The sequence below is a fragment of the Moraxella catarrhalis genome, assembly GCF_001632285.1.
Lineage (GTDB): Bacteria > Pseudomonadota > Gammaproteobacteria > Pseudomonadales > Moraxellaceae > Moraxella > Moraxella catarrhalis.
Window position 1 is genome coordinate 166570 of the sequence record NZ_LWAH01000014.1, and the last position, 52280, is coordinate 218849.

General features: G+C 40.3%; 44 protein-coding genes, 1 other RNA gene and 2 pseudogenes. 28 read left to right on the forward strand and 19 right to left on the reverse strand.

Annotated features, from left to right (window positions below; translation table 11 throughout):
* Window positions 1-241: 241 nt before the first annotated feature.
* Window positions 242-600, forward strand: a transfer-messenger RNA (tmRNA) gene (ssrA, locus tag A4U55_RS06070).
* Window positions 601-916: 316 nt separating this feature from the next.
* On the opposite strand, the gene A4U55_RS06075 is transcribed toward ssrA, so the two are convergent.
* Window positions 917-2419, reverse strand: a complete 1503-nt coding sequence (locus A4U55_RS06075) for a YhjD/YihY/BrkB family envelope integrity protein (protein WP_003658502.1) — start codon at window positions 2417-2419, stop codon at window positions 917-919.
* 291 nt (window positions 2420-2710) lie between these two features.
* Here A4U55_RS06075 and wrbA point away from each other — a divergent pair, with 291 nt between their 5' ends.
* Window positions 2711-3316: an NAD(P)H:quinone oxidoreductase gene (gene wrbA, locus A4U55_RS06080; RefSeq protein WP_003666686.1), complete on the forward strand. Its 606-nt coding sequence runs from the start codon at window positions 2711-2713 to the stop codon at window positions 3314-3316.
* Entirely contained in the window at window positions 3313-3744 is a 432-nt protein-coding gene (locus A4U55_RS06085; RefSeq protein ID WP_003657726.1) for a hypothetical protein, read from the forward strand. Before wrbA ends, A4U55_RS06085 begins: the two co-directional genes overlap by 4 nt.
* A gap of 213 nt (window positions 3745-3957) precedes the next feature.
* On the opposite strand, the gene A4U55_RS06090 is transcribed toward A4U55_RS06085, so the two are convergent.
* A complete protein-coding gene (locus tag A4U55_RS06090) occupies window positions 3958-4608 on the reverse strand; it encodes a DUF3108 domain-containing protein (RefSeq protein ID WP_003657727.1) in 651 nt (216 codons plus the stop codon).
* A gap of 376 nt (window positions 4609-4984) precedes the next feature.
* On the opposite strand from A4U55_RS06090, the gene A4U55_RS06095 reads away from it, so the two are divergent.
* The 8 genes from A4U55_RS06095 to ubiM all read left to right on the forward strand — a co-directional run bounded on the left by A4U55_RS06095 (window position 4985) and on the right by ubiM (window position 12421).
* Window positions 4985-5278 carry a co-chaperone GroES gene (locus A4U55_RS06095; protein WP_196758387.1) on the forward strand — a complete coding sequence of 98 codons (294 nt, stop codon included), beginning with the start codon at window positions 4985-4987 and terminating at the stop codon, window positions 5276-5278.
* A gap of 125 nt (window positions 5279-5403) precedes the next feature.
* Entirely contained in the window at window positions 5404-7050 is a 1647-nt protein-coding gene (groL, locus tag A4U55_RS06100) for a chaperonin GroEL (protein WP_063454121.1), read from the forward strand.
* A gap of 201 nt (window positions 7051-7251) precedes the next feature.
* The gene (gene lgt / locus A4U55_RS06105; protein ID WP_003657730.1) at window positions 7252-8130 is read left to right on the forward strand and encodes a prolipoprotein diacylglyceryl transferase; all 879 of its coding nucleotides are present in this window, start codon (window positions 7252-7254) and stop codon (window positions 8128-8130) included.
* Window positions 8127-8969, forward strand: a complete 843-nt coding sequence (locus tag A4U55_RS06110; RefSeq protein WP_003658496.1) for a thymidylate synthase — start codon at window positions 8127-8129, stop codon at window positions 8967-8969. Before lgt ends, A4U55_RS06110 begins: the two co-directional genes overlap by 4 nt.
* Complete coding sequence (locus A4U55_RS06115; RefSeq protein ID WP_003674168.1) at window positions 8966-9481, forward strand: dihydrofolate reductase; 516 nt, start codon at window positions 8966-8968, stop codon at window positions 9479-9481. The genes A4U55_RS06110 and A4U55_RS06115 overlap by 4 nt, the downstream gene beginning before the upstream one ends.
* A 53-nt stretch (window positions 9482-9534) precedes the next feature.
* Window positions 9535-10578: an FAD:protein FMN transferase gene (locus A4U55_RS06120; RefSeq protein ID WP_003657734.1), complete on the forward strand. Its 1044-nt coding sequence runs from the start codon at window positions 9535-9537 to the stop codon at window positions 10576-10578.
* 137 nt (window positions 10579-10715) lie between these two features.
* On the forward strand, window positions 10716-11162 hold the full coding sequence (locus tag A4U55_RS06125; RefSeq protein WP_003657735.1) for a hypothetical protein: 447 nt from the start codon (window positions 10716-10718) through the stop codon (window positions 11160-11162).
* Between the two features lie 62 nt (window positions 11163-11224).
* Window positions 11225-12421, forward strand: coding sequence for a 5-demethoxyubiquinol-8 5-hydroxylase UbiM (gene ubiM / locus A4U55_RS06130; RefSeq protein ID WP_003657736.1), 1197 nt, complete (start codon window positions 11225-11227; stop codon window positions 12419-12421).
* Between the two features lie 298 nt (window positions 12422-12719).
* Here the strand turns inward: ubiM and xerA are convergent, their stop codons facing one another.
* The 4 genes from xerA to lptM all read right to left on the reverse strand — a co-directional run bounded on the left by xerA (window position 12720) and on the right by lptM (window position 16361).
* The gene (gene xerA / locus A4U55_RS06135; RefSeq protein ID WP_003669827.1) at window positions 12720-13712 is read right to left on the reverse strand and encodes a site-specific tyrosine recombinase/integron integrase; all 993 of its coding nucleotides are present in this window, start codon (window positions 13710-13712) and stop codon (window positions 12720-12722) included.
* Window positions 13712-14611 carry a diaminopimelate epimerase gene (gene dapF / locus A4U55_RS06140; RefSeq protein ID WP_003657738.1) on the reverse strand — a complete coding sequence of 300 codons (900 nt, stop codon included), beginning with the start codon at window positions 14609-14611 and terminating at the stop codon, window positions 13712-13714. The genes xerA and dapF overlap by 1 nt, the downstream gene beginning before the upstream one ends.
* Before the next feature lie 264 nt (window positions 14612-14875).
* A complete protein-coding gene (lysA, locus tag A4U55_RS06145; protein WP_003657739.1) occupies window positions 14876-16183 on the reverse strand; it encodes a diaminopimelate decarboxylase in 1308 nt (435 codons plus the stop codon).
* A gap of 40 nt (window positions 16184-16223) precedes the next feature.
* Window positions 16224-16361, reverse strand: coding sequence for an LPS translocon maturation chaperone LptM (gene lptM / locus A4U55_RS08850; protein WP_226889934.1), 138 nt, complete (start codon window positions 16359-16361; stop codon window positions 16224-16226).
* 366 nt (window positions 16362-16727) lie between these two features.
* On the opposite strand from lptM, the gene A4U55_RS06150 reads away from it, so the two are divergent.
* The 3 genes and pseudogenes from A4U55_RS06150 to ykgO all read left to right on the forward strand — a co-directional run bounded on the left by A4U55_RS06150 (window position 16728) and on the right by ykgO (window position 19880).
* Window positions 16728-17912 (forward strand): acetate/propionate family kinase, encoded by a 1185-nt coding sequence (locus A4U55_RS06150; RefSeq protein WP_063454122.1) that lies wholly within the window; start codon window positions 16728-16730, stop codon window positions 17910-17912.
* Between the two features lie 258 nt (window positions 17913-18170).
* Window positions 18171-19469 (forward strand): annotated as a pseudogene (gene pta, locus A4U55_RS06155) (phosphate acetyltransferase); the annotation flags it as partial.
* A gap of 270 nt (window positions 19470-19739) precedes the next feature.
* A complete protein-coding gene (gene ykgO, locus A4U55_RS06160) occupies window positions 19740-19880 on the forward strand; it encodes a type B 50S ribosomal protein L36 (protein WP_003657744.1) in 141 nt (46 codons plus the stop codon).
* A gap of 134 nt (window positions 19881-20014) precedes the next feature.
* Here the strand turns inward: ykgO and yaaA are convergent, their stop codons facing one another.
* The gene (gene yaaA, locus A4U55_RS06165) at window positions 20015-20788 is read right to left on the reverse strand and encodes a peroxide stress protein YaaA (protein WP_063454124.1); all 774 of its coding nucleotides are present in this window, start codon (window positions 20786-20788) and stop codon (window positions 20015-20017) included.
* Window positions 20789-21005: 217 nt separating this feature from the next.
* Here yaaA and A4U55_RS06170 point away from each other — a divergent pair, with 217 nt between their 5' ends.
* A complete protein-coding gene (locus tag A4U55_RS06170) occupies window positions 21006-22073 on the forward strand; it encodes an enoyl-CoA hydratase/isomerase family protein (RefSeq protein WP_227513435.1) in 1068 nt (355 codons plus the stop codon).
* Between the two features lie 91 nt (window positions 22074-22164).
* On the opposite strand, the gene A4U55_RS06175 is transcribed toward A4U55_RS06170, so the two are convergent.
* Entirely contained in the window at window positions 22165-22770 is a 606-nt protein-coding gene (locus tag A4U55_RS06175; RefSeq protein WP_003669821.1) for a rhomboid family intramembrane serine protease, read from the reverse strand.
* Between the two features lie 537 nt (window positions 22771-23307).
* Between A4U55_RS06175 and A4U55_RS06180 the strand changes: the two genes are divergently transcribed.
* Together A4U55_RS06180 and A4U55_RS06185 are read left to right on the forward strand one after the other, a co-directional pair.
* On the forward strand, window positions 23308-24963 hold the full coding sequence (locus tag A4U55_RS06180; protein ID WP_063454125.1) for an OmpA family protein: 1656 nt from the start codon (window positions 23308-23310) through the stop codon (window positions 24961-24963).
* A 261-nt stretch (window positions 24964-25224) separates the two neighbouring features.
* Complete coding sequence (locus A4U55_RS06185; RefSeq protein ID WP_003657749.1) at window positions 25225-25977, forward strand: pseudouridine synthase; 753 nt, start codon at window positions 25225-25227, stop codon at window positions 25975-25977.
* 11 nt (window positions 25978-25988) lie between these two features.
* Here A4U55_RS06185 and A4U55_RS06190 read toward each other — a convergent pair whose 3' ends face one another.
* Complete coding sequence (locus A4U55_RS06190) at window positions 25989-27767, reverse strand: M61 family metallopeptidase (RefSeq protein ID WP_063454126.1); 1779 nt, start codon at window positions 27765-27767, stop codon at window positions 25989-25991.
* A 401-nt stretch (window positions 27768-28168) separates the two neighbouring features.
* Here A4U55_RS06190 and A4U55_RS06195 point away from each other — a divergent pair, with 401 nt between their 5' ends.
* The 6 genes from A4U55_RS06195 (at window position 28169) to A4U55_RS06220 (ending at window position 35294) form a co-directional block, all read left to right on the forward strand.
* Window positions 28169-28657 (forward strand): FKBP-type peptidyl-prolyl cis-trans isomerase, encoded by a 489-nt coding sequence (locus A4U55_RS06195; RefSeq protein WP_003657752.1) that lies wholly within the window; start codon window positions 28169-28171, stop codon window positions 28655-28657.
* A 255-nt stretch (window positions 28658-28912) separates the two neighbouring features.
* Window positions 28913-29890 (forward strand): DUF1852 domain-containing protein, encoded by a 978-nt coding sequence (locus A4U55_RS06200; RefSeq protein ID WP_003657753.1) that lies wholly within the window; start codon window positions 28913-28915, stop codon window positions 29888-29890.
* Between the two features lie 92 nt (window positions 29891-29982).
* Entirely contained in the window at window positions 29983-31017 is a 1035-nt protein-coding gene (locus A4U55_RS06205; protein WP_003657754.1) for a methionine synthase, read from the forward strand.
* Window positions 31018-31145: 128 nt separating this feature from the next.
* Complete coding sequence (locus A4U55_RS06210; RefSeq protein ID WP_003657755.1) at window positions 31146-31679, forward strand: flavin reductase family protein; 534 nt, start codon at window positions 31146-31148, stop codon at window positions 31677-31679.
* A gap of 173 nt (window positions 31680-31852) precedes the next feature.
* Window positions 31853-33451 (forward strand): AbgT family transporter, encoded by a 1599-nt coding sequence (locus A4U55_RS06215; RefSeq protein ID WP_003658468.1) that lies wholly within the window; start codon window positions 31853-31855, stop codon window positions 33449-33451.
* A gap of 322 nt (window positions 33452-33773) precedes the next feature.
* Entirely contained in the window at window positions 33774-35294 is a 1521-nt protein-coding gene (locus tag A4U55_RS06220) for a catalase (protein WP_003657757.1), read from the forward strand.
* A gap of 122 nt (window positions 35295-35416) precedes the next feature.
* Here the strand turns inward: A4U55_RS06220 and nqrF are convergent, their stop codons facing one another.
* The 6 genes from nqrF to A4U55_RS06250 are packed head-to-tail and all read right to left on the reverse strand — an operon-like array spanning window position 35417 to window position 41334.
* Complete coding sequence (gene nqrF / locus A4U55_RS06225; protein ID WP_063454127.1) at window positions 35417-36652, reverse strand: NADH:ubiquinone reductase (Na(+)-transporting) subunit F; 1236 nt, start codon at window positions 36650-36652, stop codon at window positions 35417-35419.
* Window positions 36653-36671: 19 nt separating this feature from the next.
* Entirely contained in the window at window positions 36672-37280 is a 609-nt protein-coding gene (nqrE, locus tag A4U55_RS06230) for an NADH:ubiquinone reductase (Na(+)-transporting) subunit E (protein ID WP_003657760.1), read from the reverse strand.
* Window positions 37280-37951, reverse strand: coding sequence for an NADH:ubiquinone reductase (Na(+)-transporting) subunit D (locus A4U55_RS06235; RefSeq protein ID WP_003657762.1), 672 nt, complete (start codon window positions 37949-37951; stop codon window positions 37280-37282). The genes nqrE and A4U55_RS06235 overlap by 1 nt, the downstream gene beginning before the upstream one ends.
* 2 nt (window positions 37952-37953) lie before the next feature.
* Entirely contained in the window at window positions 37954-38763 is an 810-nt protein-coding gene (locus A4U55_RS06240) for a Na(+)-translocating NADH-quinone reductase subunit C (protein WP_003657764.1), read from the reverse strand.
* The gene (locus A4U55_RS06245) at window positions 38747-39979 is read right to left on the reverse strand and encodes an NADH:ubiquinone reductase (Na(+)-transporting) subunit B (protein ID WP_063454128.1); all 1233 of its coding nucleotides are present in this window, start codon (window positions 39977-39979) and stop codon (window positions 38747-38749) included. Before A4U55_RS06245 ends, A4U55_RS06240 begins: the two co-directional genes overlap by 17 nt.
* A 2-nt stretch (window positions 39980-39981) precedes the next feature.
* Entirely contained in the window at window positions 39982-41334 is a 1353-nt protein-coding gene (locus A4U55_RS06250; protein WP_003657766.1) for a Na(+)-translocating NADH-quinone reductase subunit A, read from the reverse strand.
* A gap of 528 nt (window positions 41335-41862) precedes the next feature.
* Here A4U55_RS06250 and hisA point away from each other — a divergent pair.
* Complete coding sequence (gene hisA, locus A4U55_RS06255; RefSeq protein ID WP_003657767.1) at window positions 41863-42588, forward strand: 1-(5-phosphoribosyl)-5-[(5-phosphoribosylamino)methylideneamino]imidazole-4-carboxamide isomerase; 726 nt, start codon at window positions 41863-41865, stop codon at window positions 42586-42588.
* A 133-nt stretch (window positions 42589-42721) separates the two neighbouring features.
* Here the strand turns inward: hisA and rnr are convergent, their stop codons facing one another.
* Window positions 42722-45034 carry a ribonuclease R gene (gene rnr, locus A4U55_RS06260; RefSeq protein WP_003658464.1) on the reverse strand — a complete coding sequence of 771 codons (2313 nt, stop codon included), beginning with the start codon at window positions 45032-45034 and terminating at the stop codon, window positions 42722-42724.
* A 119-nt stretch (window positions 45035-45153) separates the two neighbouring features.
* Here rnr and rimI point away from each other — a divergent pair, with 119 nt between their 5' ends.
* On the forward strand, window positions 45154-45672 hold the full coding sequence (gene rimI / locus A4U55_RS06265; protein ID WP_003657769.1) for a ribosomal protein S18-alanine N-acetyltransferase: 519 nt from the start codon (window positions 45154-45156) through the stop codon (window positions 45670-45672).
* A gap of 87 nt (window positions 45673-45759) precedes the next feature.
* Here the strand turns inward: rimI and infC are convergent, their stop codons facing one another.
* Window positions 45760-46245: a translation initiation factor IF-3 gene (gene infC, locus A4U55_RS06270; RefSeq protein ID WP_227513438.1), complete on the reverse strand. Its 486-nt coding sequence runs from the start codon at window positions 46243-46245 to the stop codon at window positions 45760-45762.
* Here infC and A4U55_RS09205 point away from each other — a divergent pair.
* Window positions 46184-46324, forward strand: coding sequence for a hypothetical protein (locus A4U55_RS09205; RefSeq protein ID WP_227513436.1), 141 nt, complete (start codon window positions 46184-46186; stop codon window positions 46322-46324). The two genes, infC and A4U55_RS09205, sit on opposite strands and share 62 nt — an antisense overlap.
* Window positions 46325-46349: 25 nt before the next feature.
* Here the strand turns inward: A4U55_RS09205 and A4U55_RS06275 are convergent, their stop codons facing one another.
* Entirely contained in the window at window positions 46350-47663 is a 1314-nt protein-coding gene (locus A4U55_RS06275) for an ATP-binding cassette domain-containing protein (RefSeq protein ID WP_063454129.1), read from the reverse strand.
* 108 nt (window positions 47664-47771) lie between these two features.
* Window positions 47772-49691, reverse strand: a complete 1920-nt coding sequence (gene thrS, locus A4U55_RS06280) for a threonine--tRNA ligase (protein WP_063454130.1) — start codon at window positions 49689-49691, stop codon at window positions 47772-47774.
* 382 nt (window positions 49692-50073) lie between these two features.
* Between thrS and A4U55_RS06285 the strand changes: the two genes are divergently transcribed.
* Both A4U55_RS06285 and A4U55_RS09405 read left to right on the forward strand, forming a co-directional pair.
* Window positions 50074-50373 (forward strand): hypothetical protein, encoded by a 300-nt coding sequence (locus A4U55_RS06285; protein ID WP_003657772.1) that lies wholly within the window; start codon window positions 50074-50076, stop codon window positions 50371-50373.
* A gap of 701 nt (window positions 50374-51074) precedes the next feature.
* Window positions 51075-51661 (forward strand): annotated as a pseudogene (locus A4U55_RS09405) (polymorphic toxin-type HINT domain-containing protein).
* Window positions 51662-52280 lie beyond the last annotated feature (619 nt).

A 52280-nucleotide genomic window follows, 5' to 3' on the forward strand; every position in this document is an offset into this window, starting at 1 on the left:
ATTAAATGTTTCGTTCACAAATTTCTTTGTGCTATGGTAAAGTATTGAGCTATTTTAACTTGGGTATTGTTTTTTAACAATACCAGAATTTGTAATTTTCAGCTATTTTTTATAACATCTATATTTTGTATAACATAGCTAAATCTTATGGTTTAACGGCAAAAATTAGTTGATAGTTTGATAGATAGCAAAACAATCAGATGCTTGACAATTAGGTTTAAAATTGTTATAGTAAAATCATGGGGATGTTCTGGCTTCGACGCTGGTAGCGAAACCTAATGATGCATGTCAAGAGCGTGTGACTCTTGTAAATCAACATACATTTAAAATAGTCGCAAACGACGAAACTTACGCACTAGCAGCTTAAGGGCTGCTTAGGACGGCACAAATTGCCTTTGGTTTGGTTGCTCTCCTAGATGCGAATGCACAAAGGATAGCCAAAATTAGCGTTGCGATGATTTTGGCGAAATTCTTAGCAAATCGTCCAATCCATCCTGACTGTCGGTTCGGTGCGGATTAAAGCCATAGACAGAATCTAAGCATGTAGATTCATAGATGTAGTACTGGCGGACGCGGGTTCGACTCCCGCCATCTCCACCATTTTAACAATCATCAAAAATCATTAAGTATTTTTAAGCGCCATAAATCATCATAAAAGCCTTGTAAATCAAGGCTTTTTTATTGCTTATTATATTATATAAAATCATGTTGTATCATACAATTTCACACACATTTACACACAGCCACACACAGGATTACCGCACCAATGCTCACTGACAACATACAACAAGTTATTTGATATCTCAAATGGCATGATACAGTGTTATATGATATTAAGTGCCAAACCAACATAAAACCAAAAGAAAAATCACCCAAGCAGACGGCTGGGGTGATTTACAGTGTCATGAATAAACAGTCATTTGCCTATCATTCGTCTGATGTCATTGATATGTTTCTTGTTTTTGCCAAAGAAGTGATATGCTTTTTTTAGTAAGCGTAATACTTTGGTCAGTTTACTTTCGGTAAATGAAGCTTTGCCATCTGGAATGATGACAACATTTCCTGACTCATCAATCGTGCGACGAGCATTATCATCAAAGCCTTTGCTCTCGCCAAGCTCATCGGTATTTTCAGAGACAATGCGTACAATTTCTTGTTTTTCTCTCAAGGGTGTAGTTTCAAACAATTCTGCCAAAGTTACATCCAGCTCTTTGATGGCAGCATCTTCAACCTTATCTAAGTGATGATGCAATTCAATAAACCATGGATCATAATCTGCAGATTCTAGTTGATCAAGCTCATGACGAATCGGCAATGGATAAGGCAAGCTTTTATAAAATTTCCAAAAATTGATGGTTCTTAGGTCGGTTTTTAAGATATATTCATTATTTTTGGTTTCGGTAATAAAATCATTACTGACAAGTTGGTCTAAATACATACTCCATTTGGGCAGCTCTTTGCGACCCAGCATGCCACGAAGTTCATCTTCGCTGACAGCTTCACCATTTTGATAGCGCTTATATGTTAAATTAAGCATATCTAAAAGGCTTAATAACGGATGGCGAACGGGCACCTCTTTGGTATCAAAAATGGTCAATGTATAACTGATTTGAACGCCTAAAAGAATCAAATTCCAAGAAATATATAGCCACAATAAGAAAATTGGTAGGGCGGCAAACGCACCATAGATGGCTTCATAGCTGGTAAAATTGGTCATCACAGTACCAAAAACCTGCTTGATACTTTCAAATAAAATGGCAGTAACAATGCCTGCGATGGCAGCATTTTTTATGGGAACTTGGGCTTTGGGGATGAACCAATATAATAAAATAAAGCCACAAGTCATCAATGCCAAAGAAACCAAATATGCCCAAATACCCCAATCAATGCCATAACCTGCAATTTGACGATTTAAAAAGTCCATACTTTGGATAGCACTTGAGGCACCAAATGCCACACCCAAAATCACCGGGCCTAAAGTGATGATTGTCCAGTAGCGTATAATGCTGGCAGCACCGCCTGAGCGTTCTTGGACACGCCAAATCTTATTAAAAGCATACTCAATGGTATTTAAGGTCATGATTGCGGTAACAAATAAACCTGCTACCCCCACAAGTCCTAAATTACTAGATTTTTCAGCAAAAGAACGAATATATCCTGCTACTTGCTCACTGGCAGTCGGGAATAAATTGGCAGAGATGGTTTGTTGAACTTGTTCACGCAAACCCTCAAGTGCAGGCACGCTTGAAAAAATCACCAACACCACCGTTAATATCGGAACTAAGGCAAGTAATGTGGTATAAGTGAGACTGGCGGCTTTTTGCTGAGTATCGTCATCAATAAAATGGCGAACAAGTAAGCGTAAGTACATAAACCAAGCATGATGAGCAAAGGGGAGTTTGTTTAAAAAATTTGTCATAATATCCAAGTCAAATATTTATCACTAAATATCGCATTAGTGTAACAAATATTGCGACATATTACAGAAAAAGTTTTGTACAATTATGTATCAAAGTTTTGGATAGATAAAAAATCTTGAATATCAGATGAGATTTAGACATTTTTTATACAATAATCATCGGTTTATTGTTATAAGCCATCTAAGCGATAAATTGTGCTATAAATGTTCAACACGCCCTAATAATATTGCTATAATGTGGTCATCAATTTACCTGTTTTTTAAGCGATGAATCAAAATGATGGATAATTTATGAAGATACCTTATATTTTGGTATTGTATGACACCAACCAAGATGCTACCAAAAATTTGGCCTATCTGATTGCCCAAGGCATTCATGATGCTGGTCTTAGGGCAATGATTCGCCGAGTGCCCAAGGTGTCAGCTGTCAGTGAACAGTCGCATCCTGCCATCCCTGATGAGGGTGATTTGTATTGTACAGCAGATGATCTAAGGGCATGCTCGGGATTGGCAATGGGCAGTCCGACACATTTTGGAAATATGTCAGCAAGTTTGAAGTATTTTTGGGATAATACCGTTTCAATTTGGCTTGCAGGGGATTTGCAAGGTAAGCCTGCTTGTGTTTTTACAACTTCAGGTTCAATGCACGGCGGTCAAGAAAGCACACTGTTAACAATGATGATGCCACTGTTGCATCATGGTATGCTTTTGATGGGATTGCCCTACGCTCACCCTGAGCTATCGGTGACAGTCCGTGGCGGAACACCGTATGGTGCCAGCCATGTCTCAGGTGTTAAGCATCAGCATGTCATGACCGTAGATGAACAAGCTCTTGCCATCGCTCAAGGTGTGCGTTTGGCGACACTGGTCAAACAGTTGCAAGCAGACAGCTTATGAAACAATCACAAGCACTCAGACGCATTAAGCCCATCAAACCTGTACATCAAGCTTTGCGTATTACTTGGTATGCTTGGATTTTTATGACTTTGGTGGGATATCCTGTTGCTGTGAGCCTAACCACAGATGCCTCACTGTGGGCAGGTATGGGCGTTCAAAGTTTGGTACTGGTGCCAGCTGTGATATTTGCCCCGACGATACATCAAGGAAAATCACCTTATGCACTCATGTGGGTTAGTATGATTATGTTAATTTATTTGGGTGCATCAGGTGTATTGACATTACTTCGTATTTACGAACAATCGCCAAAGGCAGTTGCAGCAGCCGAATTAATCGAGTTTTTGTTGCTACTTACTATCAATAGCCAATTGCTCATCTTATTAAAGCGTCTGCCTGCCATGCATACTAAGCACACCCACCCAAAATAAAATTTACAGCATGCTTATTTTGGTATTTGTCATAAAACATAAAAATACCCATTAAAAAGTCAGGTTGTTGCATTTTTCAAATAAGAGTTTGCCAGTTTTTATGCAAAAAATGGATTAAAATGGTAAATTGCCATCAATATCAATCACAGATGATTAAGGTGTTAATACTAGGTGCATCCAACAGACCGTCAATGACTGTTATGGTTTGTTGCCTTAATTGATCTTGGTAAGCTCCATGAATATCACTTTACCATCAGCAGTTTGGCTGACCTTGACAGGCAGATAATTTAAGCTTGGTGCTAACCAAAAGCTGGTTGCACGGTTTTGGTCATCGTGGATACGGTCAATGCGTACCGTATCATAAGTTCCTGCAGGTACAGTAATTTTACCATGGCCAGCACGACGAAATTTGGTCGTCTCTATTTGGTCACGCTTGACAAGTTGATATGAACCATTAAATTTGCCATTAATCAGCTCTTGGCGAATTTGTGTCTCCAAACTTAAATCATCATAAGCTGGCTTTGGCATGGCTAAAGTAACAGTTTTGCCTTTATAAGTGCTGACTGCTGATTTATTGGCACGATTAAAGCGTACACTGTGAGTATTACCAATGCCCAAAATGCGTGCAGACATCATTGAAGATTGTGGGATAATATTACCATTAACAAGGCTAAAACGGGCTTCTTGGCTTAAGGTTGCAATCCCTGCCGCTCGAGCATTGACAGTATAGCGATAATTGTTGCCAGTTTTGGTGAGTGTGCGTGTGGCTGTGCCCGTTTTGCCATCAGCACTGACACGATAAGTCGCCAAATAGCCTGTTAAATCTGCTGCCATCGCTGTCGCTGACAATCCGCCTAAAGTCATTATTAAAACCGCCGTTAAGTTTTTTCTCAAAATTTGCTCCAAAATATCTACCAAGGATTGATGACATCTTAAACACATCTGTTTTGTACCTGCTTGACAGATAAATTTAATTCATCATCTTGGATGATACACATAAAAGACCATAGACATAAGATAATAGGGCATTCATCATATTTTATCAACAAATTTGGCGAATTATCTTACGGTTAATATATCTTACGGCTAATAAAAATTAATGGCATACTAGTTGGGATTTTTGATGGTCAATCATTATGAAATAAAAAAATTAAAAAAATGGCTTGAAATTTATCACTGCGACTCCAAAAAGCAATCACAACTTTTTAATTTTCCTCTTAGTAAATTGATTAACGGAGTCATTATGAAAATTCGTCCATTGCATGACCGCATCGTTGTTCGTCGTACCGAAGAAGAACAAAAAACAGCTGGCGGTATTTTACTACCAGGTTCGGCTGCCGAAAAACCGCAACAAGGCGAGGTGATTGCCGCAGGTAATGGTTTAGTGCGTGAGAATGGCGAGGTTCGCCCATTGGATGTTGCAGTCGGTGATGTGGTGTTGTTTGGTCAATATTCAGGTCAAACAGTCAAAGTTGATGGTGAAGAGCTATTAATTTTAAAAGAAAGTGATGTCTTAGGTGTACTTGAGGCTTAATTGTCAGAGTTTGGTTTACTTTAGACCATGTTAACAAAGTTGGTCTAAAAAATTAAATTCTCATTCATTCTTATATTTAATTATCTTAAATTCATAAACTAAAAATCAAAAAATCGGAGTAAAGAATGGCAAAAGATGTAAGTTTTGGCTCAAATGCCCGCGAAAAAATGATTGATGGTGTTAACATTTTGGCGGATGCTGTCAAGGTTACCCTAGGTCCAAAAGGCCGCAATGTGGTGATTGATAAATCATTTGGTGCGCCGACCATCACCAAAGATGGCGTGTCAGTTGCCAAAGAGATTGAACTTGAAGATAAATTTGAAAACATGGGTGCACAATTGGTGCGTGAAGTCGCTTCTAAGACCAATGATGTGGCAGGTGATGGAACAACAACCGCAACAGTACTTGCTCAAGCCATCTTGGTTGAGGGCATGAAAACGGTTGCTGCAGGCATGAATCCAATGGATCTAAAGCGTGGTATTGATAAAGCCGTGCGTGCCGCTGTTGAAGAAATCCGTGCTATCTCGACACCTGCTAATGACCATAAAGCGATTGCTCAAGTTGGCTCAATTTCAGCAAACTCAGATGCTACCATTGGTGAGCTTATCTCCAAGGCAATGGAAACGGTTGGCAAACAAGGCGTTATCACAGTTGAAGAGGGTTCAGGTTTTGAAGATGCGCTTGAAGTAGTTGAGGGCATGCAGTTTGACCGTGGCTATATCAGCCCTTACTTTGCCAATAAACAAGACAGCTTGACTTGTGAATTTGACAATCCATTTATTCTTTTGGTCGATAAAAAAATCTCAAATATTCGTGAGATTGTGCCACTACTTGAAAAAGTGATGCAAACCAGCCGTCCGCTATTAATCATTGCTGAAGATGTTGAAAATGAAGCATTGGCAACATTGGTTGTCAATACTTTGCGTGGCGGATTAAAAACTTGTGCGGTTAAAGCGCCAGGTTTTGGTGATCGCCGTAAAGCCATGCTTCAAGACATTGCAATTTTAACAGGTGGCGTGGTTATCTCAGAAGAAGTGGGCTTAAGCCTTGAGACTGCTGAGATTGAGCATTTGGGTACTGCCAAAAAAGTAACCATTGGTAAAGAAAACACCGTCATTGTTGATGGTGCAGGTGATAAAGCCAGCATTGAGGCGCGTGTAGAGTCAATTCGTCGTCAGGTTGAAGAATCAACTTCTGACTACGACAAAGAAAAACTTCAAGAGCGTGTGGCAAAACTATCAGGCGGTGTTGCAGTCATCAAGGTGGGTGCGGCAACTGAAACTGAGATGAAAGAGAAAAAAGACCGTGTAGACGATGCACTTCACGCTACCCGTGCTGCTGTTGAAGAGGGCGTTGTGCCTGGTGGCGGTGTTGCACTTGTGCGTGCTTTGTCTGCACTAAGCGACCTAAAAGGTGATAATGAAGACCAAAATGCAGGCATCAATATCCTACGCCGTGCGATGGAAGCACCACTTCGCCAAATCGTCAGTAACGCAGGTGATGAGGCTTCTGTAATTGTTAATGAAGTTAAAAATGGCTCTGGTAACTACGGTTATAATGCTGCATCAGGTAAGTATGGCGATATGCTTGAAATGGGTATTTTAGATCCTGCCAAAGTAACCCGTTCAGCATTAGAACATGCTGCTTCTGTCGCAGGTTTGATGTTGACCACTGAGGTGATGATTACCGATAAACCAGCACCAGAAGCACCAATGCCAGCAGGTGGTATGGGTGGTATGGGTGGTATGGGCGGTATGGGCGGTATGATGTAACCCAATCGTTCACTGAATGACCATCAACTTAACTATCCCCAAAAGCATTTGTCTTTTGGGGATTTTTCGTATTTTAAATAACTTGATATGATGGTCATGATATTCTTTTATGCCTTAAATCAAGATATTTTCAAGGCATCATTGAGCAAATTACCAAAAATCAGCTATAATAGAATCATTTATTATTGAGTATGGATAGATATGGCAATCGTTCACCCACAGATTAACCCTGTTGCTTTAGACTTGGGCATGATAGAGCTGCATTGGTATGGTTTGATGTACTTATTTGCTTTTGTGGTGGCCTATTTTTTGGCATGGGTGCGTACCAAATCCCGAACAGATTTTACCCCTGAGATGGTTTCGGATTTGGTTTTTTTTGGTTCGGTGGGTGTGATTTTAGGTGGTCGTATTGGCTATGTACTTTTATACAATTTTGGTGAGCTGATTGCTAACCCTTTATATCTTTTTCGAGTATGGGAAGGGGGCATGAGTTTTCATGGTGGATTTGTGGGCGTGTTGCTTGCCATGTGGTATTTTGCACATAAATATAAAAAAGCACCCTTTACGGTACTGGATTTTATCGCACCCTGTGTACCAACAGGCTTATTTTTTGGGCGAATTGGGAATTTCATCAATGGCGAGCTTTGGGGACGAATCTCATACGCTGATGTGTCACATTTGATGTATTTCCCGCAGGCTGCCCGTGTAGATTTTGAGATGATTCAGGCCAACCCAGCTTTACAAGATATTACTGCTAATATCGGAGGTTATTTGCTTTTGCCACGCCATCCTTCGCAGCTTTATCAGGCAGCAACCGAAGGGATATTATTATTTGTGGTGCTTTGGTGGTTTAGTGCCAAACCAAGACCCCGCTATGCCGTCTCAGCAGTTTTTTTATTGGTTTATGGGCTAAGCCGATTTATCACAGAATTTTTCCGCCAACCTGATGTAGGCTATGCACTGATTTTTGGTTGGATGAGCAAAGGGCAGCTGTATAGTTTGCCAATGATTATTGCAGGTGTGGTTTTAATGGTGATGGCGTATCAAAAACAAATCTATGACTGGAATAAAATAAAATGAAGCAATATCTTGAATTATTACAACATATTTTAAACCATGGCACTGATAAACAAGACCGCACAGGTACAGGCACGCGTTCGGTATTTGGTTACCAGATGCGTTTTAATTTGGCAGAAGGTTTTCCATTACTGACGACCAAAAAAGTACATATGAAGTCCATCATTCATGAGCTTTTATGGTTTTTAAAGGGTGAAACCAATACAAGCTATTTGACCGATAATCAGGTGACAATTTGGAATGAGTGGGCAACAGCAGAACAAACAGCTCGTTTTGGCAGAGCTGAGGGCGAGCTTGGTCCTATTTATGGTCATCAATGGCGTAATTTTGGTGCAAGCAAAAAAAGCGATGGCAGTTATCATGATGATGGTTTTGACCAGATCGCTTGGCTGATCAATGAGATTAATACCAATCCAAACTCACGCCGACTGATCGTCTCAGGCTGGAATCCTACAGAGGCTGCCGAGGTTGCATTGCCACCGTGCCATACATTATTTCAATTTTTTGTCAGTCAAGGCAAATTATCTTGCCAGTTATATCAACGCAGTGCCGATGTTTTTTTGGGCGTACCTTTTAATATTGCCAGTTATGCTTTGTTAACACATGTGGTGGCTCAGGTATGCCATTTGGATGTTGGGGAATTTATATGGACAGGTGGCGATACGCATCTTTATCAGAACCATTTTGAGCAAGTGAAATTACAGCTTAGCCGTGAGCCATTGCCACTTTGTTCATTGCGATTAAATCCCAAAGTTCGGAGTATTTTTGAGTTTGGTTTTGATGATATTCAAATCGCAGATTATCAGGCTCATCCAGCGATTAAGGCACCAGTGGCTGTATGATGGAGAATATTCAACTTGTGCATGTGGTTGCCATGAGCCAAAATCGTGCGATTGGAAAAGATAACCAGTTACTTTGGCATATTCCTGATGATCTGCAGCATTTTAAGCGTATCACTCACGGTGGTGTGATTGTCATGGGACGCAAGACTTTTGAATCTTTGCCGAATTTATTGCCCAATCGTACGCATATTGTTATTACAAGACAACCCATTGGCTATGAAGGTGCGGTGATGGCTCATTCACTACAAGATGCCATTTTACTTGCCAAAGCTTATGCACATGCAAAACAGCAGAACAAAATCTTTATCATCGGCGGTGGCGAAATTTATCATCAAAGCCTAGAGATGGCGGATGTGCTTGAGATTACTGAAGTTGATACGGTCATTGAAGGGGATGCATTTTATCCTGATATTGATGAAAAGTTCATAAAAACAGATGAAACTAAGACTTTTTATTGTGATAAAAGCGGATTTCAATTTCGCTTTTGTACTTGGCAAAAAGTTTTAACATAGCGTAAAACCGATCTATTTAACCGCCGCTTAACTGATTTTAAAAGGGACATACCATGCAAAACGCTCCTATTGTTATTATGACGGCCGCCATGCTGACGGCTTGTAGCCAGCAATCGACCTATCAAACCGTTAGTGGCGAAACCATGGGTACAAGCTATCATATCCGTTTTGACTATGCAGATCATTTAAGTGATACAGCAAGTATCCAAGCTGCTATTGATGAGCGTTTGCAAGCGATCAATGACAGTATGTCTACTTACCAAGAAAACAGCACCATCAGCCGCTTTAATCGCCTGCCTGCAAAGACAGATCTTGTTATTGATGATGATTTTATTCAGGTATTGACTGATAGCCAAACCGTCTATCAATTATCCCATCGGGCGTTTGACCCAACAGTATATCCTTTGGTTCAGCTTTGGGGGTTTGGTGGTCAGATGAGCATTGAGCGTTTACAATCACCACCAACAGAAGATGACATTGCCAAGGCTAAGCAATGGGTTGGGCTTGATAAAGTCACACTCAACGAGCAGAAGCTTAGTAAATCCATTGACGGCGTAGGGCTTGATTTTTCTGCCATTGCTAAAGGCTATGCGGTAGATGTGATTGCTAATACATTACATCACGATTATGGCGTGGTCAATTATATGATAGAAATTGGTGGCGAGGTAGCAACTTTGGGCGTTAATGATAAAGGCGATCCTTGGACGCTTGGTATCGATGCACCCATTATTGATAGCGGTGTCAAAAATCGAACCGTACTCACCACCTTAACCCAACCAATCGGTGAGCCGATGCATTTGGCAACTTCAGGCGGTTACCGCAATTCAATAGAATATGATGGGGTGCGTTTTAGTCATACCATCAACCCAGTAACAGGATGGCCTGTGGCAAATAATGCACCCAGTGTCACCGTGCTACATGATACAGTTGCATTGGCAGATGCTTGGGCGACGGCATTAACAGCACTGCCTTATACCGAAGCGTTGGCACTTGCTAATGCTCAAGGTCTGATGGCGATGTTTGTGATAGAAAATCCAACCAAAACAGGCTTTGATATTGTGCAAACAGATGCCATGCAACAAAAATTTGCCAAATAGATAGCCTGCATTGCATGGCAATGCATTTTGAACTACAATAGCCTAAAGCAATGATTTTGAATGTGTCATTTTTATTAATTTATTCATCAGATCAATAAAAATACAGTCCAACGATTAAAAATTTAAAAAGGTTTCAGATGGCTAATTTTTCACCCAGTATCAACTTTGCCAAACGCTGGCTTGCCACGCCTTTTAAGGCTCGCACAGTGATTTATCAGGAATTAGATGATATTATCAATTTACTGGATAATGAGCTTTTGGTTAAGGATTTTTGTTTTCGGCACGCAGATTTTAATGCTGCTATTACCCAAGAAATGCACAAAAATAGCAACACACAGACCAATCGCTTGATTCATACCATCGAGACAATATCACTGAAAGATGACGATGAAGTTAAAGTTATCCAATCGCCAAACTTTGATGAGCTTGAAGCTCGGCTGACCCATAATTTATCAGTTCAGATTGATGAGTTTTTGGGTGAGCATATGGCTCAGCTTTCTGAAGATTTGCGTGCCTGGGTTAAAATGGCAGTACGGCATGAGCTGGCAAATTATCAGTCCGAAGAAAAACTATCTCAAAACTAACTTGTTGCAATAAAAATGACTAATTTTGGTAAATAATCCATTAACATACGATAGAGAAATTTATGAGCAACAACAGCCATTGTAGTGATATTATTATCGTAGGGGCAGGACCAGCAGGGCTTGCTTTTTCAAGATTTTTTAAGGGTAGTGATGTGCGTTTGACGCTGATTGAAAAATCATCATTAGCCGCTTTACAAAACCCTGCCTATGACGGCCGAGAGATTGCCTTAACCAATACTTCCAAAGAAATCCTACAAAATCTGGGCGCTTGGCAAAGATTTGCCCCTGATGAGATTTATCCTTTAAAAGATGCTAAGGTGTATAACGGTAATTTAAATTACGCTCTGCATTTTCAAGTACCTAAGTTAATGCACAGACAGCGTTCGCTTGACCGATTGGGTAATTTGATCTCTAATCACAACATCAAAAAGGCGTTGTATGATGAAGTGGCAACGATGGATAATGTCACGCTCATCACTGATGCAACTGTCACTGATGTGAATACAGATGACACCAAAGCCTGCGTGACTTTGATGAATGGCAAGCAGTTGTATGCAGATCTTGTGATTGCTGCCGACAGTCGCCTATCTGGCATGCGGCGTATGCTTGGCATTGGGGCGCACATGCATGATTTTGGTCGTACGGTGATCGTATTTCGAGTCACTCATCCGTTATCAAATCATGGCACAGCTCAAGAATGCTTTTTGTATGGCCGCACTTTGGCACTGCTGCCGCTGAACGAAACCATGACAAATTGTGTCATTACGCTAGATAATACACAAGCAGATGAGCTGTTAAAGATGACTCCAGAGCAATTGGCTCACGAAGCTCAAAGAATGTTTGGCGATGGTTTTGGTACATTTACGATTGCAGGTACGGTACATCATTATCCACTGATGGGCGTTCATGCACATAAGTTTCATGCCAATCGGGCAGCACTCATTGGTGATGCGGCAGTCGGTATGCACCCTGTGACTGCACATGGCTATAATTTGGGTCTGCAGAGTGCCAATACTTTGGCACCACTGATTTTACAAGCACACCGCCGTGGCTTGGACATCGGCTCAAATCACCTACTATCTATGTACAATCGTCGCCATCAGGCACATACCAGACCTTTATATCATGGTACGAATGCCATGGTAACCGTATTTACAACAGATACGCTGCCCATGCGTACGGTGCGTGATATGGCGTTGCGTCTTAGTAATAACTTCCCCCCAGTTAAGCATTGGATTGCCAAACAGTTGGTAGGCTAAACTATCAAATTCTATCCATTATCATAAATATTTATGATAAATATTAATCAGGTCAAAAGTATTTATTTTGACCTGATTAATGATAAGTAAAGCAAATGATATATGCAATCATATGCACTTGAATAATATTTCATCAAATCACAGTGTTAAAAATAATCATGTATCAAGTAATGAGTGATAACATTTTATTTGATAGTTTGATGAACAATTGACAAGATTGTTAAGACATAATACGAAATTTTTTGATAAAACCCAAATTTTGTAGAAAAAATTTGGATAGCTTTGACGATTAAAGTGTTCAGCCGTGATTATTTTTTGTGCGATACGCACGAGGGTGGGCATGGTCATATACTTTCGTCAGTGCGCCAAAATCAACATGCGTGTATATTTGGGTGGTGCTGATATTTTGGTGGCCAAGCATCTCTTGAATGGCACGCAGATCACCGCTAGATGACAGTACATGAGAGGCAAAGCAGTGGCGTAATAGGTGCGGATACATATTAAGCTCAATGCCCGCCATGGTGGCGCATACTTTTAGGCGAAGCTGTATCGCACGCGTGCTAAGACGAGTGCCGTGACGCTCACTGATAAACAACGCTTTACAATTTTTCTTTTGCCATAAGTTACGATGAGGCAAGTAGTCTTGAAGAGCAATCATGGCTTTTTTGCCCACAGGGACTTGGCGAGTTTTGTTGCCTTTGCCCAACACCCGTACGATGCCAGTATCAAAATTAACATCGCCCATATTTAAGCCTGCCAGTTCAGATAGGCGAAGTCCACTACTATACATCAGCTCAAACATTGCTTTATCGCGTATCCATAGATATGCTTTGGCTGTATCTTCAGGCGTTTTTTGGTCAAGCAGTTGCTTTATGAGCAGCTCATCAGCGACAGTGGGCAGTTTTCGGGGTGCTGATTTGATTTTATAGCCTGTTGTGGGGTTAACTGCGATAACACCTTGCTTGATTAAAAATTGATAAAAAATCCGAATGGCAGATAAGCTAAGCTTGGCACTGATGGGTTTTATTTTTTCTTCTTCTAAGCGAGTGCTAAAAAATCGAGTTAAATCTTGGCGACGGCAAGCCAAAGGATCGCCGCCAAGATAGTTATCAGACTCCAAAAAATTGAAAAACTGTATTAAGGCTGTTTGATAGGTTGTGATGGTATGCTTAGAGTAATTTTGTAGTCTTAGCTCATCACACCAAGATGATAAATAGCCCCAAGCAGGTGAGCTTGGATCTGATTGATGGCTAGAATGAGTGGGTGCGATGAAATGCGATAATCTGCTCATCAGTAAACATCATCTGCATTTGGGTCAAGCTTAATGCCAGCCGATGCCGCCAAACCATCTGGACTAAATACGCCTTCATACACAAAGGCAGTTGGCCCAGTCATGATGAGTGAGTAGCCATCTTGCCAACGAATTGCCAAACTCCCGCCATATAACTGGGCACGAATATCCACCCCTTCATCTAGCCAGCCCTCCCGAATACCTGTCGCAACAGAAGCACAGGCACCTGTACCGCAGGCTTGGGTTTCACCAACGCCACGCTCATAGACACGAATTCGCACATGACGCTGATTAATGACTTGAACGAAATTGACATTGACTCTTTCAGGAAATGCTTCGTGTGATTCGATGAGTTTACCCAATCTATCGACATCGGCATCCAAGACATCATCGACCTTGATGATTGCATGCGGATTACCGATGTTGGCGACATAAAGCTGAACAGGTATGCCATCGACATCCAAGCGATAGGCGCGCCCAACTTTGGTGATGGTCTTTGGGGTAAAAGGAATTTGGTCAGGCTCAAACTTGGGCTTGCCCATATCTACTTGCACCCACCCATAGCGATTGGTGCTTAGGATGATGATACCGCTTGAGGTTTCAACTCGTAAACGCTGCTTAAAAGATAGTTTTCTGGCTTGTACAAATGAAGCAAAACATCGAGCACCGTTTCCACATTGGGACACCTCAGAACCATCTGCATTAAAAATCCGATATTTAAAATCAATATCTGGGCGACTTGGTGGCTCAACAATTAATAATTGGTCAAATCCTACCCCAATCCGTCGATCGGCAAGTAGGCGAATTAATTCGGGAGTTAGTGTCATGCGTTGGGTAACCAGATCAATCACCATGAAATCGTTGCCCAGTCCATGCATTTTTGTAAATTCTATGAGCATTGGCCTGTCCTTATTTTTAGTTATATCATTTGTATCTTAACATGAAAACAGCGTGGTGGCTAATGATTTTATGGAGTGATTGATGAAAAATCACTGATAATATTAAACAGTATTGATTTGGTTTTGTGGATAAAATTTCAAAAATTATTAAAAAATTAATTAACTAAATATCTTAAATAAGCCATAAAAACTTGTGGCATGAACGCTTGTAAGTAGATAATAAAAATGCCCTGAAAGTTTCAGAGCATCTGCGATGGGTGTGATTTAGATGAGTTCATCTTTCCACAGATCATCTAACGCTTCACGCTTACGAATCAAGCGATGAGTGCCATGATTGACCATCACCTCGCACGGTCTTGGGCGGGTATTGTAGTTACATGCCATACTAAATCCATATGCACCTGCACCTGTGACGGCTAGGGTATCGCCAACTTGTAAAGATAAAATGCGATCTTTGCCTAAAAAGTCGCTGGATTCGCAGACTGTACCAACCACATCCCAAGTTTTGGCAGTATCCCGACTAAGCTTAGCGGGAATGATTGCCATCTGTGATTCATACAGTGCTGGGCGAATCAGCTCACTCATTGAAGCATCAACGATGGCAAAGTTTTTAAATTCGGTGGGCTTAAGCACATCCACAGTTGTCAAAAGTACGCCAGCATTTGCTACCAAGCTGCGACCTGGTTCTAAGTACAATTTTAATCCAAGCTGTTTTAAGCGTGGGAGTAATACCGTTGCAACTTGATCAATGCTGACAGGATTTTCATCAATATAGCGTACGCCCAAGCCACCACCAAGATCAATGTGCTGAAGCTTGATACCCTTATCGGTCAAGGTATCTATCAGCTCAATCAATTTATCCAACGCATCAGAAAAACCATCGGTATCTAGTAGCTGTGACCCGATATGGCAATCAATACCGACAATCTTAAGATTTGGCAAATGATGTGCGTACACATAGGCAGCCACCGCTTGTTCATGACTGATGCCAAATTTATTATCTTTCATGCCAGTTGAGATATAAGGATGAGTTTTGGCATCCACATCTGGATTAATACGCAGTGAAATGCGTGCGATTTGGTTTTGGCGACCTGCTACCTCATTAATGGTATCAAGCTCACTTAGAGATTCTACATTAAAGCAATGAATATCTGCTTTGAGTGCATATTCAATATCATCAGCCGTTTTACCAACACCAGAATACACGACCTTTTTGGCATCGGCAACTTGAAGCACACGAGCCAGCTCGCCTTTGGAGACAATATCAAACCCTGCACCTGCTTTAGCCAGTGTTTTTAGGATGGCAAGATTTGAGTTGGCTTTGACGGCATAACAAATTTGATGGTCAATGGCATCAAAGGCATCAGTGTAGCTTTGATAATTTTCTAAAAGTGTACGCTGTGAATATGCATATAAAGGCGTGCCATAGATTTCTTTGAGTGTGTGAGTGTTGATACCATCAAAATGTAAAGTGCCATCAATATACTCAAAATGCGGTAAAGCATTTGCCAAAGCTTGGGGGTCAATATACAGTGCACCATCTTGATGATGGCTGACTGGGCTAAAAGTCATAACATTATCCTAATTTTAATAAAAAATAGCCGATATAGTTTTAGTAGTCATTCATATCATCGCTGATGGGTGTCGGCTCAATCACGGGCGTACTTTCATCGGGTAGATATAATGAACCTTTTTGACCACAAGCTGAAAGCAAACTTATCATTAAAGATAAACCAAATAAGTATTTCATCATATTCATAAATCATCAAATCCATTACTGTACTTGGGCAGGCAAGCCAAATTTTAGATTAAACAAAGTTGCCCATTTGCTGAATATTTTAGCACAACACCCAAGGCTTGGGCGATCAATTAGACCAAATATGCTAAAAATTGGTATGCATTTTTGCCAAATTGGTTGGTGGATGTGAATTTGGCTCACTTAAATGGATTGCGTTATTTATCAATGGTTATGAGTGCATATTTTTCAAAAAATTATATTTAAAATGATATTTATTGCTTGACAAGAAAGATGGTACAGGTTGATTTATTAGGAATTTTAAGATAAAATTTCTTGTTCACAGTCAACACAATAGACGCAATACATCAAGGAGCGTACATGAGCTTAGCAAATCCCACTTTGGTTCTAAATTGTGGTTCTTCATCCATCAAATATGCCCTTATCAGTGAAGATGGTGGGAGTCGCATTGAGGGCTTGGCAGAAGGCTTGGGTAATCCTGAAGCTCGCATTAAGCATAAAAATTTAGAGGGTGAAGCGACGATTATTGACATTCCAAATGGTGTTCATGCTGACGCACTGAAAGTTATCTTAGAAGATTTGATTAAAGCGCATAAGCCTGTGGTTGTGGGTCATCGTGTGGTGCATGGTGGCGATAAATTTAAATCTGCTACCGTGATTGATGAAGAGGTGTTATCAACCATTGAAGCATTGACAAGTCTAGCACCGCTACATAATCCTGCCAATGCTGCAGGTATCCAAGCGATTAATGCCATTTATCCTGATTTACCACAGGTAGCAATTTTTGATACGGCATTTCACCAAACCATGCCTGAGTATGCCTATCGTTATGCAGTACCAAAAAATCTGTACAATGAGCATCAAATCCGCCGTTATGGGTTTCATGGCACTTCGCATGCGTTTGTTTCAAATCGTGCCAGCCAGCTTACTGATGCCAAAGGCGTACATGGTTGGGTGGTTGCCCACTTGGGTAATGGCTGCTCTGCTACCGCAGTTTATGATGGTAAAAGCTTAGATACCTCAATGGGTATCACACCGCTAGAAGGGCTGATGATGGGTACACGCTCAGGGGATGTTGATCCAAGTTTGCATATTCATCTAAATCGTACATTGGGCTTATCATTAGACGAAGTTGACACCTTACTCAATAAAAAATCAGGTTTGCTTGGCGTATCAGGTATCTCAAATGACATGAGAAATCTTGAAGCTGCTGATAAAGAGGGCAGTGCAGATGCTCGTTTGGCACTGGACATGTTCGCTTATCGTACCGCCAAATATCTCCTAAGCCTAACTGCAGCATTGCCTGAGTTTACAGGCATCGCCTTTACAGGTGGTGTGGGTGAAAATGCTGTTGAAATGCGTGCCGATATTATCAAGCACCTAAAACATTTGGGTGCAAAAATTGACACCACTAAGAATGATAAGTTGATGCGTGGTGCTGAAGGCAGTTTCCATGCCGAAGATTCATCGATTGAGCTTTGGGTGATTCCTACCGATGAAGAATACCAAATCGCCAGCGAAAGCCGTGCGGTCTTGGGATTATAATTTGTTATAAATACTTAACTAACCGTTCAAGCAGTTGAGCGGTTTTTGTGTTAATACCAATCTATCATATATTTATTAAGGGTACATATGAAAGCACTGTTATTGATTCCGACATTTGACGCTCCAAATTTTTCATCCATCGTAGAAAATTTTGCCAAAAGCATTGGTGCAGCTTACATTGCACCATTTGATAGTGAAGGCGATAGCAAGCTTAGAGTAGCAGTCACTGAAGGTCGGCTTGATGAGATGCTTGAAAAAGTAGTTGCTGCCCAAAGTGCAAAGCTGACGGTTGTTGAAGGTTTGGCGACTTTACCAAATACGCCTTATGCCAGTTTGGTCAATCGTGATTTGGCAAATGGTCTGGATGCCGATGTATTATTTGTCAGCCAAAATGCTGAAGAGCTTGCAGTTTTTGCTGCTGCGTTTGGCGGTCTTAAGTCTGAGCGTGTGCTGGGTGTTATTGCAGCAGGCGTAGATGAATTTGGGGTAACTGTATGGGCAACGATTGATGGTGAGCAGTTGACAGTTGATGAAGAAGTTATCAAAAACTATCAAGCAACAACAAGAGTCAAAAAACTCTCACCATATGCGTTTCGCAATCAAGTTGTCCAAAAAGCACAAGCCGCCAAAAAACGCATTGTACTGCCAGAAGGTGATGAGCCAAGAACCATTGAAGCTGCTGTAATTTGCCAGAGTCGTGGCATTGCTCAGTGTGTCTTATTGGGTGAACGCACCAAGATTGAAGCGGTAGCAGCAGAGCGTGGCGTGGTATTACCAAATGATATTGAAATGATTGACCCTGCCAGCATTGCTGAAAAATATGTTGCCCCCATGGTAGAACGCCGTAAGGGTAAAATTGATGAAGCTGGGGCAAAGCAAGCATTACAAGATACGGTAGTTTTGGGTACGATGATGCTACATATGGGCGATGTTGATGGTTTGGTATCAGGAGCGGTTCATACGACTGCCGACACCATTCGCCCAGCGTTTCAATTGATTAAGACAGCACCACAGTACAGCTTAGTTTCTAGTGTCTTTTTTATGCTCTTGCCTGAACAAGTCATGGTTTATGGCGACTGTGCGGTCAATCCAAATCCAACCGCAGAACAGCTGGCAGAGATTGCTATTCAGTCTGCCAAATCAGCCAAAGCCTTTGGCATTGACCCAAAAGTTGCCATGATCAGTTACTCTACCATCGATTCAGGTTCAGGTGTTGATGTTGATACTGTTAAACAAGCTGTACAAATCATTCGTGAAAAGTCGCCAGAGTTAAAAGTTGATGGTCCATTACAATTTGATGCCGCAACTGTCAAAAATGTCGGTAAACAAAAAGCACCAAATTCAGCGGTAGCAGGTGAGGCAAATGTCTTAATTTTCCCTGATCTAAATACAGGTAACACGACCTATAAAGCTGTTCAACGCACAGCTGATGTGATCAGTGTTGGTCCGATGCTCCAAGGCTTGAATAAGCCTGTCAATGATTTATCTCGTGGGGCTTTGGTAGATGATATTGTTTATACAATTGCTCTGACTGCAATACAGGCCATTGATGAATAACCTTAAGATTTGATTGGCACTGTGGATACAACACAAATCAGTTATTGGCTTAAGCGATATTTCAGATATCGCTTAAGGGTTGGTAAAACAAAGATGGTGATTGATTGTTTAACAACAGTGAAATATGGCATGATTTTTCTTGCATATTTTTAAAAATCATCGTATAATGTTTTAATATCTATTTCTTGCCATCTATTTTATTATCATATTTATGCTTAATATTGAATGATATCGTATTAATATTAAGTAAATTCTCAACGGAGTAAGCTCATGCAAGTATTATCATCGCTGAAATCTGCTAAAAATCGTCATGAAGACTGCCAAATTGTTCGCCGTCGTGGTCGTACTTTTGTGATTTGTAAGTCAAATCCACGCTTTAAGGCTGTACAAGGCGGTAAAAAGAGAAAATAAGCTAAATAACCCAATAATCAGCCTAAATCATTGATTTGATTAATTATTAGGTTGTGTTATTTTAGTAGATTTTGATGAACAGTATTAAATTAATACTGTTCATTTTATTTTGTGCGATTATTTTTTGCCAACGATTACCATTCTCTGCGAAATACCCAATCATTTTCATTGCTGACACTGGGGGCAAAATAATAACCATCGGTATCAAAATATTTTAAATCTTCAACATCTTGAATCTGATGCTTAGCGGCATAATTGACCATCAGTCCGCGTGCTTTTTTGGCATAAAAGCTCACAACTTTATAACCATCATTTTTTGCATCTTCAAAGCGAGGGGTAATGATACGCCCTTGAATTTGTTTGGGGTGAACAGCACCAAAATATTCTTGAGAGGCTAGATTAACCAAAATACCGTCTGATTGCTTTAAATGCTGATTGATTTGATCAGTAATTTTATTGCCCCAAAATTGATAGAGATTATCTGCCTGCTTTGTCTGAAATTTAGTACCCATTTCCAGTCGATAGGGTAATATTAAATCCAGTGGCTTTAATAGACCATATAGCCCTGATAAAATACCCAATCTATCATCTAAATAATTAATTTGGTTTTCGTTGAGATGATACGCATCCAAACCTGTATAGACATCGCCAGCAAATAAATAAATGGCAGGTTTGGCATTTTCATCAAAGGGATAAGCCCAGTGCTGATTGCGAATGACATTAAGCTCGGCAATCTTGGCAGAGACGCCCATCAATTCTTGCAGGTCAATCACATCATAGTTTTTTAAAGTTTGCATTAGTTGAGCAGCTTGCTCAATGAATCGAGGGCTGCTATAAACTGTATGAGATGGTAACGGAACAGCAGTCTTTTCATCTAAATTTTTGGCAGGAGATAATAAAAAAAACATAATCGGCTCTTATTTATGATTAAATTGTCTATGAACAAACTACCAAACCTATACCAAAAATGCAAATTTAAAAAACAAGATTTCATTTTTGGATATCCAAAAGGCAGGCATCGCCGATAAATCAGATGAAATTTTATTTGGCAATTTTACAAATTTTAGTATAATCAAAATGGCGTAGTTTTGTATCTTTGATTTTTATGATGAAAAAGGAATGATGATGACAATTGTGACGGATTTTTTAATGGTCCATGATAAGCGGCGTATTGCAATCATTACATTAAACCGACCTGATGCACTCAATGCGCTCAACTTGGAGATGGTGGCAGCCATTCAAGCGTGTTTAGATAAATGGGCAATTGATGACAGTGTGGCTGCGGTGTTGCTTTGTGGAGCAGCAGATAAAGCATTTTGTGCAGGTGGCGATATTCGTGGTTTATATCATGGCTATAATCCCAAGATTTTCCCAAATCCAACTGCCAAGGCGTTTTTTTCTACAGAATATGCCTTATGTAAACAAATAAAAAGTTATACAAAGCCTATCATCGTTTGGGCGGATGGTATTGTCATGGGTGGCGGTATGGGCTTGGCAGTCGCATCAAGTCATCGCATTGTCACGCAAACCACAATGATGGCAATGCCAGAGATTAGTATTGGGCTGTTTCCTGATGCTGGCGGTTCTTATTTTTTAAGGCATATGCCCAATAAGATCGGTTTATTTTTGGGTTTGACAGGTGCAAGAATTAACGGTACAGATGCACTTGCTTTAGGTGTGGCAGATTTTGGTATGGCAAGTGATGATTTTGATGTGTTAATACAAGTGCTGACCACTGCCGATTGGTCAGACGATGCCACCAAAAATCATCAGATGCTCAATGCACTGCTTGGTCAGTTGCATCATAACCACACTCTACCAACAGGGTGGCTTTTGCCTCATCGTGATGAGATTGAGCGTATGATGCAGCAGGCGGGTGACTTGGCAGCATTTGATACACTTGCTAGATTGGGTTTTAACATTGAATATATTCAACAGGCATTTAAAACTTATATCGCTGGCTCACCGACATCGGCGGCGATTACATGGCATATGGCAAATCAAGTGGAGAATATGAGCTTTGATGAGGTGATGGATTTAGAATATATTGTTGCAATTCATTGCTCGCATAATGGCGAATTTGCTGAAGGTGTGCGTGCATTATTGATTGATAAAGATAAAAATCCGAAGTGGCAATATACGCCAGATAGCCTGCCTGATGGCTATATCAAAAGCCATTTTAAAGCTTGGTGAAAGCCGTATTTGTCTTAGGCAACCTACCTTTGATGGCTGTGATAAGATAATATTAAGCCATCAAAGGCAGGTATGCTCCCACTTAACTCAATTATAATGATGGATTTAGCAGACGATGAAGAAAGTGAACAATCAGATTTGGTTCAATGGCAATTGTCGCTACTACGCCAAAGACTGCACCAAAAAGATGTGCTGAGTGGTTGATATTTCCGCCATCTCGGCGGTCAGCCCAAATACTATAAGCCACATAAGCAATCGCAAATACAATCGCAGGAATGGGTAGGACGGCAAATAAATACAGCGTATTCCAAGGGGCGAATAAAATATAAGCAAATAAAACAGCACTGACCGCACCTGATGCACCTAAGCTTGAATAGTAAGTATTGTTTTTATTGCGTGCATAAGTAGGTAGCATCGCAATAATAATCGCCAAAATATAAAAACCCACAAAGCCCAAATTGCCAAATTTATCAATATAAAACCGTTCAATCACACGACCAAAAAAGTACAGCGTAAACATATTAAACAGTAAATGCATGCCATTGGCGTGGATAAATCCATGAGTAAGCAAGCGGTCATATTGACCTTTATTGACGGCAGGTGGATAAAAAATCAATCGCTCAAGCAAAGGTCTAGATTGCCATGCGGCGATACTGATGATGACAGTAATGATAATAATGACAGTTGTGTGATTCATGATATGTGTTTGCATTGATTGATAAATACACGCTTAGTCTAGCAGATTTTTGGTAAAATGCTTAGCCTTTGTACGATTTTATGGCTAATTTTAATAACAAGTGAATAAAAACTACCAACTTTTTGGTAAATTTGATTTTAAGTATAAGTGGTTCATGTAATTTATATGCCAAAAAGTATGTGCATAAAATCAATCAAATGGTTTATCTGTCAATTTGATGAGTGGGTATTGAGGGTTTTTGCTTCATGATTAAAATCATTGAGAATTAATTACTATCATAATTACTATAATATTACAGATATGTAAATAAAAAACCATTCATCATTTACTTTTGTAATTGCTTAATTTTTTTTGAGCGAATAAAAGGCGGTTTTGTTTATCAATTGTTGCCAGCGCTTTTAAGTTGCCATAAAATCAGTCACAATAGCGTTATAAAACAAGTGGCTTCAAGCAACTTGTTGTTTTTCTTAAGGACGGCATCGGCATTTTGCTGATGGATAATGAAATTTAAATTTAAAATGACCTATGGAGTGACTTATGAGCTTAATTAATAAATTAAATGAACGCATTACGCCGCATGTCTTAACTTCGATTAAAAATCAAGATGGCGATAATGCTGATAAATCTAATTTGTTAACCGCATTTTATACCATTTTTGCAGGACGCTTGAGTAATGAAGATGTGTATCAGCGTGCCAATGCTTTGCCTGATAATGAGCTTGAGCATGGGCATCATCTGCTCAATGTTGCTTTTAGTGATGTTTCAACTGGTGAAGATCAGATTGCTTCTTTGAGTAATCAATTAGCCGATGAATATCATGTTTCGCCAGTAACGGCACGCACCGCAATCGCAACGGCAGCACCTTTGGCTTTGGCACGCATTAAAGAGCAAGCAGGTGCATTATCTGTACCGTCTTTTATTCGTACTCAATTGGCTAAAGAAGAAAACCGTTTGCCAACTTGGGCGCATACTTTATTGCCAGCAGGGCTATTTGCAACCGCTGCCACAACCACCGCCGAGCCTGTAACGACAGCCTCTGCTGTTGTGAAAGAGCCTGTCAAACCAAGTGTTGTGACAGAACCAGTTCATCCAGCTGCGGCTACCACCCCAGTCAAAACACCAACTGCCCAGCATTACGAAAACAAAGAAAAAAGTCCTTTTCTAAAAACGATTCTACCGATTATTGGATTGATTATTTTTGCAGGCTTGGCATGGCTTTTGTTAAGAGCATGTCAAGACAAACCAACACCTGTTGCGGCACCTGTTGCGACAGATACAGCACCTGTGGTAGCGGATAATGCTGTACAGGCAGACCCAACACAAACAGGTGTTGCCCAAGCACCTGTAACGCTTAGCTTGTCTGTTGATGAAACGGGTCAAGCGTTGTACTCGCACCGTGCTCAGGTTGGTAGTGAAGAGCTTGCAGGTCATATCCGTGCAGCTATTGCTCAAGTCTTTGGCGTACAAGATTTAACCATTCAAAATACCAATGTACATACCGCTACGATGCCAGCGGCAGAATACTTACCAGCAATTTTGGGTTTGATGAAAGGTGTACCAAATTCAAGCGTTGTGATTCATGATCATACGGTACGCTTTAATGCAACCACGCCAGAAGATGTAGCAAAACTGGTAGAGGGTGCTAAAAATATTCTACCCGCTGATTTTACTGTAGAAGCAGAACCTGAACTTGATATTAATACTGCGGTTGCCGATAGTATTGAAACAGCGCGTGTTGCTATTGTTGCTTTGGGTGATACGGTTGAAGAAAATGAGATGGATATTTTAATCAATGCATTAAATACCCAAATCATTAACTTTGCTTTAGACTCAACCGAAATTCCCCAAGAAAATAAAGAAATCTTGGATTTGGCTGCCGAAAAATTAAAGGCAGTGCCTGAAACAACTTTGCGTATCATTGGTCATACAGACACTCAAGGCACGCATGAGTATAATCAAGATTTATCAGAATCTCGTGCTGCTGCTGTTAAAGAGTATTTGGTATCAAAAGGTGTTGCTGCTGAACGCTTGAACACTCAAGGTGCAAGTTTTGATTATCCAGTTGCATCAAATGCTACCGAACAAGGTCGCTTCCAAAACCGTCGTATTGAGTTTGTACTTTTCCAAGAAGGTGAAGCAATTACTCAAGTCGGTCATGCTGAAGATGCACCAACACCTGTTGCACAAAACTGATCATTTTGTTATTGGTTATGAGTTTTAGATTGGGCCAAATGAATGATAATATACCAATCTTACAAGTACTTTTAATAACCAAAACCAACCGTAATCAACCCAAGAACCAAATTACCCATCGGTCATTTGGTTCTTGGGTAGTTTTTATTGGCTCTCAATATATGATGTAGACCAATTTGACCCAAAATAGATCAGAGTTTGGGTCTTGGATTTGCGACCATATCGTATAACTGACATATCTTGAACACAAAAAAGCATAAAATGACAAAATTGGTATTATTCAATAAGCCTTACGGCGTGCACAGCCAGTTTAAAAAAGATCATGACGGCATGATCACTTTAGCGGATTTTATTGATGATAAAACGATGCGTGTGGCAGGAAGATTAGATAAAGATTCAGAAGGGCTATTATTATTGACTGATAATGGTAGGCTCAATCACGCCATCACAACGCCACCAACTGCCAAAAATGCCAAAGATAAGTATACAAAATGTGCCAAGACTTATTTGGTGCAAGTAGAAAATATTGCAACAAACGTACAAATACAGGCATTGGAACAAGGTGTGATGCTAAAAGATGGGAAAACTTTACCCGCCAAAGTACAAAAACTTGATGAAAACGAACTACCGATTCGTTTATGGCAGCGAAATCCACCAGTCCGCCAGCGAGTAAATATCCCAACCACATGGCTTAAGATAACCATTGTTGAAGGTAAAAATCGACAAATACGCCGCATGGTTGCCCATGTTGGTTTGCCCTGCCTAAGGTTAATCCGATCACAAATAGGCATTTGGCAACTGAATGGCTTGGCAGTGGGTGAAAGCCGAGTTTTACAGTTAGACCAGCAAACATTACTTAAATTGGGTCTGTCAGCTCAGCCAACACCCAAGCAAAATAAGCCAACCAACTTGATATCAAGCAACACAAAGGGAGCGGTCAATCCAAAATCTGGTAAAATTCATTTGTTAAAAAAACCATCTTGGCGTGTCCGCCCACCTAAGTTTCGTGCTTAATAGTTATTAGCTCAACTTGTTAAATCAGCAAAATTCAGCCATAAACCGCCATCACCTTCAAGTTTAACTGTTTGGTGTATGGTTTTTTGGTTGTTAATGGTAAATGACAACAGTTCATCTCGCCGAAACGCGTGTACGGTTAATGGCGAGCCTGTGGTATTTTGATGCTTAACCAGCCGATTGAGCAATGCTGATGTTGCTTTTAGCCCATCAATTGCAATGATGGTATCATCATAAGATAGTCCCGCATGGCTTGCAGCAGATTGACGGCTGACATGAGTGATGGTCAGTCCATGGGCATGTTCATTAAAGCTTATGCCCCATGTTTTATGTTTATCCTGAAACTTAGCTTGAATGGCAAATTTTGTAAAATAATCAGTCAATGGTAATGGATCGACACCAATGACATAGCGATGATAAAAATCTTGCCAAGCTTCTTGCCCCATCATTTGAGCGATGATCTCGCCTAGAATCTGGGTGGTCAGCCCAAAGGGTTGGTTATTTGTTTTTATATAACAGGCTTTGATGACATCAAACAGACGATATTTGCCGTCTGTTTTATCCATCAGCATCATATCAAGCAATAAGGCAACCAATGCACCTTTATTATAGTAACTGATGCCTTGATTGTTGGTATTTTCATCGGTACGATATAGCTTAATCCAAGCATCAAAACTGGATTCTGCTACGCTTTGATGTAACAAGCCTTCTGTTTGTTGATAGCGATTAATTTGTGCCGTAATGAGTTTTAAATAGCTGGATTTATCAATCACACCTGAGACTAAAAGCATTAAATCATCAATGTAGGAAGTGAAGCCCTCAAATACCCATAAAAGTGGCGTATAAGCCTCTTCGGTGAGTGTATTGTTCATCATCACATCAGGCTTGACTGTTTTTACCCACCATGCGTGAAAATATTCATGGCTACATAGCCCAAGAAAGCGTTGATAATGCTCATTTGGGATTTGGGGTTCGTCAAAAGCAGGCATATCGCCACGAGGACTGATTAAAGCTGTTGAATTGATGTGCTCAAGTCCACCATAGTCTTTATCTGTTACCATGGTCATAAAAGTGTAATCTACAAAGGGAGCATCGCCCAGCCAATTGACATAGCTTTGGCAAATTTTGGTTAAATCAGCCTTTAGGCGATGCAAGTTGCCATGATGGCGACCTGCCAAAAAAAATCGGTGTGGCAGGCAAGTTTTTTTATCTTTGATAATCTCAAAGCTGATTTCATCTTGGTTGCCAATTTCAAAGGGAAAGTCAAAATACTCAAAAGCTGCCAAGCCATTAAAACGATATTCAAGCCCATCACTCGTGCTGGTTTGCTCAAATTTTAAGCCACAAGCAATTGTGCATTTCAGATGGTTTGCCAAAAATGTCTTTGGTACAAACAGTGTGATATTAGCTTGAGTCTGTTTATTTGCCTCTGGAAGTAATAATAATGAGGTAAAATTTCCAAAAATACGCGTAGCATCAACGAATGCTGTACGCACTGATAGATCTCGGCAGTACACTTCATAGTGTATGGTAATATCATCACCTTGCTTGGCATTTGGCAGTACGAATGTTTTTTTGTCAATTTTTTCGGCACGATGGCGTATTAGGCTATCACCGATTTGATAATACACTGTGGTGATATTTTTACTAAATTCACGGATTAAGTAACTGCCTGCAATCCATGTTACCATAGAAAAAGCAGGAGTATCGCTTAACGCTGTGTGATGAATGCGTATATCGGCTAAATGTTCATTAAACCGCTCAAAACTGATGTGGTAATTTAGGCTCATTGTCTTTTTAAAACTCATTGATGGATTAGAATTACTGTGGATTTGACCATATGACTATTTAATTAATGGCTTAATTTAATGGCAATTTGCCAAGCTCATCATGTTAAGATGAGTTTGAAGGAATCATGGATTGTTTTTGGTATCAATCATTTTGGCAGTCATGACATTAAACAATGATTATATCAAAAAAAATTATATCAAAAAGATTATATCAAAAATGCCAAATAGATGAAATGACTGATTTGGTACCATAAAATATCGTATTTTTAGAACTTTTTTATCAAGTATTGGATAAAAGGTGTTTTTTTGGCATATTTTTGCTACAATGGTAATTAAAATTTGTCATTTGACAGCTTTGGCACCCGCCTAAGCGATGGCAATTTGTTTATCAGGAATTTCTTATGACAACCATTAACAAAGATACTGTTGTACAATTCAACTATACCTTAACCAATGCCGAAGGTGAGATTCTTGACCAATCACGAGATCAGCCATTGGTATATTTGCACGGGCATCATAACATTATCCCAGGGCTTGAAAAACAGATGATGGGTAAATCAGCAGGCGATACATTTAAAGTAACGATTGCCCCTGAAGATGCTTATGGCGAATATGTTCAAGAAGCAGTACAAGAAGTACCACGAGCCAATTTTCAGGGTGTGGATAACATTGAAGTGGGCATGCAATTTCAATCACAAACGGATGATGGTCATGTGATGCTTGTCACTGTTAAAGATGTGAATGATGAGATTGTTGTGGTTGATGGTAATCATCCTTTGGCAGGCGTTGAGCTGACTTTTGATGTTGAAATTGTTGAGGTTCGTGCGGCAACAGCTGATGAAATTGCCCATGGTCACGCACATGGTGCAGGCGGTCACCAACATTCATAACTTTAAGTTAGCCTGACAAAAAACCCAAAGCATCATTTTGGGTTTTTTATTTACCATCATTGTCATAATTATTTTACAAATATGATTAACCTTATAGTTAATAATCAAGCATCCAGTTTCGTCGCAGTATTTTATGCCTGAGTAAATTGGATTAAGTGAATTTTATTCATCTTCTTTAAAAAATATTTCGCTTTTATTTAGATTAAAAATACGGTTTAATATCTCATCTTTAAATTTTAGCCAAGAGGTAACAACATGACCACACAATTTCAATGCCGAGTGCATACTCAGCGTTTTGATGAAAACTATGAGCCAGCGACCAGCACTCGTTTGACCACCAACTTTGCCAATCTGGCTCGTGGTGAAAATCGCAAAGAAAATCTACAAAATGCCATCAGAATGATTAACAACCGTTTTAATGATTTGGCACATTGGGACAATCCGACAAATGACCGTTATTCGGTACTCATTGACATTGTGTCTATTGATGTTGATGTGGCAGGTAAGGGCGAATTTTTCTCAGGATTAGAATGGCTAAAAACATCTGTGGTTGACCACAAAACAGGCAAAACCACCCCTGGCATCATTGGCAACAGCTTTTCATCATTTGTTCGTGATTATGATTTTAGCGTATTGCTTCGTGAATATAATAAGGATAAGGCTGAATTTAGTGTGCCAGAGGGTTATGGCGATTTGCATGGCAAATTGTTCAAATTCATGATAGCATCCGAAGAATACAAAGCCCATTCCAAAAAAGCACCCGTACTGTGCCTAAGCGTGGCGACCACTCGCACTTATCACAGAACCACCAACACGCATCCGATTTTGGGCGTGGAATATGTGCAAAATGATTATTCATTGACCGATGAGTATTTTGCCAAGATGGGCTTAAAAGTGCGTTATTTTATGCCCCCAAAATCGGTTGCCCCTTATGCGTTTTATTTTGATGAAAATGCTGATTTGTTGAACGATTACACCAATTTAGAACTCATCAGCACCATCGCCACCATGGAAGCATTCCAAAAAATCTATCGCCCAGAGATTTATAATGCCAATTCGGTTGCAGGTCAGATATACAAGGGCAGCTTAACTTATGAAGATTATGCTGTGCCAAAAGTGGATTATGACCGTGTGGAGCGTAATGATTTGGCAGTCAAACAAGGCAAAATCGCCGAAGAGCAGTTTATCAAACCATATCAAGAGATTTTGGATGCTTGGCTTGCCGAAAAATAAGCGATAAGTATTAATCAATCAGCCGATGAATGTTTATCGGTTGGTTGATTAAAATTTTTGGTATAATGGCAAATTTAGTTTAGGAAAATATAATGAGCAAAATTTTACTTCCCACATCCACCGCAGGCAGTTTGCCAAAACCATCTTGGCTTGCTGAACCTGAAAAACTGTGGTCAGAATGGAAATTTGAGGGCGATGAGTTATTACAAGCCAAACAAGATGCTCTGTTGGTGTCGCTTGCTGAGCAAACCCATGCAGGCATTGACATTGTCAGCGATGGCGAACAGACTCGTCAGCATTTTGTTACCACATTCATTGAGCATTTGGATGGCGTAGATTTTAATCAGCGTGAAACTGTTCGCATTCGCAACCGCTATGATGCCAGCGTGCCAAGCGTGGTAGGTGAGGTGTCTCGCCCAAAATCGGTATTTGTAGACGATGCCAAATTTTTACGCGCTCATACTGACAAACTCATCAAATGGGCATTGCCTGGCCCTATGACGATGATTGATACTTTGTATGATGGTCATTACAAAAGCCGTGAAAAGCTCGCGTGGGAATTTGCCAAAATCCTAAACGAAGAAGCCCGTGAATTAGAGGCGGCAGGCGTGGACATCATTCAGTTTGATGAACCTGCGTTTAATGTATTTTTTGATGAGGTGAATGATTGGGGTGTTGCAACCTTAGAGCGTGCCATCTCTGGGTTAAAATGCCAAACAGCGGTGCATATCTGCTATGGTTATGGCATTAAGGCAAATACCGATTGGAAGCAGACACTTGGCAATGAATGGCGACAGTACGAGGAGAGTTTCCCAAAACTTCAACAATCAAAAATTGACATTGTCTCATTAGAGTGTCAAAATTCACATGTGCCAATGGATTTGATTGAACTCATTCGTGGCAAAACCGTCATGGTGGGTGCAATTGATGTGGCAACAAACCAAATTGAAACGCCTGAGCAAGTGGCAGATACGCTTCGTAAGGCGTTACAGTTTGTGGACGCTGATAAATTATACCCATCAACCAACTGTGGCATGGCACCCTTGTCTCGCACAGTGGCTCGTGGCAAGCTCAATGCCCTAAGTGAAGGGGCGGCGATTGTTCGCCGTGAACTGCTTGGTAAATAACTAAGATTAAAACTGAGTTTGTGAAACCGTGCTTATTAGCAAAAAATTTATCATAAGTCAGTTTTGAATACAAAAATAACTTTAAGGGTGTATCAACTACATCCTTTTTAATTTTAAATGGGAAAATCATGGTAGAAAAATTAATTTTTAAAGATGCCATGGCGCGCCTAGCTACTGCTGTTCATATCGTCACTACCGATGGCGATACAGGTCGTCATGGGTTTACCGCATCGGCGGTATGTAGTGTGACAGATTCGCCACCGTCACTGCTTGTGTGTATGAATGCCAATGCTCGCTCTTATGAACATTTTATCGCCAATCAAATATTGGCAGTTAATACTTTATCCGCTGAGCAGGCACATTTATCAGATGTTTTTGCATCACCACTTGAATCAAAGGCACGATTTGAGCATGCTGATTGGAGTGTGTTAAGTACAGGCGCACCAGTTTTAACAGATGCTTTGGTTAGTTTTGATTGTGAAATTCAAACCATCCAAGATGTTGGTACGCACAGTATTTTTATTTGTAAAATTATCGCCATTCGAAAAGGTGAGAATGAAAAGCGCAGTTTGGTTTATTTTGATAGGCAATATCATAAAATAGGTCAACCAGTTGCCATTGACAGACAGCCTGCATCGCCTCAAGTTCAAAAAGTGGACTAAAAGTGATTTGATGATGAACAAGAAAAAGTTTTTAAGCCTTGGTCGTTGGCCGGGGCTTTTTTCTGTAAATGACAAAGAATAGTCAAAGATGGCATTAGATATCATACCAAAATTATTGCTATACTATGTCACTATGTTTTTTAATATTAAATCAATCTATCGGAATAAAAATCATGACTTTGCAATCACCTAATGATTTTGATCAAGCTGGTAAAACTTCCCACATGCAACGCTTTTTAAAAGGTGTTGAGTGGTTGGGGAATTTATTGCCCCATCCTGTGGTTTTATTTATTTGGATGTCGGTCATTTTACTGGGATTATCAGCCATCTTATCTGCCATGGATGTTGCTGTCATTGACCCACGCCCTGAGGGTGCCAAAGGTCGTGCTGAAGATGGCATGATTTATGTTGTCAATTTGCTCAATGGCGAAGGCTTGGCAAAAATTGTTGAAAATTTAGTCAAAAATTTTACAGGGTTTGTGCCTTTGGGTACCGTGCTGGTGGCCTTACTGGGTGTGGGTATTGCTGAGTATTCTGGAATGATTTCAGCGGCACTGCGTGGCATGGTTATGAATGCCCCCAAAAAAATAGTCACTTTAGTCGTGGTATTTGCTGGTATTATGTCAAATACTGCCGCTGAGCTTGGCTATGTGGTACTAATTCCATTGGCTGCCATGATTTTTCATGCTTTAGGAAGACACCCTTTGGCAGGTTTGGCTGCTGCTTTTGCAGGTGTTTCAGGCGGTTATAGTGCCAATTTACTGCTTGGTACGGTCGATCCATTATTATCAGGTATTAGCCAAGAAGCTGCCCGTATCATTGACCCAAATTATATGGTTGGTGCAGAAGCCAATTGGTATTTTATGGTAGTCAGTACTTTTTTAATCAGTGCCTTGGGTTACTTGGTTACTGAAAAAATTGTTGAACCCAGTCTTGGTAAATACAACCCCCATGATGCTGATGACCCTACCGTGCTTGATAATAAAATTGAGCAGTTAAATGCCCTTGAGAAAAAAGGTCTGGTTTGGGCGGGGGTAAGTATGCTGATTTTTTGTTTACTGTTGGCATGGACGGTTGTACCAGAAAATGGTATTTTAAGACATCCTGAAACAGGACTGATCGCAGGGTCGCCATTTTTACATGGTATTGTTGTATTTATTTTTGTATTTTTTGCCATCCCTGGCTATATCTATGGCAAAGTGACTGGCAGTATTAAAACAAATCAAGATGTTGTCAATGCGATGAGTCAAGCAATGAGTTCATTGAGTATGTATATTGTGCTTGTGTTCTTTGCTGCACAGTTTACCGCTTTTTTTAATTGGTCAAATTTAGGATCAGTAATGGCGGTGTCAGGTGCTAATTTTTTAAATGAGATTGGCTTAACAGGACCTTTGCTACTGATTGGATTTATTTTAATTTGTGCCTTAGTGAATTTGATGTTAGGTTCAGCATCGGCACAGTGGGCGATTACGGCACCAATTTTTATTCCGATGCTGATGCTAACAGGCTATGCACCTGAGATGATTCAGGCTGCTTACCGCATTGGCGACAGTACAACCAATATCATCACACCGATGATGAGTTATTTTGGATTAATCATGGCAGTTGCAATTCGTTATAAGAAAGATACGGGTGTTGGTACTTTAATGGCGATGATGTTACCTTATTCGATGATATTTTTGTTCGGTTGGATGCTGTTATTTTATCTTTGGGTATTTGTATTTGGTTTACCTGTCGGTCCAGGTTCGGCAACCTATTATCACATGGGCTAAATCAGAAAGACTAAAAGTTATTTGAACCTAAAAAAGAGATAATTTTTGGTTGTAAGTTAGTCATTCATTTAAAACTTATTAATTTTATTATTTTTAGTTTTATAAATTTAATTAAAGATATTTAAAATTATCGGTAGGCTCATGAATCAAATTTTGAGATAATAGCTTTGTTGGAGCAAGTTTGGCTAAATCTCTTAGCCCATTAATGGTTTATATTCAAGATATTAATGATTTGATGGCTATTAATCAGCTGACCTAGTAAGCCAACTTTGGTATACTAAAATTCTAAAATTCATTAACCCACCGAATAGGAAGGAAAATTATGAGTGAAATGAAATGCCCTTATGACCATACCCACTTGACCATGAGTAATGGCGCGCCTGTTATTGACAACCAAAATTCAATGACCGCAGGTGCTAGAGGGCCACTGCTTGCCCAAGATTTATGGCTCAATGAAAAATTAGCCGACTTTGCCCGTGAGGTCATTCCAGAACGCCGCATGCACGCCAAAGGCTCAGGCGCATTTGGCACATTCACGGTAACGCACGACATCACCCAATACACCCGTGCTAAGATTTTTAGTGAAGTTGGCAAAAAAACTGAGATGTTCGCTCGTTTTACCACCGTAGCAGGCGAGCGGGGGGCGGCGGACGCTGAGCGTGATATTCGTGGTTTTGCCTTAAAATTTTATACCGAAGAGGGTAATTGGGACATGGTGGGTAATAACACGCCTGTTTTCTTTTTAAGAGACCCAAAAAAATTCCCTGATTTAAATAAAGCGGTCAAACGAGACCCGCGCACCAACATGCGTTCTGCCACCAATAACTGGGATTTTTGGACACTGCTGCCAGAGGCGTTTCATCAGGTTACCATTGTGATGAGCGACCGTGGCATTCCTAAATCTTATCGTCATATGCACGGCTTTGGCTCGCACACTTATAGCTTTATCAATGCTGACAATGAACGCTTTTGGGTCAAATTTCACTTTCGCACCCAACAAGGCATTGAAAATCTAACCGATGCCGAAGCTGAAATGGTGGTTGGTAAAGACCGTGAGAGCAATCAGCGTGATTTGTTTGATGCCATTGAGCGTGGCGATTTCCCAAAATGGACAATGTATGTGCAAATCATGCCAGAAACCGATGCCCAAACTGTGCCTTATCACCCATTTGATTTAACCAAAGTGTGGCCAAAAGGCGACTATCCGCTCATTGAAGTGGGTGAGTTTGAGTTAAATAAAAACCCTGAAAACTTCTTTTTAGACGTTGAACAATCCGCTTTTGCCCCAAGCAACCTAGTCCCGGGCATCAGTGTGTCCCCTGACCGCATGCTCCAAGCACGCCTATTTAACTATGCTGATGCGCAGCGTTATCGTTTGGGCGTCAATCGTAACCAAATTCCAGTGAATGCCCCACGCTGTCCTGTGTACTCAAACCAAAGAGACGGACAAGGGCGAGTGGGCGATAACTATGGCGGTCGTCCGCACTATGAACCGAACAGTTTTGGACAATGGCAAGACCAGCCGCATTTGGCTGAACCAGCATTAAAAATTCATGGCGATGCTAAGTTTTGGGATTATCGTGAGAATGATGATGATTATTTTAGCCAACCCAGAGCCTTGTTTGAGTTGATGAGCGATGAGCAAAAACAGGCGTTGTTTGGTAATACGGCTCGTGCGATGGGCGATGCCCCTGATTTTATTAAATACCGCCATATCCGTAATTGCGATAAATGCCACCCTGATTATGCCATGGGTGTGGCCAAAGCGTTAGGCCTTACGGTTGAAGATGCCAAAAATGCCCGCGAGACCGACCCTGCTCGCCATCTGCCCAGCTTTTTATAATTCACGATAATCATAAAAAGCTGTTTAGATATGAACACCCCAAAAGCTAACTTTTGGGGTATTTTTTATGGTTAAGTTCAATCATGATACAAAATCCGCCAATAAATTGACGGATTTTGTATTTAGCCACCGAAGTCATCTAATAAGATATTTTCATCTTCGACACCCAGTGATTTGAGCATACTGATGACAGCAGCATTCATGACTGGAGGCCCACACATATAGAATTCACAATCTTCTGGTGCAGGATGGTCTTTTAGGTAATTTTCGTATAAGACATTGTGGATAAAGCCAGTATAACCTTCCCAGTTATCTTCAGGCTGGGGGTCTGACAGTGCAACATGCCATTCAAAGTTGTCAAATTCTTCTGCCAAGCCATCATAATCTTCTACATAGAACATTTCACGCTTTGAGCGAGCACCATACCAAAACGAGATCTTACGAGTTGATTTTAGGCGTTTTAGCTGGTCAAAAATGTGCGAACGCATAGGTGCCATACCAGCACCACCGCCGATAAAGACCATTTCGGCATCGGTATCTTTGGCAAAGAATTCACCATAAGGACCTGAAACGGTAATCTTATCGCCTGGTTTTAGGCTGAATACATAAGATGACATCTTACCTGGTGGAACGCCTTCAGGAGCTCTTGGCGGCGGACTTGCGATACGGATATTAAATTTAATAATACCTTTTTCTTCTGGATAGTTTGCCATTGAATAGGCACGAATGACAGGTTCATCAACTGTTGATGTGTAACGCCATAAATTAAAATTATCCCAATCTTCATGATATTCTTTGGCGATGTCAAAATCTTTATAATGTACAGTATGAGACGGTGCTTCTAGTTGCACATAGCCACCAGCACGAAACGGTACAACTTCACCTTCAGGAATTTTCAAGGTCAACTCTTTAATGAATGTTGCAACATTATCATTTGAAATAACTTCACATTCCCATTTTTGTACATCAAAAAATTCTGGGTCAATCTCAATCTTCATATCTTGTTTGACCGCCACTTGGCATGCCAAACGCATATTGTCACGGATTTCACCTTGAGTAAAATGCCCCTCTTCGGTGGGCAAAATTGAACCGCCGCCTTCAGTGACTTTACAGCGACATTGCCCACATGTGCCACCGCCACCACATGCTGAAGATAAAAATATGCCTTCGTTAGCAAGGGTTTGTAGTAGCTTACCACCTGCGGGAGTAACCACATCATTATCTGGATTGTCATTAATGCGGATGGTGACATCACCAGAACTCACCAGCTTGGAGCGAGCCACCAAAATGACAGCAACCAAGCTCATGATAATAATGGTAAACATGATAACACCGCCAATTGCGGTACCAAATTCCATGATACTTTCTCCTATCTATTTATAGCGACATACCGCCAAATGACATAAAGCCCAAGGACATAAGCCCAACGGTAATAAAGGTGATGCCAAGACCACGAAGCGGTGCAGGTACATCTGAATATTTAAGCTTTTCACGAATCCCTGCAAGTGCAGAAATCGCTAATGCCCATCCCAAACCTGACCCAATACCATATACAATAGACTCACCAAAATTATAATCACGCTCAACCATAAACAATACACCACCCATGATGGCACAATTCACTGTAATCAAGGGTAAAAACACCCCCAAAGCGTTGTATAAAGACGGTACAAATTTATCCAAAAACATCTCTAAAATCTGTACTGTCGCAGCAATCAATGCAATATAGCTTAATAATCCCAAAAAGCTTAAATCAACATTAGGATAGCCTGCCCATGCCAAGGCACCGTCTTTTAATAAGAATTGATACAATAAGTTGTTCAATGGCACACAGATTGCCATGACGGCAATTACTGCAACACCTAAACCAATTGCCGTTGATACTTTTTTAGATACTGCCAAAAAGGTACACATGCCCAAAAAGAAAGCAAGTGCCATATTCTCAATAAATACTGAGGTGATAAATAAACTGACATAATGTCCCATCAGTGACCTCCTCCGTGTGATAAGCCTTTAGATTGAGGTTTCATGATAAATTCAGCAGCTTCTTGCTGGTCTTTTTTCCAAAGACGAATAATTGCAATAAAACCTGCAATCACAAAGAATGAAGAGGGCGGTAGTAACAACAAACCATTGGGAATATACCAGCCACCTTCGGTGATTTTTTCAAGCAAAGTAATACCAAACCAGCTGCCATTACCAATGACTTCACGGACTGTTGCCACAAAAATCAATACTGCTGAATAACCAAGTCCATTACCAATACCATCTAAAAAGCTTGGGATGGGTGGATTGCTCATGGCAAAGGCTTCAGCACGACCCATGACGATACAGTTTGTGATGATTAAGCCGACAAATACCGATAATGAACGGCTGATTTCATAAGCAAAGGCTTGTAAAATTTGGTCAACCACGATCACCAGTGAAGCGATAATCACCATTTGTACGATAATACGAATGGATGAGGGGATTTTGTTACGGATAATGGAGATAAAGAAACTTGAAAATGCTGTAACTAAGGTTAATGCGATACACATGACCAAAGCGTTTGCAACACTTGTGGTAACCGCAAGTGCTGAACAAATACCCAAAATTTGTAGTGCAATTGGGTTATTATTAAAAATTGGTGTCGTTAAAATACTTTTGGTATCAGCCATGATTATACTCCTTCACCCTTGTCTGCTTGACCAGCCCTTAGGTTGTCCAAAAATGGCTTATAACCATCTTCGCCAATCCAGTACTGAAGTAGATTATTGACACCACGGATGGTCAAGGTAGCACCACTGATGCCATCAATTTGACTCTCACGTGCGGTGCCTGATTTGACAACGGCAATTTTTCTTGAGCCGTCGTCATTATACAGCTCTTTATCCACCCATGTGGCTTGCCATTGTGCTTCTTCAATGCGTGAACCCAAGCCAGGGGTTTCTTTGTGTTGATAAAAATTAACCCCTTTAATGGTATTTAAATCTTTATCCAAGGTCAAAAGACCAAAAATTGGTCCCCATAAACCAGCACCATGAATGGGCAGCACAATTTGCTCAAGCTGACCATTGGCATCTTTTGCCAAATATACTTTGGCAAAATTTGGTTTGCCTCCAATTTTGGCAATATCATTTGTTAATGAAGTAGACAGGCTGGGTGTGCGAGCTGCTTTTGAGACATTGTAGCTATTGACATCACTGATACCAGACGCCATAATTTCTTGTTCTGTTGCAAATTGACCTGTTTGTAGGTTGACCAAGCGTATTTCAAAATCAGCAAAACGCTCTGCAATGACATCGGCTGACTCTGTTTCTGGGTCGTACATATCTGCCGCCATCAAGATATTTTTATTCAAATCCAGACGGGCGTTTTCTTGCTGCTTTGGCTTAAGACCAACAGCAACCGCAGAAACCATGACCGAACAGACCAAGCACAAAATCAGTGCCGTGGCTGCGGTACTTACATTATTATTCTTGGTTGACATGGCTTAATCTCCGTGCGTTTTGGCGTTTGATATTAGCTTGAGTGACAAAATAGTCAAACAATGGGGCAAACAAGTTGGCAAACAAGATGGCTAACATGATACCCTCTGGAAAAGCAGGGTTTGCCACACGGACAGCCACCGTCATAAATCCGATAAGCAGACCGTAGCACCAGCGACCAATGTTAGTATGGGCAGCTGAAACAGGGTCGGTTGCCATAAATACTGCACCAAACATAAAGCCACCAATCACCAAGTGCCAATGAGCAGGTAGGCTCATCATCACATTTTTGTCTGAACCAAACACATTAAACAGTAAGGCAGTAACAACCAAACCAATGACTGAGCCTGCAATCACACGCCAAGAAGCAATGCGAGTCCAAAGAAGTCCAACCATACCAATTAAGATGGCAAGTGTTGACACTTCACCGATTGAGCCTTGCATATTACCCAAAAATGCATCCATCCAAGTGATGGTCTGACCGTAGGCATCGACAAACTGATCTGGGCTAACGCCTATGGCAGCCAGACCTAATGGCGTTGCACCCGAAAAGCCATCTACAGCGGTCCAAATGGCATCGCCTGACATATAAGCAGGATAGCTAAAGTACAAAAATGCCCGACCTGCCAAGGCAGGGTTAAGAAAGTTTTTGCCTGTGCCACCAAATACTTCTTTAGCAACCACAACCCCAAAAGTGATGCCTAAAGCTACTTGCCATAACGGAATATCTGGGGGGAGCGAGAGTGCGAATAATACTGAAGTCACAAAGAAGCCTTCATTAACTTCATGACCACGCACAACCGCAAAAATAATCTCCCAAAGAATGCCGACCGCAAAAGTTACGGCATAAATGGGTAAAAATTGCATCGCCCCATAAACAAAACTTGCCCAAATACTATTTGGGTCATAGCCTGCCATATTCGTGATGATGGTACGCCAGCCTTCTGGTGTGATACCCATGGCTTGGATGGCACTTAGTGCCTGAAATCCGACATTATACATACCCCAAAACATCGCTGGGAATGTACAAAGCCAAACGGTAATCATGATACGCTTTAGGTCGACGCCGTCACGCACATGCGATGCACTATAAGTTTGAGATGATGGCTGACGAAAGAAAGTGTCAAACATCTCAAATACAGCATAATATTTTTCGTACTTGCCACCTTTGGTAAAGGATGGCTCCATACGGTCAAAGATATTGTGAATGAACTTCATGGTTAGCCTTCCTGCTCAATACGGGTCAAGTTATCACGCAAAATATCACCGAACTCATATTTGCCTGGCGATACGAAAGTACACAGTGCCAAATCTTCTTCATCAAGCTCAAGTGCACCCAATTCAACCGCACTGATGATATCTTCGACAATCAAAGCACGCAGTAGCTGGGTAGGTAGATAGTCTTGAGGCATGACAGTTTCAAATAAGCCGATTGGTACCATGGCACGAGGCGAGCCGTTGGTACTGGTCGTAAAATCGTATTTTTTGCCTTTAAAAAACTGTGAAATATAAATTGGCAATTTTGAAAAACGATTTGCCCCTGGTGTAAAAAAGTGAAGTGCAGGGCGTTCACGACCTTCGGTAAGTACAGAGACTTGATTATGAAAGCGGCCCAAAAATGCCGTAGCACCAACAGCTGTGCGACCTGATAGAACAGAGCCTGAAATGACACGGTTATCGTCGCCGTTGAGTTCACCTTGGGTCAATTCGGTCAAATCAGCACCTCGAGTGGTACGCACCAAGCGAGGATTGGCCACTGCTGGACCTGCCAAACTGATCAGACGCTCTGTGTAAATGCGACCTGTGGTAAATAGCTTACCAATGGCGATGACATCTTGATAATTAATCGTCCAAACTAAGCTGCCTCGTGCCAAAGGGTGTAAAAAGTGAATGTGCGTACCTGCGTTGCCTGCTGGATGTACACCAGTAAACCCTTCATAGATGGTATCGTTACCGTCAGCGGTTTTACTTAAGGTCTCAGGTACAATATCACCATGACAGACATAGGTTTTTGGGGATAGCGTTGATAAAATTGCCAAGCCATCATTAAATGCTTGTATTTCTTCAAATAATACGGTGGCAGGGTCAACAGCCAAAGGATTGGTATCTGTTGCCGTCACAAAAATGGCAGAAGGTATGCTATTAATTTCTGGTGTACGGCTAAAAGGACGAGTGCGTAGGGCGGTCCATTCACCTGAAGCGACCAACTGCTCAACAACTGTCTTGCGATCCAGCATTGACAAATCTTCAGAGCGATAAGCATTAAAAGTGATTTCTTCACTTGCATTTGGATCGACGGCGATGACCAAGCTTTCAAATACTCGTCGTTCGCCACGATTGACAGCAACGACAGTGCCGCCAACTGGTGCTGTATAAAGGACGCCTGCTCGTTTTTTGTCTTCGTAAAGCACCTGTCCTTTGGTGACCTTATCACCTTCTTTGACATGCATGGTCGGACGCATGCCGACATAATCGTAGCCGACTAACGCCACCTTAGTGGGCGTGTGCTCGCTAATCTGCTTGGAGGGCTCGCCAGTGATTGGCAGATCCAAGCCTTTTTTGATGGTAATCATAAGCGGATACTTAAATTAAGACCAAAACATACCAGCCTTCACCAAGTGGTGATTAATTGGCTGGACACCAAGTTTCCTAAAAACATCCAAAGCCGTGCGACCGATGAGTGGCGGGCTGATTTTGTCTAAAGGAGTCAGTATGAAACTTTGATGAACTTTGAAAAAAATTGGCAACTGACTTTATTGCTCAATTCTTGCCAAAAAAACGATTGTTCACACCATTAATCTAACAATTATACGCTAAAACGCTCAAAATTTACAGTCTTAAAGACAATTTCTATGGCAAAAATTCATGAAAATATTTGAAAAATCAATGAATGACAGTCAAAAAGATGAAACATTTACCCAATGAATTAAGTGGTATTTTGATTGAATGGGTTGCCTAATCATCAAGATATCGCTCGCTATTTTTGAGTAATGCCACCTCATTTTGAATAAAAACTGGCAAATTGTCCATGAAAAATCAGTCAATAACTGCTAAAATACCTTCCTTAATTTGACACAATTTTAAGGAAAATTCAGATGTCTATGCTGATTATACCCGCCATTGACCTCAAAGATGGTCAATGTGTTCGTCTCAAGCAAGGTCGCATGGAAGATGATACAGTTTTTGGGAGTGATCCTGTTGCAATGGCAAGCCAATGGGTCGCCCAAGGTGCACGCCGTCTGCACTTAGTGGATTTAAATGGTGCATTTGATGGCGTACCTGTGCATAAAGATGTGGTGACTGCCATTGCCAAAGCACATCCGCAGTTGCCCATTCAGCTTGGTGGTGGCGTGCGTAGTCTTAGCACCATTGAGCATTATTTGGCAGCTGGGCTAGACTTCATCATCATTGGTACTAAAGCGGTTGAAGCACCTGAATTTGTAGAAGAGGCGTGTCGTGAATTTGCAGGGCATATTATTGTAGGTATTGATGCCAAAGATGGTATGGTGGCAACGCATGGCTGGGCTAATGTTACTGATATCAAGGCAACCGAGCTTGCCAAGCGTTTTGCTAATGCTGGCGTGTCAAGTATCGTCTATACCGATATCGCCAAAGATGGCATGATGCAGGGTGTGAATATCGAACAGACGGTTGAGTTGGCCAGCTTTAGTGGTCTGCCAGTCATCGCATCTGGCGGCGTAACCAATCTTGATGACATCGTGGCACTCAAGCCATATGGCGATTATCTGTTGGGTGCGATTACGGGTCGTGCGATTTATGAAGGGACATTGAATTTGTCGGTAGCACAAGCACTCTTGGATGCGTAATTTGATGACTTACACTACCCTGAATATGATTTTTCAGGGTAGTTTTTGATTTGTCAATGCCCTTGGTGTGTTTGATTGGCTGTTAAGCTTGCCCAAATGCACAGCAGGCAAGCTTTGAATGATTTTGATCAGATTATTTTGACTTATTTGATTTTCGGCGATGCTTTTTAGACCTCTCATTTTTGGTATCTGATTTGTCATTGGTAGGCTTAGAGGGTATCATTTGGCTGTCGCCATTTTTGTCAATACGATTTAATTGCTCAATTAAGCAAAAATCAATTTGTAATAAATCCATATTGACGCCAGCAACTTGAATAATAAGCCCATCACCCAAGCCAAATCTTGAGCCTCGTTCACCAATAAGCTTTTGTTCACGCTCATCGTAAGTAAAATATTCATCACCCAGTTGTGAGATGTGAATTAATCCTTCAATAAACAACGCATCCAGCGTCACAAATAAGCCAAAATTGGTCACTGTGGTTACCGTTGCATTAAACTCATCGCCAATATGTCGCTGCATATAATGACATTTTAGCCAAGTTTCAACATCACGAGCAGCCTCTTCAGCACGCCGTTCTGTCAAACTGGTTTGCTCGCCTGCATCATCTAAAGAGCGATAAATGGGTGTTGCAGGTTTTTGGTGAGTCACCTTATCTTTGATGGCACGATGTAGCATCAAATCAGGGTAACGGCGGATTGGGCTGGTAAAATGACTATATTCATCATAAGCCAAGCCAAAATGCCCAATATTATCAGGGCTATAATTTGCTTGCATCATTGAGCGTAACAACATACTATGAATACTGATGGCATCAGGTCGGTCGGCAGTGGCTTTGATAATTCTTTGATAGTCTTCATGCGTTGGTGCTTCACTCGGAAAGCTTAGCCCAAAACTTTTAACATATTCATGTAGCCGTGCTGATTTTTCATCATTAGGCTTATCATGATTGCGGTATAAAACGGGTAATTCATGTTTGAGCGAAAAATTGGCAGCACAAGTATTGGCAAGTAGCATCATCTCCTCGATGAGCTTATGTGCATCGCCTCGGGTGCGTGCCACAATATCGATGATATCTCCTTGTTTGTCAAACTTAATGTAAGTTTCTGCGGTTTCAAATGCCATCGCACCACGATTTTCACGGCGTGCATCGAGTACCAAATAAAGCTGGTGTAAGGTATCGATGGATTTTAGCACTGCACTATTACGCACCAGTTCATCAGGTAGGGTTTCATTGGTTGGGTCATTGAAATAGGCATTGACTTGATTATAGGTCAATCTGGCTTGTGAGTGCATGATGGCAGGATAAAATTCATAACCTGTCACTTTGCCCGCCCGTGATAATTTAATATCAGCCACCATACATAAGCGGTCTACCTTGGGATTGAGTGAACATAAACCATTTGATAATGCCTCTGGCAGCATTGGAATCACACGGTGAGGAAAATAAACAGAGGTTCCTCGTGCATAAGCATCTTGGTCAAGTGCTGATTGCGGTGTGACATAATGACTGACATCAGCGATGGCAACAACAACACGATAATTACCGCCAGCGCGTTTTTCAGCATAAACTGCATCATCAAAATCACGAGAGTCTTCCCCATCAATAGTAATCAGGGGCAGATGACGCAAATCCACACGATTTTTAAAGTCTGCATCGGTTGGCTCGTCAAACTTTGAGGCTTGTGTTAAAGCGGCTTGGCTAAATTCATGTGGAATACCATAATTATACAGTGTGGTTTCAATAATTAATTCACGGTCGTTTAAGCTGGTTAAAAGCTCAGTAATTTTACCAGTAGCAAATTCTTGATAAGTGGGTAAATCAATCAAGGAAACCTTCACATCATCACCAACGGCTGCATTCATTGTTTGGACATTCTCAGCGGTGACAGTAATAGGCTGATGGGCATTAGCACCTGATAATTGTACAAAATAACCCTCATCATCCAAGCTTAATTTACCGATAAACTCAAGTTGGCTCTGTTTAATCACTTGAATAATGCGTGCTTCAGTCTTGCCACGATACTCTGTTGCTACCGCTTCAACGGTATCACCATCAAACACAAGACGCATCTGCTTTTCGTGTAAAAATAAATCTGGCATATCGTCAAGTATAACAAAACCAAAACCTTTGGGATTGCAAGAAACTTGACCTGTTAATATGGTTGGCAATGGTGCGATGCTAAAATGGATGCCATCGATACGCTCAAGTTGCCCATCACGGAGCATGGCCTTAAGGCGGTTGGTGAGAGCAAAAAATTTATCTTCATCATCCAAAAACCCAAAGTGTATGGCAAGCGTTTCTTGCGTGGCAGGCTTACCTTGATTGGTGATATCCGCCACGGTTTGTAGAATCAATAGGCGTGAGGGAATGGGATTTTGATATTTTGATGCTTCAATATCAGCATTGGGGTCATTCCATTTGGTTTTTTTTGTTGTTTGAGTCATCGCTGGGCTACCTAACTGCTTATACCTAATATTTTTTTAAATTGACTATTGCATAAATTGTCTTTATTGTATCATAAAGCTAAAAGTTATGTGCGTTATCTGTGTTTTGGAGTGTGGCTGTGAATTATTTGGCTATCAAAAAATCAGAACTTTCTGAGAGTGATTTTAACTATCTGTGTCAAAAGATTGCGGAGATTGAGCAGCTTGTTATGCATGGCGATGCTTGGCATGCACAAGCAATTGCAGAGATGATGGGTCAATTTGGTACACAAATGTTAATACAGACAGATCATAGCAAATCTGATATTGATTGGAGAATGATGACGATTAAGGGATATTGTATTTATCAGCGTGTCTTTGAAAATAGTGAGCTACATCGTATTGGCACTCATCCAAATTTTCAAAGACAAGGGGTCGCCACTCAGCTAATGACTGGGTTGATTGCTGAGGTGATGCATGCCAAATGCCAACAACTGTTATTGGAGGTACGCAGTGATAATACCACCGCTATTACGCTTTATCAAAGCTTAGGATTTTTACGATTTGGTGTGCGTAAAAACTATTATCGTTTTGGTAATCAAAGTATAGATGCACTGATCATGCGTTTGGGTTTTGAAGATACCAACCATCATGTTTAGCGTGATAACCAGTCTTTTAATGAGATTTAGTATCGAAGCTTCAACACTCCGATACTATGGTGATCAATTCTGTGTCTGATGGTATGCCTATTTTTTCTTGGCAGGACCTAACAGCATGCCCATTTGGCGGCCTTCTACCTTAGGAGCTTGCTCAACGATGGCAATCTCAGCGGTATCTTCGATGATGCGATCAAGTTGAGCTTTACCAATTTCTTGGTGGGCCATTTCACGGCCACGGAAGCGAATACTGATTTTGACTTTGTCTTTATTTTCTAGAAATTCAACAATTTTACGCAATTTGACTTGATAGTCAGCTTCTTCAGTACCGGGACGCAGTTTAATTTCACGGACTTGAGTCTGCTTTTGATTCTTTTTGGCTTCTTTAGCTTTTTGTTTTTGTTCGTACAAATAGCGTTTATAATCCATAATTTTGCAGACAGGCGGTTTTGCATCAGCAACAATCTCAACCAAATCCAAATTTACATCCAAAGCAGCTTTTAGGGCAGTTTGAATGTCTACCACGCCCATTTGTTCGCCATCTTCTTTGACTAAGCGAACTTCTTTGGCACGGATTTCTTCATTGATGTTTAAACGGTTTGACGGTTTAATGGGTCATACTCCAAATAAAAAGATAGACCCTTATTTTACTTAAAAATGACAGGGATTTCAAGAGATTTTTAATGTCTGACTTCAATAACTAACCTTTGTCTTGCCAATTCATTAATTAACTCATCAAGATGACTTTTGTTGATGCCATCCAAATTTGCGTCCCATTCATCAAGAATGATGACATCAACATCGCTTTTATTGTTATTAATTTGCATTAATTGAGATGATAATTTTTGACCTGTGGATTTTTTATGATTTTGATGAAAAAATAAATCATGGCTGACAGGCAAATAAAAAGCCCTGTTTGATAATAATGTTTTTAAATACAACAAAAAACTGCTTTTACCTGCCCCATTACGCCCTTTAATCGTCATTCTGCCATTTTTTGGCAAATGATTTAAATCAAAATCACTCAATGGCATGTTATTAACAAAAATCTCTTTAAAGTTAATTCTGCTTAATATGTCAATATCAGGCATATTTAACGAATTTTGCAAACCAATAAATCTGGCTTTAATGCCAGAAAAATTGGTTTGGTGGAAAACAAGTACCTGTCCCATTTGCAATAGCTGTATTTGTCTTGGTAATGTTGCAACCAACAATGATAAAAATACATAATCATTGTGGTGTTTGATAAATAAATAAACAATCAAGCCCAATACAGGAATCATAAACAAAATCATACCAAAACTAGAAATTAATTGATTGAATGATTGGCTGTGAATATGATATTTTTTTGAGCGGTTAAAATTCTTTTTATAAATACGGTTAAAAATACCCATATTATATTGATTAAAAATAATCACATTGTCCCAAATTTTATTTAAAATAGAAATAAAATATATTCTGGATTTTTGAGATATTTTTGACATCTTAGATATTTGATTTTTATGGTAAAAAATAAAAAATTCCACCAATAAAAATCCAACAGCATATGCCACTAATAAATCATAATCAAGAAAAAATCCCAAGACTAAGATGTTAATCAATAAATTTAAAATCAGTGCCACACCATCAAATGCAAAGTCCAGCATGTCATCTATCACTGATTTACTCTCTTGACTAACAAAAACGGTGCTTTGGTCTTTGAGTTCTTTATTATTCAGCAAGACAGTTTTGCCAAAAAAAGTTGTCGTAAATTTTTGCACATAATTATTTAGTAGGTCAAATTTTGATTTTTCTAAATAAATGGTGGCAAAATAAGCAGGGACATAAACAATGATTAACGATAAAACAAAACCAGATAAATTTAGCAAAAAATCATCATTTTTAGCAATGTCTATGGCAAGATTGGCAATAAAATAGGTGGATAAGCCAACAATCATTTGTTGAATGAGTAAATAAATAAAGCAAAGGTATAATGATGGTGTGATGATTTTCATGATATCAATAAAGACAAATGGGTTGTCAACAAAATAACTTCGTTAAGCGTGGTTTTAAAAAATCCATTCAATGTTTTGAATGGATTTTTCTTAATAAACTTATTCTGTTTACAAATTTAGCCGACCTTTTTTCTCAATCGCCTTATCTAAAACAGCGATAAAGTCGTCAAGGTTCATACTGCCTAAGTTATCGCCCGTGCGGGTACGCACATTGACCGTGCCAGATTCCACTTCTTTATCACCCAAAATCAGCATAAACGGAATGCGTTCTAAAGTGCGTTCACGGATTTTAAAGCCAATTTTTTCGTTACGCAAATCACTGATGGCACGATAGCCTTTGGCATTTAGCTTGCTAACCACATCGCCCACGCTGTCAGCTTGCTTGTCGGTGATGTTCATCACAACCACTTGCTGAGGGGCAAGCCACGCAGGGAAGAGACCTGCATAATGTTCAATCAAAATGCCAATGAAGCGTTCAAATGACCCCAAAATCGCACGGTGGAGCATGACAGGGCGTTCACGCTCGCCTGATTCTCCCACAAACTCAGCGTTCAAGCGTTCAGGTAGGTTAAAGTCCAACTGTAATGTGCCACATTGCCAAACCCGTCCGATGCAATCTTGTAGGCTAAACTCAATCTTAGGACCATAAAACGCCCCTTCGCCTGCTTGTAGCTCCCAGTCAAGCCCAGCGTTATCTAAGGCGTCGGCTAGGGCTTGTTCTGCCAAGTCCCACAACTCGTCCGCCCCCACCCGTTTTTCTGGGCGAGTGGACAGCTTCATTTGAATGTGGTCAAATCCAAAGTCTTTATACACATCAAGGGTAAGTTTGATAAAATTAAGGGCTTCTTGCCTGATTTGGGCATTGGTGCAAAAGATGTGGGCATCGTCTTGGGTAAAGCCACGCACACGCATGATGCCATGCAAAGACCCTGATGGCTCGTTGCGGTGGCATGAGCCAAACTCAGCCAAGCGTAGGGGCAAATCACGGTAGGATTTTAAGCCTTGATTAAATACCTGCACATGACAAGGGCAGTTCATCGGTTTGATGGCGTAATCTCGTTTTTCGCTGGCGGTGGTGAACATCATCTCGCCATAGTTATCCCAATGCCCTGATTTTTCCCATAAGCTTCTGTCCACAATTTGCGGGGTTTTGATTTCAAGATAGCCGTTGTCTTTTTGTACTTTTCGCATATATTGTTCAAGTACTTGCCAGATTGTCCAGCCATTGGGGTGCCAAAACACCATGCCGGGGGCTTGCTCTTGCATGTGAAATAAGTTCAAGGCTTTACCGATTTTGCGATGGTCTCGCTTTTCGGCTTCTTCTAGGCGTTGTAAGTAGGCTTTAAGCTGTTTTTTGTCCGCCCATGCTGTGCCATAGATGCGTTGCAATTGTTCGTTTTTGGCGTCGCCACGCCAGTACGCACCGCTCATTTTGGTGAGTTTAAACGCCTTTAAAAAGCGAGTGTTGGGCACATGTGGGCCTCGGCACATGTCAATGTATTCTTGATGGTGATACAAGCCCATGTGGGTTTCATCAGGCATGTCCTCCACCAAGCGAAGTTTATAAGTCTCACCACGCTCCAAAAAGGTTTTGATGACTTCATCTCGTGGGGTCATTTTTTTGATGACATCATAATCTTGGTTGATGAGTTGTATCATGCGAGCTTCAATCTTTGCCATGTCATCAAGGGTAAAAGGGCGTTCGCTATAAATGTCGTAATAAAAGCCATCATCAATGACAGGCCCGATGACCATTTTAACATCAGGGTAGAGCTGTTTGACCGCATGACCTAAAAGGTGGGCGGTTGAATGACGGATAATCTCCACGCCTGCATCATCTTTTGGGGTGATTATCTCTACCGTGGCATCGGTGGTGATGGGGTCGCTGGCATCGACCAACCGACCATTCACCCGACCTGCCACGGTGGCCTTGGCAAGCCCAGCACCGATACTTTGAGCCACTTGCATCACGGTGGTGTTACCGTCAAATTGTTTGATACTACCATCAGGTAGGGTAATTGCGACCATAATATTGCCTTAGTACCTTGATTAAAAATCTATTTATTAAGAATACGTTTGTTGATTGATATTCTCACCGCCAAACAAACTGATTAAAATTAATTTATAATATCTTTAAATTAATTTTTCAAAAATGATAGACATCATTTGTAAAAAACTTAAATTAAAAGAGTATAAAATACTGGATTATAACAAAGTTTTTTATTGGTGGCGATAACTAAATGAGCGTATAATATGAATTTTGAGACATCATAAGTAATTTTATAAAATATTTTGCTTCTGGCAATTATGCTGGCGTACATCCAACCATCGTGCTGGTCTAATAAAACTGGGTCAGCGTTGGAGCATTCCCAATATTGCATTACCAAAATAACCTTTAAGGAGTAATTTTATGCATCGTATTTCTCTTGGGTATTTTACAGAAACTGATACAGATAAGCTACACGCTGCTTTTGATATTGATGGAGAATTTATGAGAGTTCTTGCTAAAGATTATTTAGAAGATGGATGTGTGGAAATGTACACGAAACAAGATAGTTCTTGGTTTTTTGATAGCTACATTGCTTTACAAAATAATTTTCCCTTTGATATAAGTATGGAAATTCTTGAAAAAATAAATATAGATCAAGTCTTTGGTGTATTTTGGGTTAATTATGAAAAAGATCTTGTCTACAAAAAAGAGAAATACTAATTGTTGTTGATGATTTTTATATTGAAAAATTTCCATGGGAAGGTTAATAGGCGCTAAAAGCTTATAAATATAGCCTTGATTGCAATGAAAACCTTATATTTTTACAGTATTTTATTGGGTTTCTTATTAAAAATATTTTTATAAAAGTCTTATTTTTGATAATTTAATTTATCTCAAATATAAACTAAAATAAATAAAAATGGCAATATCTCCAAACTAAGATTACTGCTTATTATGGTTAGATATAGAAACTGCCACTTCTTTTGCTTAAATAGCCACAATAGCCACCACAAAACAGGCATTATATGAACAAGAAATAGCAATTATTCAAGGCGGAGCTCTTAGAATTGGGGGTGCGTGCTCTTCTTTGTATTCAAGTTCCCCAATGTCAAACACCTCATCCATTGGAAAAATAAATAACTATTTTAAAAAATAAAGTAAAAGACTATAAAAAAGAGCATCTAAGCGTTTTAGGTCAAGTTAATCCAGCTTATCTAGAAGACCAGGTAGCAAATGGTGGAGCTTTGATTTATATTGGTAAATTAACTGTAAAAACATTAGGTAAATTTGCAAACAAATCTCAAGCCAAGACAACATCCAAAACCACCTGAACTAAAAGCAGATCCTGCCCCACCGCAGGCACACTCATTCACACCATCCATGGTTTAAAACCCATTGAAACCATTGAACATGGTGATTTAATTTGGTCAAGACAAGAGTTTGGCACAGAATATGGCTACCGTCCTGTCATCGCTACTAAGGTCACGCCCAATCAAGAAATCTATGAAGTTGTTGTCAAACACAGCAATAACTCCACAGAAACCTTTAAAACCACTAAAGAACACCCATTTTGGGTAGAAGGCATTGGCTGGCTTAAAGCTTCTTTACTAGAACAAGGCATGATACTGCTTGATAGAAACAATCAAGAAGTAGAAGTTATAAGTCAATACCTACTACCCAACCACCCCAAACTGTCTATAACTTTGAAGTACAAGACTTCCACACCTACCATATTGGTGAGTTTGGGGTGTGGGTGCATAATGATGGGTGTTGTGGGGTAGCCCTTTCTACGCTTGAATCATATGTTGAGAAATCAGCAAGGGGTATGGGAAAGTTGCATCGTGTTAATGAAAATGAGTTAACACAGTTAATTTTAGATATTGGCTACAATAAAGATGAATTATTAAAAGCCAAATCCATATTGGAATACAGTATTAAAATCAGGAAGGCAGAAAAGGCAAGCCAACCAGGTGGGAGGATTAGATGCTGGTCATCAAAGAAGGGTTGATATGGAACAAAGAATACTTAATAAAATCAATAATATGCTAAGGGAGTTGGAATAAATGCATAAAAAAATAGATAAACACCTGATCCAGGTTCTGTCATCTGAATATGAATTTAATTCTGATTCATATGCTGATTTAATTAATAATTCAATAAGCATAGAACAATCAACAGACGCTTGTTACTTTTTAGGTGAAATGTCAAAATCTAATGTTTTTAATAACAGTTAACCAATCTAAAATATAGATATTGCTCATGAGTTGGTCAAATGGTCTAATTTTAGGCTGATTTTTTGAAAAAATGGGGGTTTTAGTAATTAATCCACCAAACCCCCAACAAAATCAATCACTTACCAACTTTCTACCATCAATCCTAAAAAACTGCTTTACAAGTCATGATATCATGCCTATAATACGCACCACTTAAGCAGTACAGCACAGTAAAAAACATTGCTAAATCAATCACTTAGTATTTAGTATACCGTTTACTGGAGCACCAAAAACTTAAAAAATAAATTTTAAATTTTTGAAAAAAGTGCTTGACTTAATAAAATTTTGGCATATAATACGCCACGCATTGAGCAACTGGATGACAGTGTTCAAAACTATTTAAAATCCAAACTA

Excerpts from the sequence above, each read along its gene's own strand:
- A4U55_RS06195 (WP_003657752.1), top strand. The coding sequence starts at position 28,169 with ATGACAACCATTAACAAAGATACTGTTGTACAATTCAACTATACCTTA.
- A4U55_RS06250 (WP_003657766.1), bottom strand. The coding sequence starts at position 41,334 with ATGATTACCATCAAAAAAGGCTTGGATCTGCCAATCACTGGCGAGCCC.
- A4U55_RS06180 (WP_063454125.1), top strand. The coding sequence starts at position 23,308 with ATGAGCTTAATTAATAAATTAAATGAACGCATTACGCCGCATGTCTTA.
- lgt (WP_003657730.1), top strand. The coding sequence starts at position 7,252 with ATGGCAATCGTTCACCCACAGATTAACCCTGTTGCTTTAGACTTGGGC.
- A4U55_RS06235 (WP_003657762.1), bottom strand. The coding sequence starts at position 37,951 with ATGGCTGATACCAAAAGTATTTTAACGACACCAATTTTTAATAATAAC.
- A4U55_RS06285 (WP_003657772.1), top strand. The coding sequence starts at position 50,074 with ATGCATCGTATTTCTCTTGGGTATTTTACAGAAACTGATACAGATAAG.
- nqrE (WP_003657760.1), bottom strand. The coding sequence starts at position 37,280 with ATGGGACATTATGTCAGTTTATTTATCACCTCAGTATTTATTGAGAAT.
- A4U55_RS06110 (WP_003658496.1), top strand. The coding sequence starts at position 8,127 with ATGAAGCAATATCTTGAATTATTACAACATATTTTAAACCATGGCACT.
- dapF (WP_003657738.1), bottom strand. The coding sequence starts at position 14,611 with ATGCTCATAGAATTTACAAAAATGCATGGACTGGGCAACGATTTCATG.
- A4U55_RS06275 (WP_063454129.1), bottom strand. The coding sequence starts at position 47,663 with ATGAAAATCATCACACCATCATTATACCTTTGCTTTATTTATTTACTC.
- A4U55_RS06200 (WP_003657753.1), top strand. The coding sequence starts at position 28,913 with ATGACCACACAATTTCAATGCCGAGTGCATACTCAGCGTTTTGATGAA.
- wrbA (WP_003666686.1), top strand. The coding sequence starts at position 2,711 with ATGAAGATACCTTATATTTTGGTATTGTATGACACCAACCAAGATGCT.
- A4U55_RS06090 (WP_003657727.1), bottom strand. The coding sequence starts at position 4,608 with ATGACTTTAGGCGGATTGTCAGCGACAGCGATGGCAGCAGATTTAACA.
- A4U55_RS06215 (WP_003658468.1), top strand. The coding sequence starts at position 31,853 with ATGACTTTGCAATCACCTAATGATTTTGATCAAGCTGGTAAAACTTCC.
- lysA (WP_003657739.1), bottom strand. The coding sequence starts at position 16,183 with ATGACTTTTAGCCCAGTCAGCCATCATCAAGATGGTGCACTGTATATT.
- groL (WP_063454121.1), top strand. The coding sequence starts at position 5,404 with ATGGCAAAAGATGTAAGTTTTGGCTCAAATGCCCGCGAAAAAATGATT.
- A4U55_RS06205 (WP_003657754.1), top strand. The coding sequence starts at position 29,983 with ATGAGCAAAATTTTACTTCCCACATCCACCGCAGGCAGTTTGCCAAAA.
- A4U55_RS06120 (WP_003657734.1), top strand. The coding sequence starts at position 9,535 with ATGCAAAACGCTCCTATTGTTATTATGACGGCCGCCATGCTGACGGCT.
- thrS (WP_063454130.1), bottom strand. The coding sequence starts at position 49,691 with ATGGTCGCAATTACCCTACCTGATGGTAGTATCAAACAATTTGACGGT.
- A4U55_RS06125 (WP_003657735.1), top strand. The coding sequence starts at position 10,716 with ATGGCTAATTTTTCACCCAGTATCAACTTTGCCAAACGCTGGCTTGCC.
- rnr (WP_003658464.1), bottom strand. The coding sequence starts at position 45,034 with ATGACTCAAACAACAAAAAAAACCAAATGGAATGACCCCAATGCTGAT.
- A4U55_RS06115 (WP_003674168.1), top strand. The coding sequence starts at position 8,966 with ATGATGGAGAATATTCAACTTGTGCATGTGGTTGCCATGAGCCAAAAT.
- A4U55_RS06170 (WP_227513435.1), top strand. The coding sequence starts at position 21,006 with ATGACAATTGTGACGGATTTTTTAATGGTCCATGATAAGCGGCGTATT.
- A4U55_RS06190 (WP_063454126.1), bottom strand. The coding sequence starts at position 27,767 with ATGAGCCTAAATTACCACATCAGTTTTGAGCGGTTTAATGAACATTTA.
- nqrF (WP_063454127.1), bottom strand. The coding sequence starts at position 36,652 with ATGGAATTTGGTACCGCAATTGGCGGTGTTATCATGTTTACCATTATT.
- yaaA (WP_063454124.1), bottom strand. The coding sequence starts at position 20,788 with ATGTTTTTTTTATTATCTCCTGCCAAAAATTTAGATGAAAAGACTGCT.
- A4U55_RS06175 (WP_003669821.1), bottom strand. The coding sequence starts at position 22,770 with ATGAATCACACAACTGTCATTATTATCATTACTGTCATCATCAGTATC.
- A4U55_RS06150 (WP_063454122.1), top strand. The coding sequence starts at position 16,728 with ATGAGCTTAGCAAATCCCACTTTGGTTCTAAATTGTGGTTCTTCATCC.
- A4U55_RS06220 (WP_003657757.1), top strand. The coding sequence starts at position 33,774 with ATGAGTGAAATGAAATGCCCTTATGACCATACCCACTTGACCATGAGT.
- lptM (WP_226889934.1), bottom strand. The coding sequence starts at position 16,361 with ATGAAATACTTATTTGGTTTATCTTTAATGATAAGTTTGCTTTCAGCT.
- A4U55_RS06240 (WP_003657764.1), bottom strand. The coding sequence starts at position 38,763 with ATGTCAACCAAGAATAATAATGTAAGTACCGCAGCCACGGCACTGATT.
- A4U55_RS06185 (WP_003657749.1), top strand. The coding sequence starts at position 25,225 with ATGACAAAATTGGTATTATTCAATAAGCCTTACGGCGTGCACAGCCAG.
- A4U55_RS06085 (WP_003657726.1), top strand. The coding sequence starts at position 3,313 with ATGAAACAATCACAAGCACTCAGACGCATTAAGCCCATCAAACCTGTA.
- A4U55_RS09205 (WP_227513436.1), top strand. The coding sequence starts at position 46,184 with ATGTCTACCACGCCCATTTGTTCGCCATCTTCTTTGACTAAGCGAACT.
- A4U55_RS06075 (WP_003658502.1), bottom strand. The coding sequence starts at position 2,419 with ATGACAAATTTTTTAAACAAACTCCCCTTTGCTCATCATGCTTGGTTT.
- hisA (WP_003657767.1), top strand. The coding sequence starts at position 41,863 with ATGCTGATTATACCCGCCATTGACCTCAAAGATGGTCAATGTGTTCGT.
- A4U55_RS06210 (WP_003657755.1), top strand. The coding sequence starts at position 31,146 with ATGGTAGAAAAATTAATTTTTAAAGATGCCATGGCGCGCCTAGCTACT.
- xerA (WP_003669827.1), bottom strand. The coding sequence starts at position 13,712 with ATGAGCAGATTATCGCATTTCATCGCACCCACTCATTCTAGCCATCAA.
- ykgO (WP_003657744.1), top strand. The coding sequence starts at position 19,740 with ATGCAAGTATTATCATCGCTGAAATCTGCTAAAAATCGTCATGAAGAC.
- A4U55_RS06245 (WP_063454128.1), bottom strand. The coding sequence starts at position 39,979 with ATGAAGTTCATTCACAATATCTTTGACCGTATGGAGCCATCCTTTACC.
- ubiM (WP_003657736.1), top strand. The coding sequence starts at position 11,225 with ATGAGCAACAACAGCCATTGTAGTGATATTATTATCGTAGGGGCAGGA.